Origin of the sequence: Streptomyces sp. NPDC000983, from assembly GCF_040299205.1 — a bacterium.
Taxonomy (GTDB): Bacteria; Actinomycetota; Actinomycetes; order Streptomycetales; family Streptomycetaceae; genus Streptomyces.
Genome location: NZ_JBEPBM010000012.1, coordinates 1 through 50,865, shown reverse-complemented (window position 1 = coordinate 50,865; position 50,865 = coordinate 1). Strand labels below are relative to the sequence as shown.

Annotated in this window: 41 protein-coding genes and 2 tRNA genes; 6 read left to right on the top strand and 37 right to left on the bottom strand. The window is 71.8% G+C overall.

All coding sequences use genetic code 11. From position 1 onward, the window contains the following. Positions 1 to 159 precede the first annotated feature (159 nt). The 4 genes from hemW to lepA form a co-directional block, all read right to left on the bottom strand. The gene (gene hemW, locus ABT296_RS16095) at positions 160 to 1,392 is read right to left on the bottom strand and encodes a radical SAM family heme chaperone HemW (RefSeq protein ID WP_351927570.1); all 1,233 of its coding nucleotides are present in this window, start codon (positions 1,390 to 1,392) and stop codon (positions 160 to 162) included. 28 nt (positions 1,393 to 1,420) lie between these two features. Continuing rightward, a complete protein-coding gene (locus ABT296_RS16090) occupies positions 1,421 to 3,367 on the bottom strand; it encodes a SpoIIE family protein phosphatase (protein WP_351927568.1) in 1,947 nt (648 codons plus the stop codon). Positions 3,368 to 3,622: 255 nt separating this feature from the next. Beyond that, positions 3,623 to 5,506 (bottom strand): AMP-dependent synthetase/ligase, encoded by a 1,884-nt coding sequence (locus ABT296_RS16085; protein WP_351927566.1) that lies wholly within the window; start codon positions 5,504 to 5,506, stop codon positions 3,623 to 3,625. 250 nt (positions 5,507 to 5,756) lie between these two features. After that, on the bottom strand, positions 5,757 to 7,625 hold the full coding sequence (lepA, locus tag ABT296_RS16080) for a translation elongation factor 4 (RefSeq protein ID WP_351927564.1): 1,869 nt from the start codon (positions 7,623 to 7,625) through the stop codon (positions 5,757 to 5,759). A 251-nt stretch (positions 7,626 to 7,876) separates the two neighbouring features. Between lepA and rpsT the strand changes: the two genes are divergently transcribed. Continuing rightward, positions 7,877 to 8,143 carry a 30S ribosomal protein S20 gene (gene rpsT / locus ABT296_RS16075; protein WP_351927562.1) on the top strand — a complete coding sequence of 89 codons (267 nt, stop codon included), beginning with the start codon at positions 7,877 to 7,879 and terminating at the stop codon, positions 8,141 to 8,143. 237 nt (positions 8,144 to 8,380) lie between these two features. On the opposite strand, the gene ABT296_RS16070 is transcribed toward rpsT, so the two are convergent. The 9 genes from ABT296_RS16070 to leuS form a co-directional block, all read right to left on the bottom strand. Beyond that, positions 8,381 to 8,776 (bottom strand): nuclear transport factor 2 family protein, encoded by a 396-nt coding sequence (locus ABT296_RS16070; protein WP_351927560.1) that lies wholly within the window; start codon positions 8,774 to 8,776, stop codon positions 8,381 to 8,383. Positions 8,777 to 8,881: 105 nt separating this feature from the next. Further along, positions 8,882 to 9,868 carry a DNA polymerase III subunit delta gene (holA, locus tag ABT296_RS16065; RefSeq protein WP_351927558.1) on the bottom strand — a complete coding sequence of 329 codons (987 nt, stop codon included), beginning with the start codon at positions 9,866 to 9,868 and terminating at the stop codon, positions 8,882 to 8,884. A gap of 266 nt (positions 9,869 to 10,134) precedes the next feature. Beyond that, on the bottom strand, positions 10,135 to 10,380 hold the full coding sequence (locus ABT296_RS16060) for a hypothetical protein (protein ID WP_351927556.1): 246 nt from the start codon (positions 10,378 to 10,380) through the stop codon (positions 10,135 to 10,137). 185 nt (positions 10,381 to 10,565) lie between these two features. After that, entirely contained in the window at positions 10,566 to 11,399 is an 834-nt protein-coding gene (locus ABT296_RS16055) for an arylamine N-acetyltransferase family protein (protein ID WP_351927554.1), read from the bottom strand. A gap of 29 nt (positions 11,400 to 11,428) precedes the next feature. After that, positions 11,429 to 13,885, bottom strand: coding sequence for a ComEC/Rec2 family competence protein (locus ABT296_RS16050; protein ID WP_351927552.1), 2,457 nt, complete (start codon positions 13,883 to 13,885; stop codon positions 11,429 to 11,431). After that, complete coding sequence (locus ABT296_RS38735) at positions 13,882 to 14,520, bottom strand: ComEA family DNA-binding protein (protein WP_502977258.1); 639 nt, start codon at positions 14,518 to 14,520, stop codon at positions 13,882 to 13,884. Before ABT296_RS38735 ends, ABT296_RS16050 begins: the two co-directional genes overlap by 4 nt. 626 nt (positions 14,521 to 15,146) lie before the next feature. Then, positions 15,147 to 15,992: a DegV family protein gene (locus ABT296_RS16040; protein WP_351927548.1), complete on the bottom strand. Its 846-nt coding sequence runs from the start codon at positions 15,990 to 15,992 to the stop codon at positions 15,147 to 15,149. A gap of 71 nt (positions 15,993 to 16,063) precedes the next feature. Further along, positions 16,064 to 16,810 (bottom strand): hypothetical protein, encoded by a 747-nt coding sequence (locus tag ABT296_RS16035; RefSeq protein ID WP_351927546.1) that lies wholly within the window; start codon positions 16,808 to 16,810, stop codon positions 16,064 to 16,066. A gap of 316 nt (positions 16,811 to 17,126) precedes the next feature. Further along, on the bottom strand, positions 17,127 to 19,997 hold the full coding sequence (gene leuS, locus ABT296_RS16030; RefSeq protein WP_351927544.1) for a leucine--tRNA ligase: 2,871 nt from the start codon (positions 19,995 to 19,997) through the stop codon (positions 17,127 to 17,129). A gap of 425 nt (positions 19,998 to 20,422) precedes the next feature. Here leuS and ABT296_RS16025 point away from each other — a divergent pair, with 425 nt between their 5' ends. Next, positions 20,423 to 21,688, top strand: coding sequence for a ferric reductase-like transmembrane domain-containing protein (locus tag ABT296_RS16025; protein ID WP_351927542.1), 1,266 nt, complete (start codon positions 20,423 to 20,425; stop codon positions 21,686 to 21,688). Further along, positions 21,685 to 23,295, top strand: coding sequence for an NADH-ubiquinone oxidoreductase-F iron-sulfur binding region domain-containing protein (locus ABT296_RS16020; protein WP_351927540.1), 1,611 nt, complete (start codon positions 21,685 to 21,687; stop codon positions 23,293 to 23,295). The genes ABT296_RS16025 and ABT296_RS16020 overlap by 4 nt, the downstream gene beginning before the upstream one ends. A gap of 130 nt (positions 23,296 to 23,425) precedes the next feature. Here ABT296_RS16020 and ABT296_RS16015 read toward each other — a convergent pair. From ABT296_RS16015 to ABT296_RS15970, 10 genes are all read right to left on the bottom strand, one after another. Then, positions 23,426 to 23,498 (bottom strand) — tRNA-Ala (locus ABT296_RS16015). Positions 23,499 to 23,752: 254 nt separating this feature from the next. Then, positions 23,753 to 23,986: a hypothetical protein gene (locus tag ABT296_RS16010; protein WP_003976229.1), complete on the bottom strand. Its 234-nt coding sequence runs from the start codon at positions 23,984 to 23,986 to the stop codon at positions 23,753 to 23,755. 3 nt (positions 23,987 to 23,989) lie between these two features. Further along, positions 23,990 to 24,163, bottom strand: coding sequence for a hypothetical protein (locus ABT296_RS16005; RefSeq protein ID WP_351927538.1), 174 nt, complete (start codon positions 24,161 to 24,163; stop codon positions 23,990 to 23,992). Positions 24,164 to 24,396: 233 nt separating this feature from the next. Beyond that, a tRNA-Ala gene (locus ABT296_RS16000) sits at positions 24,397 to 24,469 on the bottom strand. Between the two features lie 119 nt (positions 24,470 to 24,588). Next, entirely contained in the window at positions 24,589 to 25,260 is a 672-nt protein-coding gene (locus ABT296_RS15995) for a histidine phosphatase family protein (protein WP_351927536.1), read from the bottom strand. Further along, complete coding sequence (gene rsfS, locus ABT296_RS15990; protein ID WP_351927534.1) at positions 25,257 to 25,703, bottom strand: ribosome silencing factor; 447 nt, start codon at positions 25,701 to 25,703, stop codon at positions 25,257 to 25,259. Before rsfS ends, ABT296_RS15995 begins: the two co-directional genes overlap by 4 nt. Positions 25,704 to 25,800: 97 nt before the next feature. Further along, positions 25,801 to 27,468, bottom strand: a complete 1,668-nt coding sequence (locus ABT296_RS15985; RefSeq protein ID WP_351927532.1) for an LCP family protein — start codon at positions 27,466 to 27,468, stop codon at positions 25,801 to 25,803. Positions 27,469 to 27,484: 16 nt separating this feature from the next. Beyond that, positions 27,485 to 28,123: a nicotinate-nucleotide adenylyltransferase gene (gene nadD / locus ABT296_RS15980; RefSeq protein ID WP_351927530.1), complete on the bottom strand. Its 639-nt coding sequence runs from the start codon at positions 28,121 to 28,123 to the stop codon at positions 27,485 to 27,487. A 73-nt stretch (positions 28,124 to 28,196) separates the two neighbouring features. Further along, positions 28,197 to 28,361, bottom strand: a complete 165-nt coding sequence (locus ABT296_RS15975) for a hypothetical protein (protein WP_351927528.1) — start codon at positions 28,359 to 28,361, stop codon at positions 28,197 to 28,199. Positions 28,362 to 28,524: 163 nt separating this feature from the next. Continuing rightward, positions 28,525 to 28,686 carry a hypothetical protein gene (locus ABT296_RS15970; protein WP_351927526.1) on the bottom strand — a complete coding sequence of 54 codons (162 nt, stop codon included), beginning with the start codon at positions 28,684 to 28,686 and terminating at the stop codon, positions 28,525 to 28,527. Positions 28,687 to 28,802: 116 nt separating this feature from the next. On the opposite strand from ABT296_RS15970, the gene ABT296_RS15965 reads away from it, so the two are divergent. Continuing rightward, the gene (locus ABT296_RS15965) at positions 28,803 to 29,924 is read left to right on the top strand and encodes a M48 family metallopeptidase (protein WP_351927851.1); all 1,122 of its coding nucleotides are present in this window, start codon (positions 28,803 to 28,805) and stop codon (positions 29,922 to 29,924) included. Between the two features lie 21 nt (positions 29,925 to 29,945). Here ABT296_RS15965 and ABT296_RS15960 read toward each other — a convergent pair whose 3' ends face one another. The 5 genes from ABT296_RS15960 to proB form a co-directional block, all read right to left on the bottom strand. After that, on the bottom strand, positions 29,946 to 31,016 hold the full coding sequence (locus ABT296_RS15960) for an SCO2583 family membrane protein (RefSeq protein WP_351927524.1): 1,071 nt from the start codon (positions 31,014 to 31,016) through the stop codon (positions 29,946 to 29,948). A gap of 100 nt (positions 31,017 to 31,116) precedes the next feature. Further along, positions 31,117 to 31,677, bottom strand: a complete 561-nt coding sequence (locus tag ABT296_RS15955; protein ID WP_502977256.1) for an SCO2584 family spore wall biosynthesis protein — start codon at positions 31,675 to 31,677, stop codon at positions 31,117 to 31,119. A gap of 91 nt (positions 31,678 to 31,768) precedes the next feature. After that, on the bottom strand, positions 31,769 to 33,055 hold the full coding sequence (locus tag ABT296_RS15950; RefSeq protein WP_351927520.1) for a glutamate-5-semialdehyde dehydrogenase: 1,287 nt from the start codon (positions 33,053 to 33,055) through the stop codon (positions 31,769 to 31,771). Positions 33,056 to 33,184: 129 nt separating this feature from the next. After that, positions 33,185 to 33,649 carry a DUF8830 family protein gene (locus ABT296_RS15945; protein WP_351927849.1) on the bottom strand — a complete coding sequence of 155 codons (465 nt, stop codon included), beginning with the start codon at positions 33,647 to 33,649 and terminating at the stop codon, positions 33,185 to 33,187. Between the two features lie 164 nt (positions 33,650 to 33,813). Beyond that, entirely contained in the window at positions 33,814 to 34,941 is a 1,128-nt protein-coding gene (gene proB / locus ABT296_RS15940) for a glutamate 5-kinase (RefSeq protein WP_351927518.1), read from the bottom strand. Between the two features lie 184 nt (positions 34,942 to 35,125). Between proB and ABT296_RS15935 the strand changes: the two genes are divergently transcribed. Beyond that, the gene (locus ABT296_RS15935) at positions 35,126 to 36,535 is read left to right on the top strand and encodes a polysaccharide pyruvyl transferase family protein (RefSeq protein ID WP_351927516.1); all 1,410 of its coding nucleotides are present in this window, start codon (positions 35,126 to 35,128) and stop codon (positions 36,533 to 36,535) included. Positions 36,536 to 36,660: 125 nt separating this feature from the next. Further along, on the top strand, positions 36,661 to 38,712 hold the full coding sequence (locus ABT296_RS15930; protein ID WP_502977255.1) for a hypothetical protein: 2,052 nt from the start codon (positions 36,661 to 36,663) through the stop codon (positions 38,710 to 38,712). On the opposite strand, the gene ABT296_RS15925 is transcribed toward ABT296_RS15930, so the two are convergent. The 9 genes from ABT296_RS15925 to rplU all read right to left on the bottom strand — a co-directional run bounded on the left by ABT296_RS15925 (position 38,654) and on the right by rplU (position 50,605). Continuing rightward, positions 38,654 to 39,853, bottom strand: a complete 1,200-nt coding sequence (locus ABT296_RS15925) for a glycosyltransferase family 2 protein (protein ID WP_351927514.1) — start codon at positions 39,851 to 39,853, stop codon at positions 38,654 to 38,656. The two genes, ABT296_RS15930 and ABT296_RS15925, sit on opposite strands and share 59 nt — an antisense overlap. A gap of 193 nt (positions 39,854 to 40,046) precedes the next feature. After that, entirely contained in the window at positions 40,047 to 42,095 is a 2,049-nt protein-coding gene (locus ABT296_RS15920) for a CDP-glycerol glycerophosphotransferase family protein (protein WP_351927511.1), read from the bottom strand. 127 nt (positions 42,096 to 42,222) lie between these two features. Continuing rightward, positions 42,223 to 43,722: a D-ribitol-5-phosphate cytidylyltransferase gene (locus ABT296_RS15915; RefSeq protein WP_351927509.1), complete on the bottom strand. Its 1,500-nt coding sequence runs from the start codon at positions 43,720 to 43,722 to the stop codon at positions 42,223 to 42,225. A 192-nt stretch (positions 43,723 to 43,914) separates the two neighbouring features. Further along, complete coding sequence (locus tag ABT296_RS15910) at positions 43,915 to 45,105, bottom strand: hypothetical protein (protein ID WP_351927507.1); 1,191 nt, start codon at positions 45,103 to 45,105, stop codon at positions 43,915 to 43,917. A 69-nt stretch (positions 45,106 to 45,174) separates the two neighbouring features. Next, positions 45,175 to 46,737: an alkaline phosphatase D family protein gene (locus ABT296_RS15905; RefSeq protein ID WP_351927505.1), complete on the bottom strand. Its 1,563-nt coding sequence runs from the start codon at positions 46,735 to 46,737 to the stop codon at positions 45,175 to 45,177. Between the two features lie 218 nt (positions 46,738 to 46,955). Continuing rightward, positions 46,956 to 48,308 (bottom strand): FG-GAP repeat domain-containing protein, encoded by a 1,353-nt coding sequence (locus ABT296_RS15900; protein WP_351927503.1) that lies wholly within the window; start codon positions 48,306 to 48,308, stop codon positions 46,956 to 46,958. A gap of 132 nt (positions 48,309 to 48,440) precedes the next feature. Continuing rightward, positions 48,441 to 49,883 (bottom strand): GTPase ObgE, encoded by a 1,443-nt coding sequence (gene obgE / locus ABT296_RS15895; RefSeq protein ID WP_351927501.1) that lies wholly within the window; start codon positions 49,881 to 49,883, stop codon positions 48,441 to 48,443. Between the two features lie 132 nt (positions 49,884 to 50,015). Further along, positions 50,016 to 50,270, bottom strand: a complete 255-nt coding sequence (rpmA, locus tag ABT296_RS15890) for a 50S ribosomal protein L27 (protein ID WP_004950923.1) — start codon at positions 50,268 to 50,270, stop codon at positions 50,016 to 50,018. A gap of 14 nt (positions 50,271 to 50,284) precedes the next feature. Beyond that, the gene (gene rplU, locus ABT296_RS15885; protein WP_041819941.1) at positions 50,285 to 50,605 is read right to left on the bottom strand and encodes a 50S ribosomal protein L21; all 321 of its coding nucleotides are present in this window, start codon (positions 50,603 to 50,605) and stop codon (positions 50,285 to 50,287) included. Between the last annotated feature and the right edge of the window lie 260 nt (positions 50,606 to 50,865).

Sequence of the window (50,865 nt, the reverse complement as noted above, 5' to 3'; positions counted from 1 at the left end):
GCCGAGCCGGAAACGTCATCGCCCCGCCCGAGCCAGAGACGTCATCACCCCGGCGGAGCGGAAGGCGTCAGACCCGGCCGGGCCGGAGCCGTCGTCCGGCCCGGCCGAAAAGGGCCGTCCGCCCAGCCGCGCGGTCCGCGTACCCGGCCCCCGCCCCGCTCAGTCCACCAGGTCCCGTACCACCGCGTCCGCCAGCAGGCGTCCGCGGAGGGTCAGTACCGCCCGGCCCTCCTCGTAGGGCCGTGGCTGGAGGAGTCCCTCGCCGAGAGCCCGGTGTGCGGCGGTGCGGCCCGCCTCGCGCAGCAGGGACAGCGGGACCCCCTCCCGCAGCCGCAGCTCCAGCAGGATGCGCTCGACGCGCCGGTCCTCCTCGGAGAGCAGCTCGCGCCCGGCGCCGGGGGACCGTCCGGAGGCCAGCGCCGCCGCGTAGGCGCCGGGGTGCTTGACGTTCCACCAGCGCACCCCGCCCACGTGGGAGTGGGCGCCGGGGCCGGCGCCCCACCAGTCGGCGCCGCGCCAGTACAGCTCGTTGTGCAGGCACCGGCCGGCCGTCGAGGTCGCCCAGTTGGAGACCTCGTACCAGTCGAAGCCCGCCGCGGCCAGCACCTCGTCCGCGATCAGATAGCGGTCGGCGTGCACGTCGTCGTCGGTCATCGGGACCTCGCCGCGCCGGATGCGGCGGGCGAGCTGGGTGCCCTCCTCGACGATCAGGGCGTACGCCGAGACATGGTCCGGCCCGGCGCCGATCGCGGCCTCCAGAGAGGCCCGCCAGTCGTCGTCCGACTCGCCCGGGGTGCCGTAGATCAGGTCGAGGTTGACGTGCTCGAAGCCGGCGGCCCTCGCCTCCGCGACGCACGCCTCGGGCCGGCCGGGGGTGTGGGTCCGGTCCAGCACCTTCAGCACATGCCGCCGCGCGCTCTGCATGCCGAAGGAGATGCGGTTGAAGCCGCCCTCGCGGAGGGTGGCCAGATACGCCGGGTCCACGGACTCCGGGTTCGCCTCGGTGGTGATCTCCGCGTCCGGGGCGAGGCCGAACTCGTCACGGATCGCGCCCAGCATCCGGACCAGGTCCCCCGCCGCGAGCAGGGTGGGTGTGCCGCCGCCCACGAAGACCGTGCGGACCGCCCGCGGGTCGTCGCCCAGCACCTTCCGCGCCAGCCGGACCTCGTCGGTGAGGGTGTCGGCGTAGTTGTCGCGGGAGGCCAGGACGCCGCCCGTGCCGCGCAGCTCGGTCGCCGTGTAGGTGTTGAAGTCGCAGTACCCGCAGCGGGTCGCGCAGTAGGGGACGTGCAGGTAGAACCCGAGGGGGCGGTCGGCCGCTCCGGCCAGCGCGGAGGCGGGGAGCGTGCCGTCGCCGGGGACCGGCTCGCCGTCGGGGAGTGCGGAAGGCATGCCTTCCATTGTCCAGCACGCCCGGACCTCACTCGGCCTGGAGCACCAGCAGCGCCAGGTCGTCCTCGGGCGGGCGGCCCCCGAAGTCGTGCACGAGCCGCCGGATCCGCTCGGCGATGGGCTGCGCGCCGAGCCCCGCGCAGCCGGCGAGCGCGTCCGCGAGCCCGTCGCCGTCGTCGAACTGCCGGGTGCCGCTGCGCCGCTCGGTGACCCCGTCGGTGACGCAGAGCAGGCTCTCGCCGGGCCACAGCACGAGGGTCTCGCTGGTGTAGGTGGCGTCCTCGACGACGCCGAGGAGGGTCTGCGGCTGCGCGGCGGTACGGACGCCGCCGCGCGCGTCCAGGAGCAGGGGCAGCGGATGCCCGGCGGAGGCGAGGGTGCAGCGGACGCCGCCCTCGAAGGGGGCCAGCTCGCCGTAGAGGAGGGACAGGAAGCGGGTCTGCGGGCCGTCCCCGGGGACGGCGGGCCCGACGAGGGCGCGGGCCCTGGCGTCGGCGGCCTCCGTGGCGTCGTCGAGGAGGAGCTGGTTGAGGCGGTCCAGGACGTCGGCGACGCCGTACCCCTCGCGGGCCAGCAGGCGCAGCCAGGGGCGGGCCAGGCCGATCACCACGGCCGCCTCCGGGCCCTTGCCCTGGACGTCGCCGACGGCGAAGCACCAGCGGCCGTCGCCGGCCGGGAACAGGTCGTAGAAGTCGCCGCTGGGGCCGCCCTTGTCGCAGGGCTCGTAGACGAGGGCGCTGGCCACGCCGGGGATCTCGGCGACGGCGCCGGGCAGCAGCCCGCGCTGGAGGACGGCGCTGATGGTGGCCTGCCGGGCGTACTGCCGGGCCGCGCCGATGGCCAGGGCCACCCGGCGGCCGAGGTCCTCCACCAGCCCGGTGACCTCGTCGGGGAAGCCCTCGGTCCGTCCGATCACCAGGGTGCCCAGCGGGCGGCCCCCGGCGATCAGCCGGTACGCCAGCGCCGTGCCGTCGGGCTCCCGCTCGCCCAGCGCCTCCTTGGGCCAGGGGTAGGGCACCGGCCCGGAGCGCAGATCGTCCGACGGGCGCGGCGGGTCCGCCCCCAGCGCCCGGATCAGGTCCTCGACGCGGTCCTCGCAGGCGTGCCAGGCCCGGGCCGGCCGGGTTCCGGTGTCCTCGGTGCCGGGCAGCGACCAGCCGCGCCCGGTGATCTCGTCCTCCAGCCACACCGCGCACCAGTCGGCGAGGCGGGGTACCAGCAGCTGTCCGGTGAGTGAGGCGACGAGGTTCTCGTCGAGCTGCCCGGCCAGCAGGTCGGACGCCTCGGCGAGGAAGGAGAGCGCGCCCCGGTTGAGCCAGGCCCGGTCGTGTTCGGGGCGCCGCGGACCGGGTGCCGGTATCGCCCAGGGGCGCGGGCCGGGACGGGCGCCGTTCGCCTCGGGGTCGTCCTCGGCGGGCAGCCGGGCCCACACGGTCTTGGTGCCGGCGCGGTAGGTGACGCCCCAGGACTCGCTGAGCCGGGCGACCAGGTTCAGTCCGCGCCCGTACTCGGCCGTGCCCTGCGCCGGTTCGGCGGCGCCGTCGCGCGGGGCGCGCCCGGGGTGGTGGTCGCCGACCTCGACGAGGATCGCGCCGGTGCCCTCCTCCATCCGGCAGACCAGGTCGATGTCGGTGCCGGCGTGGACGACGGCGTTGGTGACGAGTTCGCTGACGACGAGGACGGCGTCGTCGGCGAGGCGGCCGGTGTGCCGTTCGGTGCCGGGCAGGCCGAGTTCGGCCCATTCGGCGAGCCCGGCACGTAACAGGGCGCGGGCGGACCCCGGCGCGAGGGGGCTTCCGGGCAGGGTCGCCCGGCTGCGGGCGCGCACGCCGGCGTCCTCGCACTCGGGCGCGCCGATGGCGGGCCCGTCGGCGGACGCCCCGGTACTCCTGTCGGCGGACGCCCCGGCAGGCGCGTCCGCAGGCACACCGGAGGCACGGAAGACGGTCTCCCGTTGCGTCGGAATGGCCCCCATGGACAGCTCCCCGAGCGGTTCGGACGGATTCGCCTCAGTCGACGCCGACAGCGTGACAGACCGGCGGCACCCATAAGCGCCGAGTTACCGAAGTGGGCCGCCATGAGTGAGAACAGTGGTACAGGCGTGCTCGAAGACGGACAGATTCGAGCACCGGACCCGCGTCCAATGCTCACCGCGATCGGAGGGGGAACGGGAAACGTCCGCGACCGGCCACCGTTCGGCGGCCGGTCGCGGACGTTCTTCCGGGGCTTCCTACGCCTCGCGCGCGCCCTCGTACATCTCGTCGAGAAGGTGCTTGTACTCCCGCTCCACCACCGGCCGCTTCAGCTTCAGCGACGGGGTGATCTCGCCGTGCTCCACGTCGAGGTCGCGGGGCAGCAGGCGGAACTTCTTGACGGTCTGCCAGCGCTGGAGCTTGTCGTTGAGCTCCTTGACGTAGCCCTCGACCATCGCCACGGTCTCCGGCGCGGCGACGACCTCCGCGTACGGCTTGCCGCCGAGCCCGTTCTCGCCGGCCCAGCCCATCAGCGCGGCCTCGTCCAGGGCGATGAGCGCGGTGCAGAAGTTCCGGTCGGCGCCGTGCACCAGGATGTTGGAGACGAACGGGCAGACGGACTTGAAGGAGCCCTCGATCTCGGTGGGCGCGACGTACTTGCCGCCCGAGGTCTTGAACAGGTCCTTCTTGCGGTCGGTGATGCGCAGGTAGCCGTCGGGCGACAGCTCGCCGATGTCGCCGGTGTGGAACCAGCCGTCCGGCTCCAGCACCTCCGCCGTCTTCTCGGGCAGCCCGTGGTAGCCCTCCATGATGCCGGGGCCGCGCAGCAGGATCTCCCCGTCGTCGGCGATCCGGACCTCGCAGCCGGGCACCGGCTTGCCGACCGTGCCGGTGCGGTACGCCTCGCCCGGGTTGACGAAGGACGCCGCCGAGGACTCGGTCAGTCCGTAGCCCTCCAGGATGTGGATGCCGGCGCCGGCGAAGAAGTAGCCGATCTCCGGGGCGAGGGCGACGGAGCCGGAGACGCAGGCCCGCAGCCGCCCGCCGAAGGCCTCCCGGAGCTTGGAGTAGACGAGGGCGTCGGCGACCTTGTGCTTGGCGCCGAGCGCGAAGGGCACGGACGCGGTGCCGGTGCGCCGGAAGTTGTCCTGGCTGGCCTTGGCGTACTCGCGGGAGACCCCGGCCGCCCACTGGAAGATCTTGTACTTGGCCGCGCCGCCCGCGCGGGCCTTGGCGGCGACGCCGTTGTAGACCTTCTCGAAGATCCGCGGCACGGCGGCCATGTACGTCGGCCGGACGACCGGCAGGTTCTCGATGATCTTGTCGACGCGGCCGTCGACGGCGGTCACGTGGCCGACCTCGATCTGGCCGGAGGTGAGGACCTTGCCGAAGACGTGCGCCAGGGGCAGCCACAGGTACTGCACGTCGTCCGCGCCGACCAGCCCGGTCGCGGCGATGGCCTTGGCCATGTACGACCAGTTGTCGTGCGGGAGCCGCACGCCCTTGGGGCGGCCGGTGGTGCCGGAGGTGTAGATCAGCGTGGCGAGCTGGTCCTTGGTGATGGCGCCGACCCGCTCCTTGACCAGGTCGGCGTCCTTCTCCAGCCGGGCGGCGCCGCGCTTCTCCAGCTCGTCCAGGGTCAGGATCCAGTCGGCTCCGCCGTCCTGGTCCAGGCCCGAGGGGTCGATGACCACGACATGGGTCAGGTCGGGCAGTTCGCCGCGCTTCTCGACCGCCTTGGCCAGCTGGGCCGCGTCCTCGGCGATCAGCACCCGGCTCGCGGAGTCGGAGAGGATGAACGCGGACTCGTCCGCGTTGGTCTGCGGGTAGATCGTGGTGGTGGCCGCGCCGGCGCACATGATGCCGAGGTCGGCGAGGATCCACTCGATCCGGGTCGAGGCGGCGAGCGCCACCCGCTGCTCGGGCCGCACACCCAGCTCGATCAGTCCGGCGGCGATCGCGCGGACCCGCTCGGCGGCCTGGCCCCAGCTGAGCGACTTCCACTCGTCCGGGCCCTCCCCGGACGGGGACGGCACCGGATAGCGGTACGCCTCGGCGTCCGGCGTGGCCGTCACGCGATCCAGGAAGAGGGCCGCCACGCTCGGCGGACGGTTCTCGATCAAAGTCTGTGCGTCGCTCACGACATCCTCCGGGGCCCGCGACAGTGCGGCTGGCTCAGGGTGCGGCTGGTTCCACTCGCGCGCCTTGTTTAACTCGCGAGTAACTATCGAGCAGGGATCAGGTTAAGGCGCGACCGCCCGGTGCGTAAGAGTCCGCGCCCTGTCACTTCCTACAGAGACCCGGTTCCGACATGCGAGGAGGCCCGCCGCACTTTCGCACGACGGGCCCCTGGGCGTCCGTTTTGACCGGGTGAGCGGATGTAACCGGCGGTTACTTCTTGCCCTTGCCCGACCCCGCGCTGTCATCACTGCTCAGCACGGCGATGAAGGCCTCCTGCGGAACTTCCACGGAACCCACCATCTTCATCCGCTTCTTGCCCTCCTTCTGCTTCTCCAGCAGCTTCCGCTTACGGGAGATGTCACCGCCGTAGCACTTGGCGAGGACGTCCTTGCGGATGGCGCGGATGGTCTCGCGGGCGATGACCCGGGAGCCGATGGCCGCCTGGATGGGCACCTCGAAGGCCTGCCGCGGGATCAGCTCGCGCAGCTTGGCCACGAGCCGCACGCCGTAGGCGTACGCCGCGTCCTTGTGGGTGATGGCGGAGAAGGCGTCCACCTTGTCGCCGTGCAGCAGGATGTCGACCTTGACCAGGCTGGAGGTCTGCTCGCCCGTGGGCTCGTAGTCCAGCGAGGCGTAACCGCGGGTCTTGGACTTCAGCTGGTCGAAGAAGTCGAAGACGATCTCCGCGAGGGGCAGGGTGTAGCGGATCTCGACCCGGTCCTCGGAGAGGTAGTCCATGCCGAGCAGGGTGCCGCGGCGGGTCTGGCACAGCTCCATGATCGAGCCGATGAACTCGGTCGGCGCGAGGATCGTGGCGCGTACGACCGGCTCGTAGACCTCCTGGATCTTGCCCTCGGGGAACTCGCTGGGGTTGGTGACGACGTGCTCGGTGCGGTCCTCCATCACGACCCGGTAGACCACGTTCGGCGCGGTCGCGATCAGGTCGAGCCCGAACTCGCGCTCCAGCCGCTCCCGGATCACGTCGAGGTGGAGCAGGCCGAGGAAGCCCACGCGGAAACCGAAGCCGAGCGCGGCGGAGGTCTCCGGCTCGTAGACGAGGGCTGCGTCGTTGAGCTGGAGCTTGTCCAGGGCCTCGCGCAGCTCGGGGTAGTCGGAGCCGTCCAGCGGGTACAGCCCGGAGAACACCATGGGCTTGGGGTCCTTGTACCCGCCGAGGGCCTCGGTGGCGCCCTTGACCTGGCTGGTGACGGTGTCACCGACCTTGGACTGGCGGACGTCCTTCACACCGGTGATGAGGTAGCCCACCTCGCCGACGCCGAGGCCGTCGGCGCCGAGCATCTCGGGCGAGTTGGTGCCGATCTCCAGCAGCTCGTGGGTGGCGCCCGTCGACATCATCCGGATGCGCTCGCGCTTGTTGAGCTGGCCGTCGATGACCCGGACGTAGGTGACGACACCGCGGTAGGAGTCGTAGACCGAGTCGAAGATCATGGCGCGCGCGGGGGCGTCCTTGACGCCGACCGGCGCGGGGACCTGGGCGACGACCTTGTCGAGCAGCTGGTCGACACCGACACCGGTCTTCGCGGAGACCCTGAGCACGTCGGACGGGTCGCAGCCGACCAGGTTGGCGAGCTCCTCGGCGAACTTCTCGGGCTGCGCGGCCGGCAGGTCGATCTTGTTCAGCACGGGGATGATCGTGAGGTCGTTCTCCATCGCCAGGTACAGGTTGGCGAGGGTCTGGGCCTCGATTCCCTGGGCGGCGTCGACCAGCAGGACGGTGCCCTCGCACGCGGCGAGCGACCGGGACACCTCGTAGGTGAAGTCGACGTGCCCCGGGGTGTCGATCATGTTGAGGATGTGCGTGTTGCCCGGGTCCGTGGTGGGCGCCCAGGGCAGACGCACGGCCTGGGACTTGATGGTGATGCCGCGCTCACGCTCGATGTCCATGCGGTCGAGGTACTGAGCACGCATCTGCCGCTGTTCGACCACACCGGTCAGCTGGAGCATCCGGTCGGCGAGCGTGGACTTGCCGTGGTCGATGTGCGCGATGATGCAGAAATTGCGGATCAGAGCCGGGTCGGTACGGCTCGGCTCGGGCACATGGCTAGGGATCGCGGGCACGCAGGGTCCTGATTCTTGAGGTGTCCGCAGCCGTCTGCGGTCTCGGGTCGGAACGATCGGGTCTGTACGCAGGCTCCATGGTCCCACGGGTCGGGGCCGGAGACCGGTTTGGGCCGTGCACCGGCCCACTGGTAGTCTGGGTGGCTGTGTCTCATGCCCTCTCAGCGCGAGGCACATCCCGAGAAATCACCCGGTGCGGATTCCGTGCGGCTCCCGTGCGGCCCCGTGCCAGAACCTGTAGAGGCTCATTCGTGGCGAACATCAAGTCCCAGATCAAGCGGATCAAGACCAACGAGAAGGCTCGGCTGCGCAACAAGGCCGTCAAGTCCTCCCTGAAGACCGCGATCCGCAAGGCCCGTGAGGCCGCTGCCGCGGGTGACACCGAGAAGGCCACCGAGTACCAGCGCGCTGCGGCGCGTCAGCTCGACAAGGCCGTCTCCAAGGGCGTCATCCACAAGAACCAGGCCGCCAACAAGAAGTCGGCGCTTGCTTCGAAGGTCGCTTCCCTCAAGGGCTGAACCCCTTATCTGGTCTGATCGCCGGCGGGACCCAGGGCGGGCCCTCTCTCATCCGCCCCCGGCCGGCACCCCGGATCCGCACGCGGCCTGCGTTCGCCACGCGGGTGCGGATCCAGCAGCTTCACCGAAGGCCCCGGCGCCTCGCCCTTCCCCAGGGCGGGCGCCGGGGCCTTCGGCGTACGGCGCTCTCGGGACCGCGTCCTGTGCGGGGGTGCGTCCTGTGCGGGAGTGCGCCCCCTACTTCCAGAATTCGTCCGCGGCGTCGATGTCCGCGACGCATTCGTCGAGGTCGGTGGCCTTGTCCCCGACGATCCGGAAGATGATCGCGCCGTCCTCCTCGATGTGCCTGCCCTTGCGGTCCGCACTGAAGTGGTGGACGGCGACTACATGGCCCCGGCCGTCGGCCATCAGGGAGCGGAGCTCGGCCCGCATGGTGCCGTCGGTCTCCTCGGCCATGCGCCCGTACATCCTGATGATCTCGTCCACGCCCTTGTGGTCCCCGGACAGCGGGTGGCTGCCGGGTACGTGCTGGGTGCAGTCCGAGGCCATCAGCCCGCGCAACGTGTCCATGTCACCGCGCTCGAAGGCCTCGTAGCCCTTGCGCACGAGTTGCATGTGGGGGTGTTCAGCCATGACGACCGCCACCTTTCGTGTTCCGGCGGATGAACGGCTGACACGACCGATTTTCCCACTCCGGCGGGGCTGGGTCCTGTTGCGAGGGCCTGCTCCCGGCCGGGTCTAGCGTCCTCTGGAACGGGCTGCCCGCGCGATGGTCACCACGGCCTTCTCCAGGGCGTACTCGGGGTCGTCCCCGCCGCCCTTGACCCCGGCGTCGGCCTCGGCGACGGCCAGCAGCGCCATGGCGACCCCGTCGGGGGTCCAGCCGCGCATCTGCTGGCGCACCCGATCGATCTTCCACGGCGGCATGCCCAGCTCGCGGGCGAGGTCGGCGGGCCGTCCGCCGCGCGCGGAGGAGAGCTTGCCGATGGCCCTGACGCCCTGCGCGAGGGCGCTGGTGATCAGGACGGGGGCCACTCCGGTCGCCAGCGACCAGCGCAGCGCCTCCAGCGCCTCCGCCGTACGCCCCTCGACCGCCCGGTCGGCGACGGTGAAGCTCGACGCCTCGGCCCGCCCGGTGTAGTACCGGCCGACCACGGCCTCGTCGATGGTCCCCTCGACATCGGCGACCAGCTGCGACACGGCGGAGGCCAGCTCCCGCAGATCGCTGCCGATGGCGTCCACGAGCGCCTGGCATGCCTCGGGGGTGGCGGACCGCCCGGTGGTCCGGAACTCCTGCCGTACGAAGGCCAGCCGGTCGGCGGGCTTGGTCATCTTCGGGCAGGCGACCTCGCGCGCCCCGGCCTTGCGGGCCGCGTCGAGCAGCCCCTTGCCCTTGACCCCGCCCGCGTGCAAGAGCACCAGGGTGATCTCCTCGGCCGGTGCGCCGAGGTAGGACTTCACGTCCTTGACGGTGTCGGCGCCGAGGTCCTGGGCGTTGCGTACGACGACGACCTTGCGCTCGGCGAAGAGCGAGGGACTGGTCAGCTCGGCGAGCGTCCCCGGCTGCAACTGGTCGGGGTTCAGATCGCGTACGTCGGTGTCCGCGTCGGCCTCCCTGGCGGCCCGGACCACCTCCTGCACGGCGCGGTCCAGCAGCAGGTCCTCCTGCCCCACGGCAAGCGTCACGGGGGCGAGCAGATCGTCGTCAGCACTCTTCCTGGCCATCGCGACAAGGATGACACGGGGCACTGACAGCGCGGACCGGCGCCGGGAGGCCGGGCGGTTCCGTGCTGCCGTGGAGCGGGGCGCGGGAACCTCGGCGTCGGCGGGGAGCAGGAGCCTCCGCGTCAACGAGGCGCGAAATCCTCGGCGTCAGCGAGCCGCGGGACCTCCGCGTCAGCGAGGCGCGGGAGCCTCCGCGTCAGCGAGGCGCGGGAGCCTCCGCGTCAGCGAGGCGCGGGAGCCTCCGCGTCAGCGGGCCGCGGGCGGCTCTACGGCTCCTCCCGCCAGCCGTCCCACTCCCCCGCCAGCTCGTCCAGGGCCGCGGGGTCGAGGGCGCCGCGCTCGTCGCGCAGCACCACCAGCCACTGCGCGTCCTCCGCGTCGTCCTCCCCGGCCAGGGCGTCCCGCACGATGCGGGGCTCCTCGTCCACGCCGAACCGCTCGCCGAGCGCCTCCACGGCCTCCTCGGCCGCGTCCCGGTCGGGCAGCACCAGCACATGTCTCACATCGCTCACGCGACCATTGTCCAGCCCCGCCGAACCGCCCGGTCCCCTCGGGTCGGCCCTCGCGAATGCTCCGCACGGCCTGCTCCACCGAGATGCTCCGCCCCACCACCGCGACGCCCCGGGCCGGCACCGTCCGCCGGCTCACGGTGAAGCCGTCCCGATGCGGCTCGGTCCGCACCACCGCTTCTGCCCGACTACACCCCCGGCTCCCGTACCTCCGGCACCCGCTCCAGCTCGATCCCGAACCGCTCCCTATAGGCCGTCAGCACCTCCACGTCCGTGCCCAGTTCGCGCTCCTCCTTCGTCCCGTCGGGCGCCGTCGTCTTGAACGTGCGCCCGCTGAGCGTGATCCGTCCCCCGTCCTGCGTCACCCGCGAGCACACCAGGGACCGGGTGAAGTGCGAGGCGGGCGAGGTGCTCTGCCACCAGGCGCCGGCCACGAAGTCCCGCAGCACCCGGGGCCGCGTCTCCAGCCGGTACACCGGCCTGCCGTTCGCCTCCACGTCCAGGTCCGCCGCCTGTGGCACCTGGTGCCCACCCCGTACGCCGGCCTCGTCCGGCCCTGCCTCCACGACCCGGAAGACACCCCCGGGGTCCTCCTGGGCGCCCCGCGCCTCCAGCGCCAGCGGGAAGTGGCTGTGCGCCCCGAACCCGACGTCGGCCAGCCACTCACCCCCGTCGACCGTCCGCACCCGCAACGCCAGATGGTCGTAGGGAATCCCCAGCCGCCCCTCGCCCCCGTACACCCGGCCCGCCAGCAGGGCGACCTCGTACCCGAGCGCCGTGAGCAACGCCCCGAAGGCGCCGTTCAGTTCGTAGCAGAACCCTCCCCTGCGCGCGCCCACCAGCTTGTCCAGCAGCCGCTTCTCCTCCAGCACGATCTCCTCACCGAGGTGGATCGACAGGTTCTCGAAGGGCACGGTCTGCAGATGACGCACATGCAGTTCGCGCAGGACGTCCACGGTGGGCCAGGCCGGATGGTCCACCCCGAGCCGGCTCAGATAGGCATCAACCTCTGCGGAATTCATGTCCTCAGTCTCCCGCCCCTGCCAGGCACTCACTCCCCCGCCACTCTCAGCCCCCCGCCCTCGCCCACGACGGCCAGCGCGCCGTCCCGGTCCGTCCGCAGCACCACCGCGCCCCGGGCCCGCAGCGCCGCGACCGTGCCGGGGGACGGATGCCCATAGGGGTTGCCCTTCCCCGCGGAGATGAGCGCCAGCCGCGGTGCCGCCCTGCGCATCAGCTCCGGGTCCTGGTACGCCGACCCGTGGTGGGCGACCTTCAGCACATCCACACCGCCCAGCAGCGCACCCGCCGGTGAGGCCAGCAGCGCCCGCTGGGCCGGGGGTTCGAGATCCCCCGGCAGGAGCACCCGCACCCCGGCGACCTCGGCGAGCAGCGTCACGCTGGCGTCGTTGGCCTCCTCCGGGAGCGCCGCGGGACTCGCCGGCGGCCACAGCACCCGCCAGGACAGCTCCCCGGTGCGCCGCCGCTCCCCCGCCACGGCCCGGGTCACCGGCACCCCGTGCGCCGCGGCCTCCCGGTGGACGAACTCCGCCTGCCGCACCGGCTCCTGGTGGCCGGTCGTCCCGATCTCCCCCACCTCCCTGCCCCTGAGCACCCCCGGCAGGCCGGCGACATGGTCGGCGTGGAAGTGGGTCAGGACGATCAGCGGGATCCGGGTGACGCCCAGAGTGCGCAGACAGCGGTCGACCAGCTCCGGGTCGGGGCCGGCGTCCACCACCACGCCGGTGCCCTCGCCCGCCGCGAGCACGAGCGCGTCGCCCTGGCCCACGTCGCACATGACCAGCCGCCAGCCCGGTGGCGGCCAGCCGCCCAGCACCCGGACCAGGGGCGGCGGCTGCACCACGAACAGCACCAGCAGCACCGCGCCGACCCCGCACCACCAGGGGTGCCGCCCCAGCCGCCGGCCCGCCGCCAGCCCGGCCACGGTGACCAGGAGCAGCAGCCCCGCCCCGGCCCAGCTGCCCGGCCAGTCGATGCCCGCGCCGGGCAGCGCCGCCCCGGTCCGGGCGATGTCGGCGATCCATCCGGCGGGCCAACTCGCGCCCCATGCGAGGGCCTTGGCCACCGGCATCGCCACCGGCGCCGTCGCCAGGGCCGCGAACCCGAGCACCGTGGCGGGTGCGAGGGCGAACTCGGCCAGCAGGTTGCACGGCACCGCCACCAGGCTCACCCGCGCCGACAGCACCACCACGACCGGCGCGCACACCGCCTGGGCGGCCGCCGCCGCTGCCAGCGCCTCGGCGGACCTCGGCCCCATCCCGCGCCGCTGCAGCGCCGCGCTCCAGCGCGGGGCGAGCACCAGCAGGGCGCCCGTGGCCAGGACCGAGAGCAGGAACCCGTAGCTGCGGGCCAGCTCCGGGGCGAACAGCACCAGCAGCAGCACCGCGGCGGCCAGCGCGGGCAGCAGGGAGCGGCGGCGCCCGGTCGCCAGGGCGAGCAGGACCACGGCTCCGCAGGCAGCGGCCCGCAGCACGCTCGGGTCCGGTCTGCACACGACGACGAAGGCGAGGGTGAGTGCCCCGCCGCCGAGCGCGGTGGTGCGCAGGGACAGTCCCAGCCGGGGTGCCAGCCCGCGGCGCTCGGCGAGGTGGGCGGTGCCCGGCGGGCCGATGAGCAGCACGAGGATGATCGTCAGGTTCGATCCGGAGACGGCGAGGGTGTGCGCGAGGTCGGTCTCCCTGAACGCCTCGTCCAGCTCCGGGGTGATCCGCGAGGTGTCCCCGACCACCAGCCCCGGCAGGAGCGCCCGCGGGTCCGCCGGGAGTCCGTCGGTCGCCTCCCGCAGTCCGGCGCGCAGCCGTCCGGCGAACCGCTGTGCCGCCGAGGGCGGTGCCACGACCTCCGGCGCCGTCGCGCCCCGCACCCGCAGCACGGCCGCGATCCGGTCGCCGCCCGTCATCGGGGGCGCCGCGCGGGCGGTCACCCTGAGCCGGGTGGACGGCAGCAGCCCGAGCCAGGGCGACCCCGCGGACGCCCGTACCACCATCAGCACCGGTGTCCGCGTCACCACGGCCGCTCTCCCCGCCGTCTGCACCCGGAGCACCTCGGCGTCGATCAGCACCGTGGGCGGCACGGGGCGGTCCCCGCCGATCCGGGGCCGGGCGAGCCGCGGATCGGAGGTCAGCCGGACCTCCGCGGTCACGGTGGCGTACTCGCGGGCCAGTCCCGGCACCGGGCCGCGCCGCAGATCGGCCCCGTGCAGCCCGGCCGAGAGGGCGGCCGCCGCCACGCAGAGCAGGACGGCCGCGACCACCGTCCGGGGACGGGCACACAGCAGGACGAGTGCCAGGCCCAGGGCGGCCACCACGACTCCGGCGCACCATCCGACCGGCGCTCCCGGCAGCAGTGCGGCCGTCGCCCACGCGGCGAGGGCGGGCGGCACCAGGCGCAGGTCCGCGGGCCCGTCCTGGCGGGGGTGGGAGGCGCCGAGCCGGTTCCCGGACGCGGCGTGCACCTCGGACCGGTCCGGAGCGGGGGTCCCGCTCATGGCCGTACGAGGGTGCGCAGGTCGGCGAAGCGTCGCTCGCCGATGCCGTTGACCTCGCGCAGCTCCGCCACGGAGCGGAAGCCTCCGTTGCGGGTGCGGTGGTCGATGATGTGCTGGGCCAGGACCGGTCCGACGCCGGGCAGGGTGTCGAGCTGTTCGGCCGTGGCGGTGTTGAGGGAGACGGGCGCGGCGGGGCCGGCTCCGGGCGCGCCGGGCGGTGCGGCGGGGCCCTGGGCCGCCGCGGGCACGCCGACGAGGACCTGCTCGCCGTCGACGAGGAAGCGGGCCCGGTTGAGGCCCTCCGTGCTGGTGCCCGGGCGCACCCCGCCCGCCGCGCGCAGCGCGTCCTCGACCCGGGACCCCGCGGGCAGCCGGTGGATCCCCGGCTCCCGCACCTTGCCGCCGACGTCCACGACGATCTCCGCGCCGGCGCCGGCCGCGCCCGCCGCACCGACACCCTCCCCGGCCCCGGCCCGTAGAGCCTCCGCCTCCCCGGCGTCCGGCGAGGCCCCCTCCGTGAACGGCGCACCGGCGCTCACCACCTCGGGTGCCCGCACCTCCTGGGTCCGCCCGGTCAGGAAGTGCTGCGCGGCGAAGGCCACGGCGGCGACGAGCAGTACCGAAAGCGCGACCACGCTCCGCCGCTCCAGCCCGCACCGCGCCTGCACCCACAACGGCAGCCGCTCACGCAACGCCAGCCCGACCCTCCCCCGAAGCTCCGACCGCGGCTGCGGCTCCGGCTGCGGCTCCGGCCCGCCGACGGACAGCCCCCACTCCGCCCCGGGGCGGGCCGCACCGGGCTCAGAACCCGCGCGAGGCACATCCCGCTCAGGCCCAGGGAAGGACACAGCCCGCCCCGACCCCGCACCCGGCGGCCCCTTACCGGACTCCCGTTCCGCCAGGGCCCGTTCAGCCAGAGCCCCTTCCGCCCGCGCCCGTTCCCCGAAGATCGCCTCCGCGCGCCGGCGCAGCTCACCGTCCCGGGCGGCGCGGCGCCGCCCGACCCGGCCAACGGCGTGGGAACGGCGGTGCCGAGTGCGGACGTCGGAGCGGGGGCCGCGGCCCGGCCCATTGGTCGCGGCAACGGAGCGTGTACGTGATCGAAGTGCCATACGACGAGGATGAGCCGCCCGGCCGCATCGCGATGATCTTGGTCAATTCCCGGGGACAGTCCACCGGTTGTGGAAAACTCCGTCACCCACAGGGGTGGCAAGCCCCGCACAGGAGGAAAACCCCGCGCGGACAGACCGGCCGACCCGCCTCACCGAGGCGAGACCACAACCCCCAGCAACCCGGGGCCGGTGTGCGCCCCGATCACCGCACCGACCTCACTCACATGCAGGTCGGCCAGCCCCCGCACCCGAGTGCGCAGCCGGTCCGCGAGGGCCGACGCCCGGTCCGGGGCCGCCAGATGGTGCACCGCGATGTCGACCTGGGCACCGCCGGCCCGGTCCGCGGCGATCTCCTCCAGCCGGGCGATCGCCTTGGACGCCGTGCGGACCTTCTCCAGTGGTTCGATCCGGCCGCCGTTGAGCTGGAGCAGGGGTTTCACCGCGAGCGCCGAGCCGAGCAGGGCCTGGGCCGCTCCGATCCGGCCGCCCCGGCGCAGGAACTCGAGGGTGTCGACGTAGAAGTAGGCGGAGGTGCCGGCGGCCCGCTTCTCCGCGGCGGTGACGGCCTCGTCCACCGTGCCGCCCGATTCGGCGACCTCGGCGGCGGCGAGCGCGCAGAAGCCGAGGGCCATCGCGATCATCCCGGTGTCCACCACCCGCACCGGCACGGGCGCCTCCTTGGCGGCGAGCACGGCGGCGTCGTAGGTGCCCGACAGCTCGGCGGACAGATGGAGCGAGACGATGCCGGAGGCACCGGTTTCCGCCACCCTGCGATAGGTCTCGGCGAACCGCTCGGGGCTCGGGCGCGAGGTGGTCACCGGGCGCCGCTTCTGCAAAGCCTGGGCCAGCGAGCGGGTCGAGATCTCGGTGCCCTCTTCCAGCGCCTGGTCGCCGAGGACCACGGTGAGGGGCACCGCGGTGATGCCGTGGCGCTCCATCGTCCGCGGCGGCAGGTAGGCCGTTGAATCGGTGACGATCGCGACATGGCGGGACATGAGCTGGAGGTTACCTGGCGTAGCGCCCTGGCGGCAGCCCGGCCCTTCCTACCCGGACGGCCGTGGCCGGATCAAGTCGTGCTCTCGGGGCGGGGCTTCTTCTGCCAGGGGTAGGCCGGGCGCGGGTCGGGCGGGGTGATGGCGGGCCGGGTCGGTTCCTCGGCGGTCCGCCGCTGCGGCTCGTCCGGCCAGGTCTGCCGCGCGGCCGGTGCCTCGGCGGGCGGCGCCTCGGGCCACGGCGGCGGGGGCGTGGCCGCGGAGGCGGGCGGCTCCTCGGTCGTCCAGTGCCGCAGGGCTCCCGCCTCGACGTCGATCTGCGCGCTGAGGGAGTCGAGGTCGTCGTCGGCGAACCGGCGGGCCCGGTCCCGGGCCGCCCAGCGCAGCGAGTCCGCCGAGGCGACGATCCGCTCGGTGCGCTCGCGCAGTCCCGGCAGCCGCTCGGTGAGGGTCGCCCGGTCCGGCTCGCTCTCCAGGCGGCGCATCTCGCCGTCCAGTTCGTGTCCGTGGGCGCTCAGCCGCTCGAACAGGCCGAGGGACTCCTTCAGCGACTCGTCCTCGGCCGCGCCCGCGTGCAGCGCGTCCTGGGTGGCCCGCATGGAGGTGCGCAGCTTCAGCCGCAGCTGGGCCAGTTCGCCCGCCGGGCCCAGCTGGGCGAGGGACTTGGCGCGCAGGGTGTGGTCCTCGACCGTGCGGCGGGCCTGGGTGAGCGTGCGGTCCACACCGCGCTTGGCGGCGCCGACCGCCTTCACCGTGACGTAGGCCCCGGCCGCGACGAAGAGCACGAAGAGCAGGGCGACGACGGCGATCACTGCTTCCACGAAGCTCCTCCTCCAACCCGGCACGGCACACACCGCGCCGCTCTTCCACGGTAAACGCAGCAAGCAGGCCCGGAGTTCCGGAAGAACCCCGAACCTGCCCGTAGGGGACGACCCGGAGACACGGCCTCCGCAGAAGACCCCGAGCCACCCCGAACCGCTCCCGGCGGCAAGCGGCCGCCGCCGGCCACAACCGGCCGCAACCGGCTACGACCGACTGCGCCCGCCCACGGCCGCGTACGCCCGGCTACGACGGCCCGCGACCACCCACGACAGCGCCTGGGGCCGCCCACGACCACCTACGGCCGCACATGCCCGCCTACGCCGTAACGATGTTCACCAGCTTCGGCGCCCGCACGATCACCTTGCGGATGCCCGCCCCGTCCAGCGCCGCCACGACCTTGTCGTCGGCCAGCGCCACCTTCTCCAGCTCCTCCTCGGAGATGGTCGGCGCCACCTCCAGCCGGGCCCGGACCTTGCCCTTGATCTGCACCACGCAGGTCACCGACTCGTCCACGACGTACGCCGGGTCGGCGACGGGGAAGTCCCGGTGGACCACCGAGTCCTCGTGGCCCAGCTTGCGCCACAGCTCCTCGGCGATGTGCGGGGCCAGCGGGGCGACCAGCAGCACCAGCGCCTCGGCGACCGGACGCGGTACCGCGCCGCCCGCCTTGGTCAGGTGGTTGTTCAGCTCGGTGACCTTGGCGATGGCGGTGTTGAAGCGCATGCCCTCCAGGTCGCCGCGGACCCCGTCGATCGCCTTGTGCAGGGCGCGCAGGGTGTCCTCGTCGGGCTCGGTGTCCACCACGGTGACGGCGCCGCTCGTCTCGTCGACGACGTTGCGCCACAGCCGCTGCAGCAGCCGGAACTGGCCCACCACCGCGCGGGTGTCCCACGGGCGGGAGACGTCCAGCGGGCCCATGGCCATCTCGTACAGCCGCAGGGTGTCGGCGCCGTACTCCTCGCAGATCGCCTCGGGGGTGACGGCGTTCTTCAGGGACTTGCCCATCTTGCCCAGCAGCCGGGAGACCTGCTCGCCCGCGTAGTAGTAGGCGCCGTCGCGCTCCTCCACCTCGGCGGCGGGCACCGCGATGCCCCGGCTGTCGCGGTAGACGTAGGCCTGGATCATGCCCTGGTTGAACAGCTTGTGGAACGGCTCCGCGGAGGAGACGTGCCCCAGGTCGAACAGGACCTTGGACCAGAACCGGGCGTACAGCAGGTGCAGCACCGCGTGCTCGGCGCCGCCGACGTACAGGTCGACGCCGCCGTGCGGCCGGCCCTCGCGCGGGCCCATCCAGTACCGCTCGATCTCCGGGTCGACCAGCGCGCGGTCGTTGTGCGGGTCCAGGTAGCGGAACTCGTACCAGCAGGAACCGGCCCAGTTGGGCATGGTGTTGGTCTCGCGCCGGTACTTCTTCGGACCGTCGCCCAGGTCCAGGGTGACGTCGACCCACTCCTCGTTGCGGGACAGGGGCGTCTCGGGCTGGGTGTCGGCGTCGTCCGGGTCGAAGGTGCGCGGGCTGTAGTCCTCGACCTCGGGCAGCTCCAGCGGCAGCATCGACTCGGGCAGCGCGTGCGCGACGCCGTCCTCGTCGTAGACGATCGGGAAGGGCTCGCCCCAGTAGCGCTGGCGGCTGAACAGCCAGTCGCGCAGCCGGAAGTTGACGGTGCCGCGGCCGGCGCCGGTGCGCTCCAGCCACTCGGTGACACGGGCCTTGGCCTCGACGACCGGCAGGCCGTCCAGGGAGACGCCGTCGCCGGAGGAGTTGATGATCTTCGCGTCGTAGGACCCGAAGGCGTCCTCCCAGGTGGAGGTGTCGGTTCCGCGTCCGTCGGTCGGCTCGACGATGCACACGATGGGCAGCTCGAAGGCGCGCGCGAACTCGAAGTCGCGCTGGTCGCCCGCCGGAACGGCCATGATCGCGCCGGTGCCGTAGCCCATCAGGACGTAGTCGGCGATGAAGACCGGGACCCGCTCGCCGTTGACCGGGTTGGTGGCGTACGCGCCGATGAAGACGCCGGTCTTGTCCTTGGCCTCGGCCTGCCGCTCGACGTCGGACTTGGAGGCGGCCTGCGCGCGGTAGGCGGCGACGGCCTCGGCGGGGGTGGCGTGGCCGCCGGTCCACACCTCGTGGGTGCCCTCGGGCCAGGCGTCCGGGGTGAACTTCTCCACCATCGGGTGCTCGGGGGCCAGCACCATGTAGGTCGCGCCGAACAGGGTGTCGGGGCGGGTGGTGAAGACGGTGATGTGCTCGCCGTCGATCGGGAAGTCGACGCGGGCGCCCTCGGAGCGGCCGATCCAGTTGCGCTGCTGGAGCTTGATGGCCTCGGGCCAGTCCAGCTCCTCCAGGTCGTCCAGCAGACGGTCGGCGTAGGCGGTGATGCGCATGTTCCACTGGCGCAGCTTGGCCTTGAAGACGGGGTAGTTGCCGCGCTCGGAGCGGCCCTCGGCGGTGACCTCCTCGTTGGCCAGCACGGTGCCCAGGCCGGGGCACCAGTTCACCGGCGCCTCGGAGGCGTAGGCCAGGCGGTACTCGCTCAGCACGTCGGCGCGCTCGCCGGCGGTCAGCTCGTTCCAGGAGCGCCCGCCGGGGACCCCGCGCTCACCGCTGTCGAACTGGGCGATCAGCTCGGCGACCGGGCGGGCCTTCTTCGCCTCGTCGTCGTACCAGGAGTTGAAGATCTGCAGGAAGATCCACTGGGTCCACTTGTAGTACTCGGGGTCGATCGTGGCGAACGACCGGCGCTTGTCGTGGCCCAGGCCCAGCCGGCGCAGCTGGGACTTCATGTTGGTGATGGCGGCCTCGGTGGTGATCCGCGGGTGCTCGCCGGTCTGGACGGCGTGCTGCTCGGCGGGCAGGCCGAAGGCGTCGAAGCCCAGGGTGTGCAGGACGTTGTGCCCGTTCATCCGCTGGAAGCGGGCGGTGACGTCGGTGGCGATGTAGCCCAGGGGGTGGCCGACGTGCAGGCCCGCACCGGACGGGTACGGGAACATGTCCATGATGAACTTCTTGGGCCGGGCGGCCAGCGCGGGGTCGCCCGCCAGGTCACCGCTCGGGTTGGGCGCCTCGTAGGTGCCGTCGGCGTCCCAGAAGTCCTGCCAGCGTGCCTCGATGTCCGCGGCCATGGCGGCCGTGTAGCGGTGCGGCGCGGCCACTTCAGCAGCGGCAGCGGGGTTCGTCTCGCTCATGATCCTCAAAGCTCCATCGATCGTCTCTGCCAGCGGCTGCGATTCCCGGGAAACGAAAAATCCCCTCGCACAGGAGGGGACGCCGCGCCGATGCCGGCCACTCTTCACGACGGTGGCCGGGATTGATCAGCGCGGCTCGCTAAGCAGAAGGCGTACGGCACGCATGGCGTCAGGGTACCGCAGGCGTCGAGAGGGTCGCGACGGAGTTCCGGCCGGATCGTGGACACATGGAAACCGCTTGTGAAGATTCAGAAAACTTGAACGAAGTTCAATTATTACCCGGCGTAAGGGCCCCTAGCAGGACAACACCGGCCCCGTACGGCGCGTTGATAACAACGCAATAACTCAAATGGCTACTGCCCGGTTCGGACGCCACTTAGAGTGCGGCAGCGGGACCGCTTACCCGAATGCTCGGAGTTGCCCCCATGAACCCTCGACGTAGTACCAGCTCGCTCCCCCAGCCGGGCCGATCGGCCTATGGGGTGGCGTCGGCTGTCTTTCTGCTGCTCATACCCGTGGTCGTGCTGTTCGGAGGTGACAGATTCCGTGAGTTCCTGAACTTCGGCGCCGGCGTGCTGTCCCTCGTCTCGCTCAGCTGCTCGGTGATCTGGGGGCTGGTGGCCCAGGACCGGATCTTCCTCAACGCGCGCCAGCGGATCATCGGCCAGGCGGTGCACCGCACCACGGCGGTCGCCTCGATCGCCTTCCTGCTGCTGCACCTCACGACCAAGATCGCACTCGACCACACCCAGCTGATCGGCGCCCTGATCCCCTTCTCGCTGGGCTTCACCGGCCCCGAGGGCCTGGTCGGCCTCGGCTCCCTGGCCGGACTGCTCATGATCTTCGTGGGCATCACCGGAGCCCTGCGCGGCGCCTTCGCCTCCCCCGCCCCGGTCGCCGCCCGCTGGCGGGCGATGCACATGCTGGCCTACCCGGCCTGGTGCGCCGCCCTTGTCCACGGGCTCTACGCGGGTCGCACGGCCAAGCCGATCTTCGTGTTCCTGTACTGCCTGTGCCTGGTCGGCGTCGCCGCCGCGCTGGCCCTGCGCGCGGCGCCCCGGCCGGTCAAGCGCAAGATCGCGGACCGTCTCTCCGCGCTCCTCGGCACTTCCGAGGAGCGCTCGGCCCGTGAGGAACTGGACGCCAGTCGCGCCCGGATGACCGACACCGGCTCGCTCCCCGGCTACGAGCCCCAGCGCGGCGCGGGCCGCGCGGAACCCCCGGCGGCCGCCGAACCGGCGAACGGCTTCGCGGCCGCGTACCGCGCCGTCACCCCGCCGCCGCGCCCCCAGCAGTCCTTCACCGCGGACCAGACCGCTCGGATGGACCTGCCGATGGACCTCCCGATGGACATGCAGCCCACCGAAGCGATGCCGCGGATGGACGCCGGCGGCAGCACCTCCGGAAGCTGGCCGATCCCGTCGCCCCCGCCGGTCGGCGAGGCACCCCCGTCCTCCTACGACCCCCTCACCGACACGGGATACAACATCCCGACCTATGGCAATCCGGGCGTGGGTGGGTACGGCGGAAGTGACGTGTACGACACCGGTGAGTCGAACCCGCTCTACGGCACGTACAACCCCAACGACACGTACAACAGCGGTCCCGCCAATGAAACACCCCCCGGTGAGTCCTTCGACGCACCGGGTTCGGGCGAACCTTGGAACATGCCTTCCGGAGGCTATAGGTGAACGAGGCCCTGCCCGACGTACCAGAAGTCCGCGTGGTCGGCCTTCCCCAGCTCACGTCGGGCTTCGACCTTGTCGAACGACTCGATCTGCCCATGCATCTGAAGGTGCACGGGCCGCTCGAACCGATGGGCGGCGAGCAACTCGCGCAGCTCTCCGAACGCATCAGCCTGAAGGGCCGCGGCGGCGCGGGCTTCCCCTTCCACAAGAAGCTGCGCTCGGTCGCCGAAGCGGCGATCAAGCGCGGCGTCCGGCCGGTCGTCGTCGTCAACGGAAGCGAGGACGAACCGGCCTGCCGCAAGGACACGGTGCTCATCAACCGTGCCCCGCATCTCATCCTGGACGGCGCGCTGCTGTGCGCCGAGGCCCTCGGTGCCCGCACGCTCGTGGTGGGGGTCACCCGGGAGTCGACGCAGCGGTCCATGGAGGCCGCGCTCGCCGAGCGCGGCCTGAGCAACGGCCGCCGCTCGGCGCTGCGCGCCCGCGTGCAGCGCAACCCCGTACGGATGGTGACCGGAGCGGCGGCCTCGCTGATCCGGTCGATCGACGGCGGCCCGGCGATCCCGCCCGGCCGCAAGATCAGCGCCTCGAAGAGCGGCGTGGGCGGCGCGCCCACGCTGCTGTCGAACGCCGAGACCTTCGCCCAGCTCGCCATCGCCGCCCGCATCGGCCCGGAGCGCTACGGCAACACCGGCCTGTACGACGAGCCGGGCACCGTGATGCTCACGGTCTCCGGGGCGGTGGCCCGCCCGATGGTCATCGAGGTGCCCACCGGCGTCCCGCTCCGCTACGTCCTGCAGCTCGCCGGCGCCCCGCCGGTCCCGCAGGGCGTGCTGACCGGCGGCTACCACGGCAAGTGGATCGACGCGGCGACGGTCAACGAGGCGATCGTCTCGCGCAACTCGCTGGACGCGGTGGGCGGCGCGCTCGGCGCGGGCGCGATCCTGCCGATCAGCCAGAACACCTGCCCGCTGGGTGAGTCGCTGCGGGTGGCGCAGTGGCTGGCCGAGGAGAGCGCGGGCCAGTGCGGCCCCTGCTACCTCGGCCTGCCGGCCGCGGCGCGCGGTCTGGAGGACATCCTCAACGGAGGCGGACCCGCCGCCCTGGAGGCGGTCAAACAGGTCGCGAAGAACGTCAAGCGGCGCGGCGCGTGTTCGCACCCGGACGGCTCGGCGATGTTCCTGGAGTCGACCGTCAAGGCCTTCACCGACGACCTGGCCGCCCATGTCCTCGGCAACGGCTGCGGACGACCCGTGGAGGGCGTTCTGCCGCTCTTCGAGGGGGGCAAGACGCCGACCGGCATCCCCGGCGGCGGCGAGTCGGAGGAGAACGGCCCCAGCCGCCAGAAGATCTTCGTCGACTGGACGCTGTGCCGGGGCCACGGCCTGTGCGCGGACATCCTGCCGGAGGTCTTCGAACTCGGCGCCGACGGCTTCCCCACCGTCGCGCAGGCCCAAGTGCCGCGCTACGCGGAGGCGAAGGCCCTGCGCGCGGTCCGCCGCTGCCCGGCGCTCGCCCTGCGCCTGGAGGACCAGACGGAGCGCGCCCCGGCCCGCAACAACCTGCCGGTGCTCTCCCAGGGCCGCGGCCGCCGCGCCCTGGGCCGCTGAGGCCGCGCGGCCCGCGCCGCCGCCGTACCCCACGGGGCCGTCCGGAACACCGGGCGGCCCCGAAGCCGTACGCGCCACTGCACACGAAAAAGATCCCGCCGGGTCTTCACGACCCGGCGGGATCTCACTGTGGAGCTAAGGAGAATTGAACTCCTGACCTCCTGCATGCCATGCAGGCGCTCTACCAACTGAGCTATAGCCCCTTGCTTTGGTCCGCCTGGTTTCCCCGGCGGCGACGCCAACATTACCGGTCGACCCCGTGCACCACCAAATCGATTCCAGCGCGGGGACATTCAGCACTAAATGTCCGATTCGGTACGGCGTTCGCGCTCTTCACGGTCTTGCAGAACGGTCCCGCACCGCAACCGCCCACCCCGCACGGCCCGTTCACGGCCCCCGAGGCGGCCGCAGCGGGCGCGAGAAGGCCCGGCCGGGCCCGGGGAGGCCCGGCGGGGTGTCAGGCCGTGACGAAGGAGTAGAAGCGCTTGAGCGTGCAGTGCTCTTCCAGCAGCCGGCCGTAGATCGGCTCACCCTCGAGTTCGCGGTACGTCTCGATGGGGTCGCCTTTTATGATCAGCGCCCGTGCGCATTCCTCGCACCAGTACTGATAGTCCGGGTTGACCGGTTCCATGTCGCGGACGATCGGCGTGCCACTGCCGCACCAATCACACTTCCGCCTGTGCGCACCCATCGATCAGCTCCAGCTGTGGCCGCAGGCCGTGCACACGTAGGAAATGCCACCGTTGTCACCGAGGACCTGGGCGACATGGACGGAGCCGCAGGAAGGGCAGCTGAGGCGGGTGACCGTGTCCCGTGTCCAGCTTGCGTCGGAGAGGTGGCCGACCTCTCCGAGGATGCTCGCAGGCATCACTGCTCCCTCCCGTCGGGCCGCGCCCCCTTCCGGCCGTTTGATTCTGCCACGGCCGGGCCGATACGGTCAGCGACGCCTCAGTACCAGTCCTCCCGCAGCGCGCCTCCACAGAGGTATACGCCTCCCGGGTCCCAAGTGACTCAAGGCCGTTCGGGATCAGTGTGCACGAAAAATCCCACCCCCCGGAGGGGATGGGATCCTGATCGTCGAACGCGATCCGTGTCGATCTGTGGAGCTAAGGAGAATTGAACTCCTGACCTCCTGCATGCCATGCAGGCGCTCTACCAACTGAGCTATAGCCCCTTGTCCCACGCGACCGGAGTCACATGGTGTTTCGCCCCGCTCGGCGGGGCGAACAAGAAGAACTTTAGCCTGCGACCTGCCGGAAAGTGAAATCCGGGTCTCCGGGCGCCCCCGGAGGGTCAGTCGTCGTCGCCGAGCACCGGCTCCGGCAGGGTGCCGGCGTTGTGCTCCAGCAGCCGCCAGCCGCGGGCGCCCTCGCCGAGGACGGACCAGCAGCAGTTGGAGAGGCCGCCGAGGCTCTCCCAGTGGTGCGGTTCCAGGCCGAGCAGCCGGCCGATGGTGGTGCGGATCGTGCCGCCGTGGCTGACCACGACGAGGGTGCCGTCGTCGGGCAGCTTCTCCGCGTGCCGGAGCACCACCGGGGCGGCGCGGTCGGCGACCTCGGTCTCCAGCTCGCCGCCGCCGCGGCGGACCGGCTCGCCGCGCTTCCACGCGGCGTACTCCTCGCCGTGGCGGGCGATGATCTCCTCGTGCGTGAGCCCCTGCCAGACACCCGCGTAGGTCTCCCGCAGCCCCTCGTCGTGGGCGACGTCCAGACCGGTCAGGGCGGCCAGCTCACCGGCCGTGTCCGCGGCGCGCTTCAGGTCGGAGGCGACGATGGCGTCGGGCTTGAGGGAGGCGAGCAGCCGGGCGGCGCGGCGGGCCTGCGCGATCCCGGTCTCGGTGAGGGCGACGTCGGTGGTGCCCTGGAAGCGGCGCTCCACGTTCCAGGAGGTCTGGCCGTGGCGCCACAGGATCACCCGGCGCCCACGGCCGGGGCGGCCGGCCGTGGGCTCACCGGTGGCGCTCACCGCCACTCACCACCCGGCTCGGCCGCGTCCTCGGCGGCCTGGAGCTTGGCGTGCTCCGCGGCCTTGCCGCGGGTGGCCTTGGCGTCCTCGGGCAGCTCCAGCTCGGGGCAGTCCTTCCACAGCCGCTCCAGGGCGTAGAAGACGCGCTCCTCGCTGTGCTGGACGTGGACGACGATGTCGACGTAGTCGAGCAGGACCCAGCGGGCCTCGCGGTCGCCCTCGCGGCGGACCGGCTTGGCGCCGAGCTCCTTGTTCAGCCGCTCCTCGATCTCGTCGACGATCGACTTGACCTGGCGGTCGTTGGGCGCGGAGGCCAGCAGGAAGGCGTCGGTGATCGACAGCACGTCGCTGACGTCGTAGGCGATGATGTCGTGCGCGAGCTTGTCGGCCGCCGCCTGTGCGGCGGTGGTGATGAGCTCGATGGAACGGTCAGTGGCGGTCACTACAAGGCTTTCCGTCGGCGGTCACTGGGACTCAAGGGTCTCACGACCGCCGACGGCACCCCACGCGATTGTTGGCGCCCCGGGCCGGGCCCCCGGCCTAGGACGACGGCGCGTAGTCCTGGCCGAGGATCACCGAGACGTTCGCGTTCGAGGTGGTCTTCCCCTTGGAGACGGCGCTGGTGGGCAGGCCCAGGGTCTTGGCGACCTCGGTGGCGTCCGCCTTGTCCCCGGCGTCGGTGTAGACGACCTTCGAGGCCGCCTGGGCCGCTCCGGCGGTACCGCCGTCGAGGAAGGTGAAGCCGCCGTTGAGCAGGACCACCCTGGCCTTCTCCGTGTTGTCCTTCACACCCGTGGCGTTCTGCAGCGAGACCCGCACGGCCGCACCCTGGTCGGGGCTCTTCGCGGTGCCGCCGAGGACGTCCTTGACCACGCTGGCGCTGGTCTCGGCGCTCAGCGTGCCGTCGCCCTGCACCGGCAGCAGCGCCGTTCTGTGGTCGCCGCCCTTGGCGAGGTCGGCCAGCTGGGCGAGGAAGGTGCCGAGGTCCTTGTCGGTCATGGACGGGTCGAGGATCTGCTGGAGCGTCTGCACGGTGACCGTCGCGGCCTGCGCGTCGGAGGACAGCTTGCGCAGTACGCCCTGCATGACCTGCCCGAACCGCTGGAGCTGGGCGTTCTGGGCCTCGCCGGAGCCGCGGTAGGTGGCGTAGGCGACGGCCATCTTGCCGCTGAGGGTCTGCGCCTCGCCCTTGGTGACCAGCGGGGCGGCGCCCTTGGACTTCTTGGCGGACGGGTCGGGCACATCGGTGTCGGTGTCGATGTCGATGTTGCCGACGAGGTCGACGAGGTTCTGGAGGTAGGGCGTGTCCAGCCGCCAGGTGCCCTGGATCTCGGTGCCGAGGACGGTGTCCAGCGCCTCGCGGGTGCCGGCCGAGCCGTCGTCCTCGACCGACTTGGCGAGGGTGGTCGTGGTGCCGTCGTCGCCGGTCAGGGAGAGCGAGTTGGGCAGCAGGACGGTGGTGCCCTGCTCGGTGGTGGTGTTGTCGACGAGCAGGGCCGTCGCGGTGTCGCCGCTCCTGGTGTCGTGCAGGTGGACGACGACGACGTCCCGCTTCTGGGCGCCGACGGCGGTGGTGGTGCCGGTCTTTTCGTCGGAGGAGGAGAGCCCGGGGAGCTTTCCGGCGTACCAGAGGTAGCCGACGCCGCCGACGGCGCACAGGGCCATGACGACGACCAGGGCGACGATCCGGCTGCGGGCCCGGCGCCGGGCCTCCTCACGGCGCTCGGTGCGGTTCTCGGTGAACGCCAGCCAGTCGATGACGTCCTCGGAGTCGCCGTCGGGCTCCTCGACGAAGGCGAACTGCCCGGTGCGGTAGTCCCGTTCGTCCGCCCGCGGCTCCTCGGGCTCCTCGGCGGGCCCGGCCTGCTGCGGGATGTACGCGGTCTGCTCGGCGACCCGCGGCTGCTGCCCGCTCGCGGCGGTGGGGCCGTAGGGGTCGTAGCCGGCGGCCGTGCCGCCCGCGCCGTACGGGTCGTGGCCCGCCGTTCGGCCCTCGTAGGGGTCGTGGCCCTCGTACGGCGGGACCGGCTGCTGCTGCCCGGTCGCGTACGGATCGTAGCCGTACCCCTGCTGAGCGTAGGGGTCGTAGGGCTGCTGAGGGGGCTGTTGCGGCGGGACCTGTCGATAGACCGGCTGCCCGTACTCGTCGTAGCCGACGAGTTCGTACTGCTGGTCGGACCCGTACCCCGCGTCGTATCGGTCGTTCACCGGTGCCCCTCTCGGCTCACTCGCCGCGGTACAGCTCGCGCTTGTCGATATAGCGCACGACCCCGTCCGGCACCAGATACCAGACCGGGTCGCCCTTGGCGACTCTCGCACGGCAGTCTGTGGAGGAGATGGCCAGGGCGGGAACCTCGACGAGCGAGACCCCGCCCTCCGGGAGTCCGGGGTCGGCCAGGTGGTGGCCGGGCCGGGTGACCCCGATGAAGTGCGCGAGGGAGAACAGTTCCTGCGTGTCCCGCCAGGTCAGGATCTGACCGAGGGCGTCGGCACCGGTGATGAAGAAGAGGTCGGTGTCGGGGTTGAGCGCCTTCAGGTCGCGCAGCGTGTCCGCGGTGTAGGTCGGGCCGCCGCGGTCGATGTCGATCCGGCTCACCGAGAACTGCGGGTTCTCGGCGGTCGCGATGACCGTCATCAGATAGCGGTCCTCGGCCGGGGTGACCTGGCGGTGGCTCTTCTGCCACGGCTGCCCGGTCGGGACGAACACCACCTCGTCCAGGTGGAACTGCGCGGCGACCTCACTGGCCGCCACGAGGTGCCCGTGGTGGATCGGGTCGAACGTTCCGCCCATGACGCCGAGCCGGCGCTTGCCGGGGTTCGACGGGCCTGTGCCGGGGCCGGTAGGCATGTCCTGCTCTCCCATGCGTGCAGACCCTACCGGCCCGGCCCGCGGGCCATCGTCGCCGGACCTCCGGGGACCGGCCGGGCCTGCGCGGTCAGCGGTCGCGGTTGAAGCTCATGGTGATCCACAGCAGGAGCATCAGGATGACGAAGGCAGCTCCGCCGGTCACCAGCGGTTCGAGGCTCTCGTGGTTGCCGCCGTGCTCTGCGCCCTCGGATGCGAGGGTGGCCAACTGGGCAGCGGTGCTCTGGAAGCTCATCTTCGGCAGGACCTTCGGGTGTGGGCGGGATAAAGGTGTCGGCTCATCGTAAGCGGGCGGCTCCGCAGCGATCACGCCGACTCCGCCGTTGGTGCCGTGGGCGCCGGGCCGATTCCGGGCCGGGGACGCGCCGGGTCCGGGCCGAGGCAACTTATCCGGCGCCTCATTCGTCCTTCGACTTGTACCCCCGCAGCAGGAACCAGGCGGTCAGGACAGAGCCCAGGATCATCACGACCAGGATCACGCGGATCAGATTCCCCGCCCCTTGTGTCTCGGCCGCTCGCGCGGCCTCGGCGAACCAGGCGGCCGGGGGGTTGTGCTCCATGGTGTGGGACTCCGTTCACTGTGCTGACCGTTCACCGTAGCTCCGCCTAGGCTGGAGCCCGCTCCGGGGGCCCGCAGGGGCCACAGACGGCCACACAGACGCACATGGGGGATCACATGTCCGACGACGGCCACCAGCACAACGGGCACGAGAAGGTGCCCAGCAGGCAGCGCAGGCGCTTCCCCGGGATCTCCTCGCGCGCCTACGAGCACCCGGCCGACCGCAGCGCGCTGGTGGCGCTGCGCAAGCTGAGCGGGTTCGACACCGTCTTCAAGGCGCTGAGCGGGCTGCTGCCCGAGCGCAGTCTGAGGCTGCTGTTCCTGTCGGACTCGGTGCGCGTCTCCGACCAGCAGTTCGCCCATCTCAACGACATGCTGCGGGACGCCTGCTACATCCTGGACCTGGAGAAGGTCCCGCCGATGTACGTCACCCAGGACCCGAAGCCGAACGCGATGTGCATCGGCCTGGACGAGCCGATCATCGTGGTGACGACCGGGCTCGTCGAGCTCCTCGACGAGGAGGAGATGCGGGCGGTCGTCGGGCACGAGGTGGGGCACGCGCTGTCCGGGCACGCCGTGTACCGGACCATCCTGCTGTTCCTGACCAACCTCGCCCTCCGGGTCGCCTGGATCCCGCTGGGCTCGGTGGCGATCATGGCGATCGTGACCGCGCTGCGCGAGTGGTTCCGCAAGTCGGAGCTGTCGGCGGACCGGGCCGGGCTGCTGGTCGGCCAGGACCTGACCGCCTCGATGCGCGGCCTGATGAAGATCGCGGGCGGCAACCACCTGCACGAGATGAACGTGGACGCGTTCCTCGCCCAGGCCGAGGAGTACGAGTCCGCGGGCGACCTGCGCGACTCGGTGCTGAAGATCCTGAACGTGCTGCCCCGCTCGCACCCCTTCACCGCGGTCCGCGCGGCCGAGCTGAAGAAGTGGGCGGAGTCCCGGGACCACCAGCGGATCATGGACGGCCACTACCCGCGCCGCACGGAGGACAAGGACACCTCGGTCACGGACTCGTTCCGCGAGTCCGCCTCGCACTACGCCTCGCATGTGAAGACGTCGAAGGACCCGCTGATGAAGCTGGTCACCGACATCGCGGGCGGGGCGGGCGACCTCGGCGGCCGGGTCCGGCGGGGCTTCGGCGGCTTCGCCGCGTCCACGCCGAGGGACCAGGACTCCGGGGGCCGAAGCTCCGAGGACCGGCCGCCGAAGGACTCCCCGCGCGACGAGGACTGAGCGGGGGCTCGGCGGAGGGGCTCACACCCCGGGCTGGGCGCTCGCCGCGAGGGCTCCGCACAGCGCCGTCGCGTCGCCCGTCGCATAGGGGTCCGTGCCGGCCGGGCCGCCGGCCTTCGCTCTCTGGCCGGCCAGCAGCGGGCGCAGCCGGTCCGCCGAGTCGTCGGAGCAGGACAGCGGGCCCGCCTGGACGGCGGAGACGATCAGCTGGGCCTGGCTCATGCGCAGGTCGTCGTGGTCGAAGCGGAAGTGCAGCTCGCGCCGGACGGTGAACAGGGAGGCCCGCGCCGCTTCCCCGGAGTCGGCCGGCCTCAGCGCGTAGACGAAGGTGTGGTCCGCGACGACCTCCAGGGTCGCCGAGTCCGTCTCGGCGACCGTGAGGGTGCCCTGCACCCGGATCCTGCGGTCGGCGAGTTCGACGCCGGCCGGGTCGAAGCGGATCAGCCAGCCGGTGGGGGCGTGCCTGCCGTCGGCGGCCGGGTGGTCGAAGCTCCGGTCGAACTGGTCGAGCTGGTCCGGGTCGAGCAGCACCCGCACCGGCCGGACCTGCTCGCCGAGGAGGACCTCGGGGTAGAGCGAGGAGCGGACGATGTAGTCCTTGGCGATGCTCAGCGCGTTGACGACCTGGCCGTCGGAGAAGTGGTCGGTGCGGCGGGCGGCGGGCAGCGGCACGCCCTCGGCGCCGATCCGGTACCGGGCGGCGGGGCTGCGGGCGAAGAGCGTCTCGGTGTCGGAGGAGCCGGGCACCCGGCCGGGCGGGGCGAGCGGGATCACGGTCATCCGGGCCGCGGCCACCGGCTCGGGGTCCGGCGGGGTCTGGTAGGGGTGGCGCACCCCCATGTAGATCGCGGTGCCGAAGGCGACGGCGATCAGCAGGACCAGGACCAGTGCCTGCCGGGACAGGCCCCGGCGCACGGGCGTACGGCGGCGGACGGCCGGCGTGTGATCGTCGATGCGTTCCTGGGCGGAGAACTCCTGGAGCCGGGCAGCGCGGATGAACGACTCGTCGAAGACGACGGATCGGTACTCGTCCTCGCCACCTCCGGGTACCCCCTCGGGCGTCCCCTCAGGTGGGTTTCCAGGCCCGCCCATATCTTCAGGGTAGGTCGCCGCAGGCCCGGGTAAACGCCCCGCCGTACGACAAGTTCTGACAGGTTCTCACCAGGAATGGCGGGTTCCGGCCGGAGTGCGTTCAGGGGGTCCGGGGGACGGCCGATATGGCCGGCTGGGAGTGGTCGGCGGAGGCCGAGGGCGCCCCCGCCCCGCCCTGTTCCACCCCGGTGGTGGCCGGCGGCGGGACCGGATCGCGGCTGCCGGAGGAGGCACCCCGGTAGACCGCGGTGAAGGCCAGCGCGACCATCCCGATGCCCATGATCAGGGCGAGCATCCAGGCGACGGGACGGTGCCAGCGGGCGACCTGCTTGCCGTGGGGGCCGGGGGCGCCGTAGCGGTCCTCCAGGACGTCTGGGTCGTCGAGGTCCCGGTCGGAGCGGAAGCCGGCGGAGCCGTACCCGTCGTCGTACCGCTCGCCACGGCGGCGGGTGCGGCGGGCCTCCGCCTCGGAGGCCTCGGCTCTCGCCTGGGCGGCGGCCAGGAGGCGCTCCACGGCGGTCGGCTCGTGCAGGGTGGCCGCCTGTACGAAGGCCTCGTCGAAGACCACGGAGGCGAACTCTTCGTCCGACACCCCGCGGTCGTGGTCGTTGTCGGGATCCCAGCCGTCAGGGAACGGCGTACCCCCCACGTCCTCCGGCACGGATCCAGAGTAGACCTGGGGGGTCAATTTGGGCAGACGGTACGGAAATTCATCCGCCCTGTGAGACGCCTGCCGTGCGGCGCTCGGCCGGTCAGGGCCGGATGTGCCCGTCGCCGGTGACGATGTACTTCGTGCTGGTCAGCTCCGGCAGGCCCATCGGGCCGCGGGCGTGCAGCTTCTGGGTGGAGATGCCGATCTCGGCGCCGAAGCCGAACTGGCCGCCGTCGGTGAACCGGGTCGAGGCGTTGACCGCGACGGTGGTGGAGTCGACCAGCCGGGTGAAGCGGCGGGCGGCCTGCTGCGAGGTCGTCACGATCGCCTCGGTGTGCCCGGAGGTCCACAGCCGGATGTGCTCGACGGCCTTGTCGAGGGAGTCGACCACGGCGGCGGCGATGTCGTGGGAGAGGTACTCGGTCTCCCAGTCCTCGGGGGTGGCCTCCACCACGGTGGCCCGGGAGTCCTTGGCGTACGCCATGACCCGCTCGTCGGCGTGCACGGTGACCCCGGCGTCGGCGAGGGCGTCCAGGGCCCGGGGCAGGAACTCGGCGGCGATGTCCTGGTGGACCAGCAGGGTCTCGGCGGCGTTGCAGACGCTCACCCGGTGGGCCTTGGAGTTGACCAGGATCTCCACGGCCATGTCGAGGTCGGCCTGCGCGTCGACGTAGACGTGGCAGTTGCCGGTGCCGGTCTCGATCACGGGGACGGTCGACTCGTTGACGACCGTCCGGATCAGGGAGGCGCCGCCGCGCGGGATGAGGACGTCGACCAGGCCGCGGGCGCGCATCAGCTCGCCCACGCTCTCCCGGCTCTGGCCGGGCACGAGCTGGACGGCGTCGGCGGGCAGTCCGGCGCCGCCGACGGCGTCCCGGATCACCCGGACGAGGGCGGTGTTCGACTCGTAGGCGGAGGCGGAGCCGCGCAGCAGGACGGCGTTGCCGGACTTCAGGCAGAGCGCGGCGGCGTCCACGGTGACGTTGGGGCGGGCCTCGTAGATGATGCCGACCACGCCGAGCGGGACGCGGACCTGGCGCAGGTCGATGCCGTTGGGCAGGGTGGAGCCGCGGACGATCTCGCCGACCGGGTCGGGCAGTGCGACGACGTCGCGGACGTCGGAGGCGATGGCCCGCACCCGCTCCGGGGTGAGCGTCAGCCGGTCGACGACCGACTCGCTGGTGCCGGCCTCGCGGGCGGCGGCGACGTCCTTGGCGTTCGCCTCGACGATCTCGCTCGTCCGGACCTCCAGCGCGTCCGCGATGGCGAGCAGCGCGTCGTCCTTGGCGGCCCGCGGGAGCGGCGCGAGGTCGGCCGCTGCGGCCTTGGCGCGGTAGGCGGCCTGGGTGACCGGGGTCATCGAGTCGTACGGCGAGAGCGTGGTCATGGAGGAAGGGTAGTGCGCGCCGGGAACCGGTTCACGGGACGTCCCACACCGCGAGACAAGCCGTCCGAAGGTGACGCAAAAGGGGTTCTCCAGCTGCGCTCGACGACCCCGCGGCCCGGCACCGGCCCGTCAGTAGGGGTGCACGCCGACCGGGGTGGCGGGCAGCGGGCCGTAGCCCTCGGCGATGCGCTGGTGGTAGGTCTCGCGGCCGATGACCTCCAGGCCGACGATCTCCCAGGGCGGCAGGCCCGCGCTCTGGCGGTGCTCGCCCCACAGTCTGAGCGCGACGGCGGCCGCGTCGTGCAGGTCGCGGGCCTCCTCCCAGTAGCGGATCTCTGCGTGGTCGTTGGCGTAGCGGCTGGTCAGCAGGAAGGGGTGGTCGTGGGCGAGCTGTTCCAGGGCGCGCCGGACCTCCTTCAGCGGGGCCTCCTCGCCGGAGACGCTGAGCGTGACGTGCCAGAGCCGGGGCAGGTCCGCGGGCTCCCCGCCGCCGGCCCGCTCGCCGGTCGCGACGCTGGTCAGGGCGCGCTCCTCGCCGGCCGCCCGGGAGGAGGGACGGCCGATGCCGGCGCCGGACGCCGCCCCAGGGCGCATTCGTCTCACGACGGCCTCCTTCGTCCCACGGTCGAGCAGCGCTCGGCGGATTGTGTCCCGAGACAAAGTTGAGCAGGCCGCAAGCGCGTCTGTGGCGGTTTTGCGGAACGTCCACCTCAGGGCGACACCTTTGCCGGGGCGTTCACCCTGTTTTCGGACGGGTGTCAGGGCTCCAGCAGCACCAGGTCGTCGCGGTGGACGACCTCGCGCTCGTAGGCGGGGCCGAGCTCGCGGGCCAGTTCGTGGGTGGAGCGGCCGATGAGCTGGGGGATCTCCTTGGCGTCGAAGCTGACCAGCCCGCGGGCGACCGCGCGCCCGGCGCCGTCGCGCAGTTCGACCGGGTCGCCGGCGCTGAACTCGCCCTCCACGGAGGCGATCCCGGCCGGCAGCAGCGACTTGCGGCGCTCCACCACGGCCCGTACCGCGCCGTCGTCGAGGGTGAGCGAGCCCTGCGGGGTGGAGGCGTGCTGGAGCCACAGCAGCCGGTCGGCGGAGCGCCTGCCGGTGGCGTGGAAGTAGGTGCCGGTGTCGCCGCCGGCGAGCGCGTCGGCCGCGTGGACGGCGCTGGTGAGCACCACGGGGATGCCGGCGGCGGCCGCGATGCGGGCGGCCTCGACCTTGGTGACCATGCCGCCGGTGCCGACCCCCGCCTTGCCCGCGCTGCCGATCTCGACGTGCGCGAGGTCCTGGGGGCCGCGTACCTCCGCTATCCGCGAGGTGCCGGGCCTGCTGGGGTCGCCGTCGTAGACGCCGTCGACGTCGGAGAGCAGGACCAGCAGGTCGGCGCGGACCAGGTGGGCGACGAGGGCGGCGAGGCGGTCGTTGTCGCCGAAGCGGATCTCGTCGGTGGCGACGGTGTCGTTCTCGTTGACGACCGGGAGGGCACCCATCGCGAGGAGCTTGTCGAGGGTGCGGGAGGCGTTGCGGTGGTGGGCGCGGCGGCTCATGTCGTCGGAGGTGAGCAGCACCTGGCCGACACGGATGCCGTAGCGGGCGAGGGAGGCGGTGTAGCGGGCGACCAGCAGGCCCTGGCCGACGCTGGCGGCGGCCTGCTGGCGGGCCAGGTCCTTGGGCCGGCGGCGCAGTCCGAGGGGGGCGAGTCCGGCGGCGATGGCCCCGGAGGAAACGAGAACAATCTCACGTTCGCCGCCGCTGCGGCTCTTCGCCAGGACGTCCACGAGGGCGTCCACACGGTCCGCGTCGAGCCCTCCGGAGGCGGTGGTCAGGGACGAGGAACCCACCTTGACGACGACCCTGCGCGCCTCGGTCACGGCCTGCCTTGCGCCTGTCACCTGCTGTTCCGTCCCCTCGCACGTCGACTGACCGGCAATCTACGCGAAGCGTGGCGTCCCTCGCGCATCGGTCCAGAGCCCGGACAGCGAGACGGTAGCCGGACGATCACCGTCCGCGCACCCCGAAAAGGTTGTACTCACTGCATATAGAAATGAACGCCCGGAGGAAATTAGTCTGACGTTTGTGTCATCGAATGTTCCCCCCGCGCGGCGCATCCTCCTCAGATCGGGGAAGAGCCCCTACGACGCCGTCCCCGTGGAAGAAGCCCTCCACCGCGACGTCATCGCCACCAATTCCGGCAACCTGATCTTCAGCGACGCCACCCACAAGATCCTCGAGGTCCCGGGCACCGAGGTGGTGTCCAACGGCATCAGGACCAACGTGCAGGCCGCCGGGAGGATCAACGAGCGGTACGACGCGTTCGTCGTGCCCCTCGCCAACGCGTTCCGCCCGTCGTTCGAGCCGATGCTGGACCGTCTCACCCGGCTCATCACCAAGCTGCGGATACCCGTGGTCGTGGTCGGTGTCGGTGCGCAGACCGGTCTCGACTACGACCCCGCCCGGCTGAAGCCGATGGAGGCGTCCGTACGCGCCTTCGTCTCCGCGGTCCTCGACCACAGCGCCTCGATCGGCGTGCGCGGCGAGTTCACCGAGCAGTACCTCAAGGCCATGGGCTTCCGGGACGTCGAGGTCATCGGCTGCCCGTCGATGTTCATGTGGGGCAAGGACCTCACGGTCGCCAAGCGGGTCCCCGAGCTGACCGCCGACTCGCGCGTCGCGGTCAACGGCTCGCACAGCGCGGTGCAGAAGCAGGGCATGGACCGGGTCATCGCCCACGCCCACGAGCGCTACCCGCACCTCCGCTACATCGGCCAGAACCTCAGCGACGCCGTGCAGCTGCACTGGCGGGACGTGTCCGGGCCCAACGGCCGGATCACCGCGATGCCGACGCACCCGGACCACCCGATGTACCGGGAGGACAAGGCGCGCGTCTACATCGACCCGATCACCTGGATCGACGACCTGCGCGAGTTCGACTACTCCTTCGGCTCCCGCATCCACGGCAACATCGCGGCGCTGCTCGCCGGCACCCCCGCGACGGTGCTGTGCAGCGACTCGCGGACGCTGGAGCTGTGCCGGTACTTCGACATCCCGCACCAGCGCATCGACACGATCGCCAAGGGCTCGGACGTGGACCCGGCGAAGCTGTACGCCGAGGCGGACTTCGGCCCGCTGGTCGACGGCCACCACGAGCGGTTCGAGCGCTTCACGGGGTTCCTGGACCGCAACGGCCTGCAGAACACCTTCACCCACGGCGACGGCGGTGCCGCGTTCGAGGAGCGCATGCGGGCGCTGTCCTTCCCGGCCGGCATCCGCCCCTGGAACGACGCCGACCCGGTCGCCATGGCGACCCGCTTCGGCTGGCTCCAGAACCGCATCACCAAGCTGAGCGCGGACAACGCCAAGCTGAAGCAGGAGCTCGCCAAGAACGGCGCCAAGGCCACGGAGACCGTGCAGCCCTCGGTGTACCGCCGGGCCCGCCGCGTCGTCGGCCGGCCGCTGCGCAAGGCGCTCCAGTCGGGCAAGCAGTAGCCCCCGGCCCGTAGCGGCTCACTCCAGGTTTCCGGCCAGGTTCTCCGGACGACACCTGCGTGTCGTCCGGAGGCGGGCGGACGTTAACCCGTTCGCCCCTGTGCGCCGACCCTGGAGTGACCGCAGTGCCCCTACCCCTCCGTCTCCCGCCCCGTCTCAGGATCCCGGCACGGGCGTGGCCGGCCGTCCTGCTGTCGGGCGCGCTCGCGGCCCAGGCCGTGGCCGCCCTGCGCCCGCACGTTCCGCTGCTGATCGCCTCGACGGTGCTGTGCCTGGCCGTGGAGGGCGCCCTGCACCGCTGGCAGCGCGGGCTGCTGCCGCTGTTCGCCAAGGCGCACCTGGACATCACCGTGCGCCATGTCCTGCGGGACCTGCTGCTGGTGGTGGCCCTGCTCAGGCTCGGCGGACAGGAGCGGGAGTCCTCCTACGCACCCCTGGTGGCCGCCCTGCTCGGCTGCTACGCGCTGCACTGCGCGATCCAGGCCGCCTCGGTCCTGGTCCGCCGCACCCGCACCCTGCCGGTGGTGACCCGGAACATCGACGCCTCCACGCTGCGCCTGTCCCCCGCCCCGCCGGTGCTGCTGCGCCGCCCCGGGCCCCGGCTGCTGGTGCACGGCCTGCCGGCGACGGCCGGTCTGCTGGCCACCGCCGCCACCGCCGACCACCGCTTCGCGGCCCTCGGTCTGGCGCTCTCCCTCGGTCTGGCCGTGCTGGGCCTGGGCACCCTGCTGCTGCGGCTGCTGCCGGGCCGGCGTCCGGCGGGCGAGCGGGAGACGCTGGAATGGCTCGACCGCTGGCTGGCCGAGTACCGGCCGACCGTGGGTCTGTACTTCTCCGGCGGCACCTCCTCGGCGTACCAGGCGAACATGTGGCTGGAGCCCTTGTCGCGCCTTCAGGGACGGCCGTTGATCGTGCTGCGCGAGCGGTTCATGGTCCAGAAGCTCGCGGCGACCGACGTCCCGGTGATCTGCCTGCCGAAGGTCTCCACGCTGATGCGTCTGGAGCAGTCCACGCTCCAGGTGCTGATCCACCCCTCGAACTCCGGCAAGACCTCCCAGGTGCTGCGCATCCCCACGCTGAAGCACACCTTCGTCAACCACGGGGAGAGCGACAAGCTGTCGTCCTGCAACCCCTACGCGAAGGCGTACGACGAGGTGTGGGTGGCCGGTCCGGCGGCGCGCGAGCGGTACGCGCAGGCCGAGGTGGGCGTGGAGGACAAGGACGTCGTGGAGATCGGCCGTCCGCAACTGGACGCCGTACGGCCGTACGCGGGCCCGCCGACGGGCGCGTTCACGACCGTGCTGTACGCGCCGACCTGGGAGGGCTGGGACGGCAACCCCGGGAACACCTCGGTGGTCGAGGCCGGCGAGAACCTGGTGCGGGCGCTGCTGGCGGACCCGGGGGTGCGGCTGCTGTACAAGCCGCACCCGCTGACCGGGTCGGTCGATCCCCGGGCCGGCGCGGCCGATCTGCGGATCCGGGAGCTGGTGCGCGCCGCGAACCGGGGCCGTTCGGGGCCCCGGCCCGACGGCGAGGGCGAACTGGCCCGCCGTACGGCCGAGTTGGACCGGCTGACCGCGACCGCGTTCCGCCCGGGTGCCGACCAGGCCGAGCGGATGCTCGCGCAGTCGGCGCCCGAGCCGGGGCGGGCGCGTGCGGTGGCCAAGGCCACCGAGGCCTGGGAGGAGGCGTACTGGGACTCGCTGCCCGAGTGGGAGCACCAGATCGTCACGGGGCCGCGGCCCACCCTGTTCGCCTGCTTCAACCGGTCGCACCTGCTGATCAGCGATGTCTCCAGCGTGGTCAGCGACTTCCTGGTGAGCGGGAAGCCGTACGCGGTCGCCAACACCAGCGGGCTGGCGCCGGACGAGTTCCGCGAGACGTTCCCGACCGTACGGGCGGCGACCGTGCTGACCCCGGACGCGTCCGGGGTGGCGGAGCTGCTGGCGGCGGTACGGGATCCGGCGAAGGACGAACTCGCCGAGGCGCGGGTGGAGTTGAAGCGGTATCTGCTGGGTCCGGACGAGCCGTCCGCCCAGGAGCGTTTCGACTCGGCCGTGCTGGCGCTCGGTTCGGCGGCCCAGGAGCGCAGGGCCCGGACCATCCCCGGCCAGCGGCTCAGCGTGTCGCCGGAGCCCGCCGCATCCGCCGGACCTTCCGCAGCACCCGGCGCATGAAGTAGTCGGTGCCGCCCTCCCGGTACCCGGGCACGCGCCGGGCCTCCCGGGGCTCGGCCAGATAGACGGAGTCCGGTATCCCGGCCTCGGCGTCCCGGAAGTACGGGTACCCCAGGTAGACCCGGCGGCCCCTCTTCTCCAGGAGGGCCGCCGGCTCCTTCTTCGCCCTGGAGAACCTCACGACCTCCAGCAGGCGTTCGTACTGCCCTGTCGCCAGCAGGTGCATCCTCAGCCGTTCCTCGACCCGCAGGCGCTGTGCGACGCCCTCGTTCCAGTGCGCGGCCAACAGCGGTGCGGCCAGCTCGTACTTGTGGCGCCGGACCTTCTCGGAGTCCTTGAGCAGCTTCGGGCCGAACTGCGGCAGCAGCGTGACGACGAAGGGGCGGACCATGAGCACATCGCGCCGGGGTCCGGGTGGGACCATCTCGGTGATCAGGCCCATCAGGGCGCGCGCGGAGTCGAAGCGCCGGGCGTAACCCCCGCTCTTCGTCACGTGCTTGCCGTCCTCCCGGCCCACCAGGTAGTAGCAGGTGTAGTCGGCGATCACCGAGACGCCGTCGGCGCGCAGGTACGCCTCCAGGGTGAACAGCGCGTCCTCGCCGGTCCACAGGGACTCGTCGAAGCGCATGCCGTGCCGGGTCAGCAGCTCGCGGCGGAACAGCTTCTGCGCGCTCAGCGTGAACTTGATGTTGGAGGAGTACACGTCGGTGCGTTCCAGCGTGCGGTCCCACATCGACTTCGGCGGGTTGCGGTTGATGCCCTCGACCCGCCCGAGGACCACGTCCGTGCCGTTGCGGTCGGCCGCGGCGACCATCCGCTCCAGGGCCTCGGTGCCGAGCCGGTCGTCGGCGTCGAGGAAGAAGACGTAACGTCCGGCGGCCTTGCCGAGGCCCATGTTGCGCGGGCCGCTCGGCCCGCCGGAGTTCTCCTGCCGGATCACCGTCACCGGCATCGGTGCGCGGGCCGCGAACTCCTCCAGGTACTCCCCCGTGCCGTCGGTCGAGCCGTCGTCCACCGCGATGACCTCGATCCGCGCCGGGTCGATGGTCTGCGACTCGACTGACTCCAGGCAAGCGACGAGGTACGGCATCGCTTCGTACGCCCCGATGACGACGCTCACATCAGGCTGCGTCACGGTCACGTTTCCCCCTAGTAAACGGAAGGTTTTCTCCCGTAATTCCTTTTCGCTACCTAGAAGACGGTTGAGTCGGGCAGGCGGTTGCCCGATCATGAGCGAATAGTGACTCAGGTCACATGGGTTAGGAGGTGTGAAAAGCGTTCGGCCCCCGGGGAGTTGAACTCCCCGGGGGCCGAAGTGCCGTGTTCGAAAGCGGTCAGCCGGTCAGCTCCGCGGACTCGGTGGTGGCCGTACGGGCCTCCTGGCCGAGGTTGCGGGTCTCGGCCTTCAGGGCGAGGTTGGCGACCGCGGTGTTGAACTGCACGATGGACGCTGGCTCGTCGGGGCCGAGCAGATACCGCTTCAGCTCGCCGCGCTCCTCGGCCAGCGGGTCGGCGGCGGGGGCGCGGACCGCGTCGAGCAGCTCGCCGAGCCGGTCGGCGCTGTTGGCGAGGATCACCGCGGCGCGCACCGCGGTGTTCTGCCGCTTGAACTCCTCCTCGCCCAGCTGGGCGGAGTCGGTGACCGCGTACGGCTTGCCGCTCGCGATGAAGTCGGAGACCACGCTGGAGATGTCGGAGACCATCGCGTCGGAGACGTTGAAGCAGTCGTACAGACGCGGCTCGGCGCCGTCGATCACCCGGTGCTCGTGGGTGCCGAAGGAACGCCAGTAGGCGTCGTTCCACTCGGCGCGCAGCCGGGCGACCTCCGCGTGCCGGGCGACGTCCACCACACCGTCCCGGCTGGCCTCGGCCTCGTCGCCGCGCTCCTTGCCGTTGCCGGACAGCTCGGCCAGACGCGCCTCGATACGGGCCAGGTCCGCCTTGGCCGCGGTGCGGGCGGCGCCGTCGCCGGCGAAGCGGGCGTCGGCGGCACGCTCGGCGGCGGCCCTGACCACCAGCGCGGTGACCCGCAGATGGGCGGCCTTCGCCTCGGGGCTGACGGTGCCGGTGAAGGGGTGCGGCTTGTACAGGACACGGACCGGCGGGTCCGCCTTCACCAGGCGCTTGACGATGTTCTCGCCGGCCAGCACGAGCGAGGTGTTGCCCGGGTTGCCGTCCCAGCCCTCCCAGGTGGGCGCGTACAGCACGGTGGGCATCCGGCCCTCGGGGACGCCCTGCCAGGTCTGGATGGGCGCCAGCTGCGGGCGGCCGACCTCGGCGATGTCGTCGTCGCGGACGCCGACGTCCGCTATGGCGTACCGGTCGCGGCCCGCGCGGCCGGCGGTCCACACCTCGTCGTAGACCTTGCTGAAGGGGTTGACGCTGGCCAGCTTGTCGCTGTCGCCGTGGCCGATGAAGACGTGCTTCATGGTGGGCACGCGCAGCAGGTGGATGTTCTTGCCGACGTTCGCCGCGTAGAGCGCGACGCGCACGGTGGTGAGGTCCAGGTTCATCAGGTGCACCCCTCCGGGCACGCAGATGACGGGGACCGTGGTCGGCGCGAGGTTGGTCAGTATGACCCGCTCGCGCAGGATGATCAGCGGCTTGGTGTCGAGCTGCTCCATCGTCTCCAGCCACATGTTCACCTGGTAGGCGGAGTCCTTGGAGCCGGAGAAGTAGAGCACCGTCTCGGGGCGGTACTCCAGCAGCCACTCGTCGACGGCGGCCAGCACCCGGTCGGCGTTCGGCGGGATCTTGGCGCCGCGCACGTAGGGCAGGAGCGCGAGGACGTAGAGGCAGCCCAGGAACAGCGTCAGGCCGATGCCGACGAACCCGGCGAGCGGCTCGTCCAGGGCGGCGGAGACGAGTATGCCGACCACCGCGGCCAGGTCGAGGTGGAGCATCTTCTCGGCGGACCGGTCCAGCAGCGCGCGCGGCGGGGCGTCCGGGATGCGGATGCGCGAGGCCAGGTCGATGTTGCGGGTGGCGACCGGCATCCGGCGCCGGTTGCGGATCAGCGTGACCAGGGCGCCGTGCGGGGCCTGGAGACCGTAGAAGGCGATGAAGCCGGCCACGGCCGCGTAGTAGACCAGGTTGTCCGAGAGTTCGAGCCGGGCCAGCAGCAGGATCAGGAGCAGCTGCCTGATGAGGAAGCGGATCGAGAGTCCGGCGCGCACCTTGCTCAGGCGGTTGACCAGGTAGCTGCCCTTGCGGTGCAGATAGTGGTCCGCCAGGTACGTGACGGCGGCCGCGGCCGCGAAGGCGGGAACGCTCGGTACGAGCGCGGCCACCATGAGGCAGGGGAAGCCCAGCATCATGAGGACCGCCGCGGCCAGCTCGGCCGCGCTGCCCACCCGGGCGACGCGTATAGCGGTGGAGATCACGGATAAACCTGCTCTGGGAGGGGTGCCGGTCTGAGGAAACAACGGCCGAAGGACTCAGGCCCCTGTGAATTCTTCGTGAGCGAAGAAACGCAGAGGCCTGAATTCCGTAAGGCTTATTAACTGCTGATTATGCCACGCCGTCCTGACGGTCCAGCACACTGGCCAGCGCCGCCTCGAAGCCGGAGGCCTGTCCCGCGGCGGCCGTCGGGTCCTGCTGGCGGACATCGATCACATGTCCGGTCAGCTCGGAAAGCAGCACGTCGAGCGAGGTGCGGGCGACCGCCTCGGAGGACAGCAGCGTACCCGTCGGCTCCTGTCCGAACGCCTTGGTGCGCATCGGCGTGGCGGTGCGCTCGGGGTTGATGCAGTTCACGCGGATGCCGTCGCCGGCCCACTCGTCGGACAGCGCCTGGGTCAGGTTGACCATGGCGGCCTTGGTGGAGGAGTACAGGCTGTACTCGGCGCGGCCGCGGGTGTAGCTGCTGGAGGTGTACAGCAGCAGCTGGCCCTTGGTCTCGGCGAGGTACTTGTACGAGGAGCGGGCGATCTGCACCGGCGCCAGGTAGTTGACCTTCAGCGCCTCCTCGATGGTGGCGTTGTCGGTCTCGGCGAGCTTGCCGATGCGCAGCACGCCGGCGGTGTTGACGACGTGGTCGATGCGGCCCGTCTCGGCGTATGCCTTGGACAGCGCGTCGTCGACCTCCTCCGGGTTCTCCACGTGGGTGCCGGTGGTGGAGCGGCCCAGCGCGTAGACCTTGGCGCCGTAGGACTCGGCCAGCTCGGCGATGTCCTTGCCGATGCCGTAGGAGCCGCCGAAGACGACGACGGTCTTGCCGGTCAGCAGCTCGCGGTAGGCCTCTTCGGAGACCTGCTCCGGGGCGGCGGTGGAGGCCAGCTGGAACAGCTTGTCGGCGATGAAGACGTCGACCGGCTGGGTGACCTTCATGTTGTACTCGTCGCCCGCGACGACGTGGATCGGCACGTCCGGCAGGTACTTCAGCACGACCGAGCAGTCGTCGGTGGCCTGGAAGTTCGGGTCGCCGGACGCGACCTCGTAGGCCCGCCGAATGGTGGAGAGCTTGAAGGCCTGCGGCGTCTGGCCGCGGCGCAGCCGGGAGCGGTCCGGGATCTCGGTGATGAACTCGCCGTCCTCACCGTGGGTGCGGGTGACGATGATCGTGTCCGCGGACGGGATGGCCACGTCGACGGCCTGGAAGCGCTCCAGGGCGACGACGCAGTCGTCGATCACACGCTGTGACAGCAGCGGGCGCACGGCGTCGTGGAACAGGACGTTGCGGTCCTCACCCTCCGCGAGGCCCTCGCCGAGCGCCGCGATGGCGCGCTCGGTGGTCTCGTTGCGGGTGGAGCCACCCTCGATGATCTTGGAGACCTTCGTGAACCCGGCCTTGGCCACGATCTTCTCAATGTCGGGCACGTAGCCCGGCGCCATCAGCACGATGACGTCGTCGATCGAGTCGGCCTTCTCGAAGGTGGTCAGGGTGTGCTCGATGACTGCCTTGCCGGCGATCTTCAGCAGCTGCTTGGGGATCGAGAGACCCACCCGCTGACCGGTACCCCCGGCCAGGATCACTGCGGTGGTACGGGGCTTGGCTATGCGCTGGGACACAGGTGACCTACCTTGTGGCGACTGGGAACTCGGAAATGGTCCCACTTCGGGTTACCGCAGTGCAAGGTGAGCGTCCTCCGCCGCATATGTGCGCGCAACCTGTCATTCACCTTGCACTCCTGGTGACGGTCGGAATGCTCGATCGGTTCCCGGGGAAATTGTCCGGCGTAGCTGTGAGTAACCGCACAGGGGTCAGCGGCGGCGCAGCTTCTTCAGACAGCGGTGCCCGAGGACCTTCACGAGCTCCATGGACGAGGTCTGGTGGACGGTGCGCGACTTCACCGGCGCGGTGTTGCGCACCGGTGCCGCCGCGGCGGCGGCCAGCGCCCCGTACAGTGCCTGAGCGGCCACCTCGGGGGCGATGCGCGGCTCGGCGCCGGTCCGGGCGGGAGGCTTGGGGACGGCGGAGAGAATGGCCGGATCGCCCAGCACCCGTACGCCCGTCGCGGCGATCGTCGCGGCCATCTCGGCGCCGATGCCGGCGGCCGCCTCCACCGCCCACTGCGGGGTGCTGATCTTCACGTCGTCCGGACCCGGTGCGCACGCGTTCTTCATATGCATCACGGCGCCATATCGGATGAGCTGAGAATAGAGCTCCTCGGGCAGCTCATTCCCACGGAATTCCACATTAAGATTCCGCAGCATTTCGGTCTCGGCGAGGGTCAGCGACCGGTTGGCGGTGTCCGGGACCTCCTGGAGCAGATTCCCGGGCAGTCCGAGCAGCGCCTCGAAGGTGCGCATCAGCCCGCCGCGGTCCCGGTCGTCGACCACGACGACGGTGACCCGGTCGGCGCCGACGGCCCGGACCCAGCGCTCGACGAGCCGGTCGTGCCGGTGCCGCCGCCAGAAGGAGGGGTTGGGCTTCTCGTACGGCGGCTTCCTGAGCATGTGCTCCAGCCAGCTCTCGTACCCCATGCGCAGGCCGTTCTGCACGTACTGCTGCCACTGCGAGGGCATGATCCTGGCCAGCGGGCGCAGGGTGACCAGGACGTGCACCCGTTCGCCGCCGAGGTCCTCGACGATCCGGCGGATCGTGTCGTCGTCGGGGGCGTCGGCGAAGAACTCGCTGCTGGTCACCGAGGTGCGGCGACCGGTGGCGGCGACCTGTCCGACCAGCGTCTCCCAGTGCCGCTCGGTGGGCCTGTCGTTGCCCATCATCCCGGGGCGCTCGCACACGGCCAGCGCGGCCGACATGGGATGCCTGCTGGTGGCGGGGAAGTCGACGCCGTGCGCGGCCATCGCGTCCTTGGCCGCGAACAGGGCGCCCTGGATCGAGGTGGTCCCGGTCTTGTGCGGGCCGATGTGCAGCAGCCTCGTCCCGGCCGGAAGCGGAGCGATGCCGCCGTTGGCCGGGACTTCATCTCTCGTACAGTCCGTCTCCATGGTCAAAGGACGGTAGGACCTGTTCCTGAGTGTTGACTGAGAGCCGTATCAGGGTGTGACGAGCGCCACTCACACCACCTCGACGCCGGGGCGGCCCGCCTCCACCCGCAGCCGGGCCAGCGTGCTGGGCACGGCCGTGGGCGCGCGGACCGTGTCCACCACCCTGACCTGCGCGTCGATGCCGTCGCGGCGGATGTCGAAGAGGTGGTAGCCGCGGTGGGCGTCGAGCAGCTTCCAGTGCGGGTTGTCCGCCCGGCGCGGATCCCAGTCCCGGCGGAACGCCTCCTGGTCCTGGTCCCCGTTGCTGGAGACCGACGTGCCCACGAACTCGGCGCCGACGACGGCGGAGCCGGGGTCCGCGAAGTCCTCCTTGAGGTCGCTGACCATCGTCAGATGGCGGTCGCCGGTGAGGACCACCGGGTTGCGCACGGAGCGGAACTCCCGCAGGAGTGCGTTGCGCTCGGCCTGGTAGCCGTCCCAGGCGTCGTAGTACCACTGCTTGCCCTCGCCGACCAGCAGATCGGTCTCGGCCATCATGATCTGCGAGGCGACGAGGTTCCAGCGCGCGGGCGAGTCGCGCAGCCCGTCCAGCAGCCACCGCTTCTGCGCGGCGCCGAGCATGGTGAGCGCGGGGTCCGTGGCGCCGGCCTGGGTGGTGGCCTGGTCGCTGCGGTACTGGCGGGTGTCGAGGACGTTGAGCCGGGCCAGCCGGCCGAACTCCAGCCGGCGGTGCATGCGGATGTGCGGCCCGTTCGGGACGGCCGTGGCCCGCACCGGCATGTGCTCGTAGTACGCCTGGTAGGCCGCCGTCAGCCGGGCCGTGAACGCCTCGTGCGACTGCTTGGCCGGGTCCTGCGGGAGCTCCCCGGCGAAGTCGTTGTCGACCTCGTGGTCGTCGAAGGTCACCACGAAGGGGGCGCCCGCGTGCATCGCCGCGAGGTCGGGGTCGCTGCGGTACTGGGCGTACCGGTTGCGGTACTGCTCCAGCGTGTACGGCTCCCCGGTCCCCTCATGTCGGCGCGGGGCCGTCGCCGAGGGCACCGACTCGTAGATGTAGTCCCCGACGAACAGCACCGCGTCCGGGTCCTGGGCCAGCATGTCGGCGTACGGGGTGAACCAGCCGTGCTGCCAGTTCTGACAGGAGGCGAGCGCGAGACGGACCTCGCCCCCGGAGCTGTGCGGGTGGGGCGCGGTACGGGTGCGGCCCACGGGCGAGATGCGGCCGCCGGCGCGGAAGCGGTACCAGTAGCGGCGGCCGGGGCGCAGTCCGCGTACGTCCACATGGACGCTGTGCCCGTACTCGGGCCGGGCCTGGGCGGTGCCGCGGCGCACGACCTTGCGCAGCCGCTCGTCCTCGGCCACCTCCCACTGCACCGGGACGACGGTGTCGGGCATGCCGCCGCCGTTGAGGGGCTCGGGGGCGAGCCGGGTCCACAGCACGACGCCGTCGGACAGCGGGTCGCCGGAGGCCACGCCGAGGCTGAACACACCCTCGGGCAGCAACGTTTCGGCGGCCCGGGCGGTGGCGGGCAGCCACAGCTGGGCGGAGGCCGCTGCACCGAGCACGGCGGCACCGGCGGTCAGAAAGCGACGGCGGTCGGACGATCCTGCGGTGGTCGGCGCTGAGGTCATCGGCGAACTCCCTTGCGTCGCGGGCCCTTCGGACTCCTGGAAGCTCACGCTCCCGGCCGGTCCGCCCGCTGAATCACGGGATTCGCGTACATGACAAATAGGCAGACAACAGAAGACCCGCTGCGGCACGTTGATCACACAAGAAAGCGTGATCTTGCCACAACGGGTCCCGGAAACCGGCTCACTGACACCCGCTCAGCCGGTGCGTCGCGGCGGTCTCACTGCGGGAAGCGGTCCCCGAACCGCGCACCGGTCACGGTCATGCCGAAGGCGCCGCCGCCGAAGGAGCTGGTGCCCCGGTCCGAGAAGAACCAGACGGCACCGGACCACTTGTTCTCGCCGACGGCGGAGACGACCGGCTCGCCCCGCCCGTCCCCGTCGCTGTCCACCAGGTCGGTACGGCTGCCGAAGCGGTCCGTCGACTCGGCGGCACCGGGGACACCGGCGCCGGCCTGGCTGAACACCTCGGTGCCCGCCCCGGTCGGACCGTCCGGCCCGCCCGGCAGGACGGCGAAGTTGCCGGCGTCGGTGAGACCGCCGAAGTCCTCGGACGGATTGCCCGCCAGGATGTCGCCGTACCCGTCGCCGTCGATGTCCCCCACCGAGACGAACCCGCCGAACCGGTCGCCGGTCTCCTCGGCGCCGGGGACCCCGGGGGTGTCCTGGTCGATCGGACGCTCGGAGTCGCCGTCGAGGATCAGGATCCCGCTGGTGCCGCCCGTGACGATCTCGGCCGGCCCGTCGCCGTCGACGTCGCCCACGGCCAGGGACTCGTCCCAGGGGTCCTTGGCGAGGAAGGTGGTCACGGTGGCGGGCGGGAGCAGCCCGGAGGCGCTGCCGCGGGCCACGGTGACGGCGTAGAGGAAGCGGTGCTCGGTGTTCGACTCGTACTCGCGGGCCAGCGTCACGACGTCGGTGATGCCGTCGCCGTCCGTGTCCCCGGAGACGAGCGCCGTCCGCTCGTCGGTGAGGATGAACGGGGCCTTCGTCTGCACCGAGGCGCTCCGGCCGTCCCGTCCGAACGGCCCGAACCGGATGTCGTCCTGCCGGGCCAGGTCCTGGTGTCCGTCGCCGTTGAAGTCACCGGCGACGGTGATGCTGCCCTGGTAGCGGGAGGTGGTCAGCGCGGGCAGCACCTTGCCCGAGGTGAAGGGCCTGGGGCCGCCCCAGAGGATGGTCCGGCTGCCGTCCCGGGCGATGCCTGCTTGCGTCCACTGCTCGTTGTCGGACTCCACCAGCAGATCGGGGTAGCCGTCGCCGTCGTAGTCGCCGACGGTGAGGTGGGCGCCGAACAGGTCGTGGGACTCTACGCCGCCCGGGATGCCCGGGGACGCCTGGGTGTAGACCCTCTTGGTGCCGGGTCCCCGCGCGGAGCCGTAGACCACGGCGATGTACCCGGCCCGCTTCTTCCCCTCGACGGTCGCGACCGGGACGCCGGTGACCTGGTCCTCGTACCCGTCGCCGTTGAAGTCCTGCGTCAGGGGGGCGGGTCGGGCGTGGGCGAGGGGTGGTGCTGCGACAGTCGCGCCCAGCAGGGCGAGGGCGACCACCAGACCGCGTCGTACGGACACGTCGGCTCCCGGGAATGGAAGGAAGGACGAACGAGCGCGGACGAGGAGTCAGCTCCTCGTCCGCGCTCGTCCGGTACGACTCACCGCGCCGCCGGTTGGTTGCCCTCCCGTACGCCCCGGCTTCTCCCCCGCTTAACCCTCGAAGGGCTCGAAGTCGTCGAACTCCCGCTCGCTGTCGTCCCGCTCGGCCTGCTTGTCCCGGCGGCGCTGGGCCGCGGGGCGCGGGGCCTCGAACCGGTGGTCCTCACCGCGACGCCCGAGCATCTCGGCGCCCGCCATGACGGTCGGCTCCCAGTCGAAGACGACGGCGTTGTCCTCGGGGCCGATGGCGACGCCGTCGCCGGACCGGGCGCCCGCCTTCATCAACTTCTCCTCCACACCGAGGCGGTTGAGCCGGTCGGCGAGGTAGCCGACGGCCTCGTCGTTGTTGAAGTCGGTCTGCCGCACCCAGCGCTCGGGCTTCTCGCCGCGCACCCGGAACAGTCCGTCGTCCTCGCGGACCACGGTGAAGCCCGAGTCGTCCACGGCCTTGGGCCGAATGACGATCCGGGTCGCCTCCTCCTTCGGCTTCGCGGCCCGCGCCCGGCCCACCAGCTCGGCGAGCGCGAAGGACAGCTCCTTCAGACCGAGGTGCGCGACCGCGGAGACCTCGAAGACGCGGTAGCCGCGCTCCTCCAGCTCCGGCCGCACCATCTCGGCGAGGTCCTTGCCATCCGTGACGTCGATCTTGTTCAGGACCACGATCCGCGGCCGGTTGTCCAGGCCGCCGTACTCCCTCAGCTCCGCCTCGATGATGTCGAGGTCGGAGACCGGGTCGCGGTCGGACTCCAGCGTGGCCGTGTCCAGGACGTGCACCAGCACGGAGCAGCGCTCGACGTGCCGCAGGAACTCCAGGCCCAGGCCCTTGCCCTGGCTGGCGCCGGGGATCAGTCCGGGCACGTCGGCGATGGTGTACACGGTCGAACCGGCGGTCACCACACCGAGGTTGGGCACCAGCGTGGTGAACGGGTAGTCGGCGATCTTCGGTTTGGCGGCGCTGAGCACGGAGATCAGCGAGGACTTGCCGGCGCTCGGGTAGCCCACCAGCGCCACGTCGGCGACGGTCTTCAGCTCCAGCACGATGTCCCGGAGGTCCCCGGGCACGCCGAGCAGCGCGAAACCGGGCGCCTTGCGGCGGGCCGAGGCGAGGGCCGCGTTGCCGAGGCCGCCCCGGCCGCCCTGCGCGGCGACGAAGGAGGTGCCGTGGCCGACGAGGTCGGCGAGGACGTTGCCCGCCGTGTCGAGGACGACGGTGCCGTCCGGCACGGGGAGGACCAGGTCCTGCCCGTCCTTGCCGGACCGGTTGCCGCCCTCGCCGGGCTTGCCGTTGGTGGCCTTGCGGTGCGGGGAGTGGTGGTAGTCGAGCAGCGTGGTGATCGACTGGTCGACGGTGAGGATGACGTCCCCGCCGCGTCCGCCGTTCCCGCCGTCGGGCCCGCCGAGCGGCTTGAACTTCTCACGGTGGACGGAGGCACAGCCGTGGCCTCCGTTACCCGCGGCGACATGCAGTTCGACGCGGTCCACGAAGGTGGTCATGGTTCGGTGCCTCCTGGAGATCCCCCCGGCCGTCTGCCGGGGGCGTACGGGTACTACCAATGTCAACACGCGAAAGGCGGACCCGCCTTCCCGTCCGGGAAGTGAGGTCCGCCTCTCGCGAAAAGCTTCCGATCAGGCGACCGGAACGATGTTCACGACCTTGCGGCCACGGTGGGTGCCGAACTGCACCGCACCGGCGTTCAGCGCGAACAGCGTGTCGTCGCCGCCACGGCCGACGCCCGCGCCGGGGTGGAAGTGGGTGCCGCGCTGGCGGACCAGGATCTCACCCGCGCTGACGACCTGACCGCCGAAGCGCTTCACGCCGAGGCGCTGAGCGTTGGAGTCACGACCGTTGCGGGTGGACGATGCGCCCTTCTTGTGTGCCATCTCTCCTCAGTCCCTTACTTCGCAGCCGCGGGGATCTCAGTGACCTTGATCGCCGTGTACTGCTGGCGGTGGCCCTGACGACGGCGGTAGCCGGTCTTGTTCTTGTAGCGAAGGATGTCGATCTTGACGCCCTTGTGGTGGTCCACGACCTCGGCCTGGACCTTGATGCCGGCCAGAACCCACGGGTCGCTGGTCACGGAGTCGCCGTCGACAACGAGCAGGGTCGAGAGCTCGACCGTGTCGCCAACCTTGGCAGTGGAAATCTTGTCAACCTCAACGATGTCGCCGACAGCAACCTTGTGCTGGCGACCACCGCTGCGCACGATGGCGTACACGCGGATCTCACTCTCTCGCTCGGGAACGGCACCCCCGCAGTCCAGCCGCCCGCACAACGCGAACGGCCTCTCCCAGCCACTCGTGCCCGGGAGGAAGAGGTTTACGGGGATGTGGCACGTCAGTGGACATGCCGACGGTCAAGGTTACGGGGCCGCGGCCGAACGGGTCAAACCGGGCCGGGCCCCGCAGGTGTGGGGGGGGGGGCCCGGGGCGGCCCCCCCCCCCCGGCCCCCCCCCCCGCGGGGGGGGGGGGGGGGGT

Coding starts and splice junctions, on each gene's coding strand:
- rpmA (WP_004950923.1), bottom strand. CDS start 50,270: ATGGCACACAAGAAGGGCGCATCGTCCACCCGCAACGGTCGTGACTCC.
- hemW (WP_351927570.1), bottom strand. CDS start 1,392: ATGCCTTCCGCACTCCCCGACGGCGAGCCGGTCCCCGGCGACGGCACG.
- ABT296_RS15965 (WP_351927851.1), top strand. CDS start 28,803: ATGTCCGACGACGGCCACCAGCACAACGGGCACGAGAAGGTGCCCAGC.
- leuS (WP_351927544.1), bottom strand. CDS start 19,997: ATGAGCGAGACGAACCCCGCTGCCGCTGCTGAAGTGGCCGCGCCGCAC.
- ABT296_RS16040 (WP_351927548.1), bottom strand. CDS start 15,992: ATGTCCCGCCATGTCGCGATCGTCACCGATTCAACGGCCTACCTGCCG.
- ABT296_RS16005 (WP_351927538.1), bottom strand. CDS start 24,163: ATGCCTGCGAGCATCCTCGGAGAGGTCGGCCACCTCTCCGACGCAAGC.
- ABT296_RS16055 (WP_351927554.1), bottom strand. CDS start 11,399: ATGAATTCCGCAGAGGTTGATGCCTATCTGAGCCGGCTCGGGGTGGAC.
- ABT296_RS15950 (WP_351927520.1), bottom strand. CDS start 33,055: ATGACCACGCTCTCGCCGTACGACTCGATGACCCCGGTCACCCAGGCC.
- obgE (WP_351927501.1), bottom strand. CDS start 49,883: ATGACCACCTTCGTGGACCGCGTCGAACTGCATGTCGCCGCGGGTAAC.
- ABT296_RS16050 (WP_351927552.1), bottom strand. CDS start 13,885: ATGAGCGGGACCCCCGCTCCGGACCGGTCCGAGGTGCACGCCGCGTCC.
- ABT296_RS16025 (WP_351927542.1), top strand. CDS start 20,423: ATGAACCCTCGACGTAGTACCAGCTCGCTCCCCCAGCCGGGCCGATCG.
- ABT296_RS16070 (WP_351927560.1), bottom strand. CDS start 8,776: ATGGCTGAACACCCCCACATGCAACTCGTGCGCAAGGGCTACGAGGCC.
- ABT296_RS15975 (WP_351927528.1), bottom strand. CDS start 28,361: ATGAGCTTCCAGAGCACCGCTGCCCAGTTGGCCACCCTCGCATCCGAG.
- nadD (WP_351927530.1), bottom strand. CDS start 28,123: ATGGGAGAGCAGGACATGCCTACCGGCCCCGGCACAGGCCCGTCGAAC.
- ABT296_RS15905 (WP_351927505.1), bottom strand. CDS start 46,737: ATGACCTCAGCGCCGACCACCGCAGGATCGTCCGACCGCCGTCGCTTT.
- ABT296_RS16090 (WP_351927568.1), bottom strand. CDS start 3,367: ATGGGGGCCATTCCGACGCAACGGGAGACCGTCTTCCGTGCCTCCGGT.
- ABT296_RS15970 (WP_351927526.1), bottom strand. CDS start 28,686: ATGGAGCACAACCCCCCGGCCGCCTGGTTCGCCGAGGCCGCGCGAGCG.
- ABT296_RS16010 (WP_003976229.1), bottom strand. CDS start 23,986: ATGGGTGCGCACAGGCGGAAGTGTGATTGGTGCGGCAGTGGCACGCCG.
- ABT296_RS15910 (WP_351927507.1), bottom strand. CDS start 45,105: ATGGAGACGGACTGTACGAGAGATGAAGTCCCGGCCAACGGCGGCATC.
- ABT296_RS15945 (WP_351927849.1), bottom strand. CDS start 33,649: ATGCGCCCTGGGGCGGCGTCCGGCGCCGGCATCGGCCGTCCCTCCTCC.
- holA (WP_351927558.1), bottom strand. CDS start 9,868: ATGGCCAGGAAGAGTGCTGACGACGATCTGCTCGCCCCCGTGACGCTT.
- ABT296_RS15960 (WP_351927524.1), bottom strand. CDS start 31,016: ATGGGCGGGCCTGGAAACCCACCTGAGGGGACGCCCGAGGGGGTACCC.